We start from the raw sequence: 41,661 nt of genomic DNA on the forward strand, positions 1-41,661 counted from the left end.
TCCACCCCCCACAGGCCCAGCGCCGTGGGGATGGCGTGGGCCCAGGCCCACATGTCGTTCCAGCCGTACAGGTACAGGCGGTGCCAGCCCAGCGTGCCGCCCACCAGGGCGAGCCAGGTGGCCAGGGTTTTGTGCTTGCGGCGGGGGGCGGTGGGGAAGGGTGCGGTCATGGCTAAGACAGTGTGCCGGCGCGGGCAAAAGGTTCCGCGCCGTCGGGGTGGGTGGGTTCAGGCCGTGGCCGGCGGGGTGTGGGCGCCCGTGCCCAAGGTTTTTTCCATGAGCACGATGTCCAGCCAGCGCCCGAACTTCCAGCCGCAGGCGCTCACCGCGCCGGTGTGGGCAAAGCCCAGCGCCCGGTGCAGGCCAATGGAGCCGGCGTTGGCCGAGTCGCCGATGACCGCGATGGCCTTGCGCATGCCGGCGGCCTCGCAACGGGCCAGCAGTTCGGCCAGCAGGGCACGGCCCAGCCCGCGCCCAGCGGCGGCCGGGGCCAGGTAGATCGAGTCCTCCACCGCGTAGCGGAAGGCGGCCCGTGGGCGGAACCAGTTGGCGTAGGCAAAGCCCTGCACCTCGCCGTCCACCTCCAGCACCAGCCAGGGCAGGCCCTTGTCCCGCACATCGGCGCGGCGCTGGGCCAGGTCGGCTGCGCTCGGCGGCTCGGTTTCGAAGGTGCCGGTGCCGGTTTGCACGTGGTGCGCGTACAGCGCGGTCAGGGCCGCGAGGTCGTCGTCGCGGCTGTCACGGATCAGGATCATGCGGTGGGAACAGCTGGGGGTTATAATACGCGGTTTGCAGCGTTTCGCTGGCCGGGTGGTCAGTCGTGTGTCTCAGGCGTTGCAAAAATTCAAACCACCCGAAGGATAAATCATGGTCGTCATTCGACTCTCCCGCGGCGGCGCCAAAGCCCGTCCGTTCTACAACATCGTCGTGGCCGACAAGCGCAGCCGTCGCGATGGCCGCTTCATCGAGCGCGTCGGTTTCTACAACCCGCTGGCCCGCGGCGGCGAAGAGCCCCTGCGCATCGCCCAGGACCGCCTGAACTACTGGCTGAGCGTGGGCGCCGAAGCGTCCGACACCGTGCAGCGCCTGATCAAGCAAGCCGCCAAAGCGGCACCGGCCGCGGCCTAAGGCCCGGTCGCCCCACGCCACACCATGGCCGCCGTGCCTGGCCTCGCGCCCGCTACCCTGCCCGCCGATGCGGTCGAGGTCGGGCGGGTTCAGGAAGCGTGGGGCATCAAAGGCTGGGTGCGCCTGCACCCGCACAGCGCCAGTGCCGATGTGCTCCTGGGCACGCGCCACTGGTACCTGTGCCCCCCCGAAGGGCGCTACGCCCGCGGGTTTGACGCCTTCACCGGCGTGGTGGCTCTCGACGCCACCGAAGTCAAGCCGCACGCCGACGGCATCGTCGCGCAACTGGCCCCGGTGGCCGACCGCAACGCCGCCGAAGCTCTCAAGGGCGCGCGCATTTTCGTGTCGCGGGCCGACTTCCCCGACACCGGCAACGCCGACGAATACTACTGGGTCGACCTGATCGGCCTGGACGTGGTCAACCGCGAAGGCCTGCCCCTGGGCACGGTGCGCGACCTGTTGCCCACCGGCCCCCACTCGGTGCTGTGCCTGACGCAGACCGTGGGCGACGCCACCGTGGAACGCATGATCCCCTTCGTTGGGGTGTATGTGGACCGGGTCGACCTGGCCGCGCGCCGCATCACGGTCGACTGGCAGCCCGATTACTGAGCCCGCCGCCCGGCGCGCCGTTGTGGACGTGCACCGCCCGCGCCCGCCATGCGTTACGACGTCATCACCCTGTTCCCCGAGCTGTTTGGCCCGTTCCTGAACCAGGGCATCAACCGCCGCGCCTACGCCAGCGGGTTGGTGGACGTGCGGCTGTGGAACCCCCGCGACTTCGCCGATGGCAACTACCGCCGGGTGGACGACCGCCCCTTTGGCGGCGGTCCGGGCATGGTGATGCAGCCCGAGCCCCTGTACCGTTGCTGGCAGGCCATCCGCGCCGAGCGGGCCGAGGCCGTGCCGTCGCCCACCGTGTTGTTCTCGCCGCTGGGCCAGCGCCTGTCGCACCCGGTGGTGGCGGCCCAGGCCGAGGGGCCGGGCGCCATTTTGGTGTGCGGCCGCTACGAGGGCATCGACCAGCGCTTCATCGACGCCTGCGTCGATACCCAGCTCAGCCTGGGCGACTTCGTCCTGTCGGGCGGGGAGTTGGCGGCGCTGGCCCTGCTCGACGCCGTCGCCCGGCTGCAGCCCGGCGTGCTCAACGACGCCGGCAGCCACCAGCAGGACAGCTTCAACCCCGCGCTCGACGGCCTGCTGGACTGCCCGCACTACACCCGCCCGGAGGTCTGGCAGGGACCGGCCGGTGCCGTGGAGGTGCCGGCGGTGCTGCTGTCCGGCCACCACGGCCAGATCGAGGCCTGGCGCCGCGCACAGCGCCTGCGCACCACGGCGCGCTGGCGCCCCGACGTGCTGGACGCGGTGCGTGCCGCCGGCGCCCTCACGCCGCAGGACGAACGCACCCTGCGCGAAGCCGGCGATCCGCCCGCGTCCAAGGCTTGATCGCCCCTGCGCCGGCAGGCTATAATCCAAGGCTTTTCGATCCTCTGTCGGCCGCCTTGATCGCACCCCGTGTCCGAATTCCAGGCCTTTAGTGCAGCGCGTTCATGATCGGAAACGAAGGAAAACCATGAACCTGATCCAGACCCTTGAGCAAGAAGAAATTGCTCGCCTGAACAAAGAAATCCCCGCTTTCGCCCCCGGTGACACCGTCATCGTGAGCGTGAACGTCGTCGAAGGCAACCGCAAGCGCGTGCAGGCCTACGAAGGCGTGGTGATCGCCAAGCGCAACCGTGGGCTGAACTCCAGCTTCATCGTGCGCAAGATCTCCAACGGCGAAGGCGTCGAGCGGACCTTCCCGCTGTACAGCCCCCGCATCGCCAAGATCGAGGTCAAGCGCCGCGGTGCCGTGCGCCGCGCCAAGCTGTACTACCTGCGCGACCGCAGCGGCAAGTCGGCCCGCATCAAGGAAAAACTGGGCGCATGACCTGCGTGCAGCCACCCCTGGCGGGGTGGTCCTGAGGAAAAGCCTCCCCCGTGGAGGCTTTTTTGTGTCCGTGTGCCGGGCGCTGGCCGCCGGCCCGGTGCGATACTGTCGCGGTTTTGCCGGCCCCGTCGTCCGTTTGCCTGGGTGGGCGGGGCATCTGGTGTAATACGCCCATGGGTATTTCTATGTCGTCACCGCACACGATTTCTTCAGCGCCGGGGGGCTTGCTGCCGCCCGACGATCCCTGGCGCGCCGCCATCCACAACGAGGTGCACGCCCGGCCCTCGGCCCGCATCCACCTGCCGGCGCTGGTGGTCTTCCTCGCCGTGGTCAACGAGGGGGTGGGGCGCGAGCAGGAGTGCGAGCACCTGCGCCGCCTGCCTGGCCAGGAGGGCCTGACCCCCGACGACCTGGCCGCGCACTTCCTGCGTCTGCGCCTGCCGGGCTGCACCCTCAAGTGGGAACGGCACACCGAATTCACCCGCTATTCGCTGGTACAGCCTTTGCCTGCCGGCGCCGGGTTGGGCCAGGTCACGCCCGACCTGCTGGACCACTTGCTGCTGCCGCCGGGCTGGCTGGCGGCCGTGCCGGGGCGCACCTTCTGTGCCATCAAGCTGGCCATGGTGGTGGGCGACGTCAGCGCCCCCGAGCAGCGCCTGGCCGAAGCCCGCGACTGGCTGGGCGAACAGCCGGTGGTGGCTTCGCTGATGGGCAACACCGCCCATTCCATGGTGGTGACCGATTTCCGCCTGCGCGACAGCGGTTTTGAGCGCATGCTGGTGGTCGTGCCGCCCGAGACCAGCGAGACCCGCGCCGGGCGCATCTCGGCCCGCCTGCTGGAGGTGGAAACCTACCGGCTGATGGCGCTGCGCGGTTTGCCGGTGGCCAAGGCCCTGTCGCCCGAACTGGCCCACAGCGAGCAGTTGCTGGCCGACATCACCGCCGACCTGGAACAAAAGGCCTCGTCCGACCAGACCATGCTGGACACCCTGGTGGGCCTGGCGGCGCGGGTGGAAAAGGCCATCGCCCAGCACGGTTACCGGTTCTCGGCCACCCGGGCGTACGACACCCTGGTGGCCCAGCGCATCGCGGAGTTGCGCGAGCGCCCGATTCCCGGCACCCAGACCATTGGCGAATTCATGCAGCGCCGCCTGTCCCCGGCCATGGCCACGGTGGCTTCGACCGAGCGTCGCCTGACCACTTTGTCGGAACGGGTGGCCCGCACCAGCGCGCTGCTGCGCACCCGGGTCGACATCGCCACCGAGGTGCAGAACCAGCAGCTGCTGGAAAAGCTCACCAAGGGCCAGGAACTGCAGCTGCGCCTGCAGAGCACGGTGGAAGGCCTGTCGATCGCCGCCATCTCCTACTACGTGGTCAGCCTCTTGCTGTACGCGGCCAAGGCGCTGAAGACGGCGGGGGTGCCCATCCACCCCGAAATGGCGGCCGGTGCACTGATTCCCGTGGTGCTCTGGGGGGTGTGGCGCACCACCCGGCGCATCCACGAAAAGCTGCACGCGGGGCATTGAGCCGCGCGCAAAAAAACGCCCCGGGTGGCGCTGCCACCGGGGCGTGTCCGCCTCTCTCCCGCTTTACTTGCCGCTGAGGTATTCCGCCACGGCGGCCATTTCCAGTTCGGTCATCTTTTCGGTGATGGCGTGCATCACCGCGTTGTCGTTGGTGCGCTCGCGCTTGTTGAACTGCTTGAGCTGGGTGAACAGGTAGCCCGAGAACTGTGTGGCCAGCCGGGGCAGGTGGGCCGCGCCTTCGCCGGCGGTGCCGTGGCAGCTGGCGCAGGCGGCCACCCCACTGAACTTGTTGCCGTTGTGGTAAATGTAGCGCCCCATCTGGGCCAGCGCCGGGTCCTTGGCCTCTTCGGCCGGCAGGCTCATTTTGCCGTAGTAGTGGCCCAGGGCCAGCATTTCGTCCGGCGTCAGCTTGGCCACCATGTCGGCCATGGCCGAGCTTTTGCGCTGGCCCGACTTGAACGCCGCCAGCTGCTTGGCCACGTACTCGGCGTGTTGCCCGGCCAGGCGCGGGAAGACTTCGCTGGTCGATTCGCCCTGCGCGCCGTGGCACAGGAAGCAGGAGCCGCCGGCGATCTTCTTGGCGCGGGCCTCGTCGGCTTGCGCCTGGGCGCTGCCGGCAACGGCCAGCAGCGACAGGGCCAGGGCGGTGGCGGACGGGGTCAGAAACTTCATTGCATAACCTCAGACTGATATTTGGGGGTCAAAAAAAGCCCCGCGCCGCGGGGCTTGGTCGACGCATCAGACCAGCGTGTCGGCCCAGATGTTCTTGGCCCAGGCCAGGGCGTAGCGGCCTTCCAGTTCGCTGGCGGCCGCCGACACCCCGCCGGAACCCGGCACGGTCAGCATGGTCTTCTTCTCGGCGTCGTAGCGGTGCACGCTGGCCACGTGGACCACGTCCTCGTCGGTCACGAAGCTGTAGCAGGTGTTGGCGTAGATCGGCAGGGCCGGCGGTTCCTGGCCCATCAGCAGGCTGACCACGGCGGCGGCACAGGTCTTGCCGTGCTGGTTGGCCATGTGGCCCGACTTGGGCATGGCCGGTGCGATCTGGATCGCGTCGCCCAGCACGTGGATGTGCTTGTGGGCTTTGGACTCGAAGGTCAGGAAGTCCACCTCGCACCAGCGGGCGTTGGCGGTGGCCAGGCCGGTTTTCACGGCGATGTCACCGGCGCGCATGCTGGGCACCACGTTGGCCACGCTGGCCTTGAAGTCGTCGTTGAACTCGAACTTCAGGGTGTTGGTGGCGGCGTCCACGTCCACGACGTTGTGCTTGGGGCGGTACTCAATCATGCCGTCGTAGTGTTCCTTCCAGGCCTTCATGAACAGGCCCTTTTTGGACTGGATGTCGTCGTTGGCGTCGAAGATCACGACCTTGCTCTTGGGCTTGGCCTTCTTGAAGTAGTTGGCCACCATGCAGGCGCGCTCGTAGGGGCCGGGCGGGCAGCGGTACGGGGCCAGCGGGATGGACAGGGCGTAGACGCCACCGTCGGGCATGGCTTCCAGTTGCTGGCGCAGGGCCACGGTCTGGGCACCGGCCTTCCAGGCGTGCAGCACCTTGTCCTTGGCGCCTTCTTTGGCCATGCCGGGCAGGGTGTTCCACATGAAGTCGATGCCGGGCGAGACGATCAGGCGGTCGTAGGCCATCTCGGCGCCGCTGGCCAGCTTGACCGTGCGCTTGTCCGGGTCGATGCTGGCGACCATGTCGCGCACGATCTTCACGCCGTGGTTCTTCTCCAGCCCGTCGTAGGGGGTGGTGATGTCGGCCAGGGTTTTGCTGCCCTGGATCACCAGGTTGGAGATGGGGCAGGAGATGAAGGCGGGGTTCGGCTCGATCAGGGTGACGCGCACCTTGCCCTCGGAGAACATGCGGGTGTACTTGGCGGCGGTGGCACCGCCGTAGCCCCCGCCGACCACCACCACGTGGGGGCCGCTGCCCCCGCCGGTGCTGGCACAGCCGGTCATGAGGCCCAGCGAGCCCAGCGCGGAACCGGCGGCGAGCGTTTGTACGAATTGACGGCGTTTCATGGCGGGGCTCCTTATTTTTTCTGGGCGGCGAAGTAGGCGGCGATCGCGTGGATCTGCTCGTCCGAGTAGCCCTTGGAGAGCTGGTGCATGATGGTGGCGGGCTTGCGGCCGCTCTTGAAGTCCAGCATTTTCTGGGCCAGTTCGTCCTTGTCCTTGCCGGCCAGGGCTTCCATGCCGGGCTGGGCGCGGCCGTTGGTGCCGTGGCAGTTGGCGCAGGCCGCGGCCCAAACCTTGACCTGAGACACCTGGGCGTGGGCGCCCAGGGCAGTGGCCCCCAGTACGCCGGCGGCGATGAGCGGAAGGATGCGTTTCATTCGGGTGGTCTCCTGGGTGGGGTTCGGCGCTGAAAAACCTGCACTGCATCACACGATGCTGATATGTGCAAACTCTTAAATTGTAAGAATCCACATCACACCAAGCTTACAGGGAAGTCCCGGGTCTGGTGCCATGGGCTAGGGAAAAACCGGGGGTGCGTTCAGGCCAGCAGGGCCTGGGCGAACTCCTGGGCGTTGAAGGTCTGCAGGTCTTCGAGCTGTTCGCCGACCCCGATGAAGTACACCGGCACCGAGCGACCCTGTTCGCGCGACCACATGGCGATGGCGGCCAGCACCCCGCCCTTGGCGGTGCCGTCGAGCTTGGTCACCACCAGCCCGGTCAGGCCCAGCGCCTGGTCGAAGGCCTTGACCTGCGCCAGGGCGTTCTGGCCGGTGTTGCCGTCGATCACCAGCAGCACCTCGTGCGGGGCGCTGGCGTCGGCCTTTTGCACCACGCGCTTGATCTTCTTCAGCTCCTCCATCAGGTGCAGTTGGGTCGGCAGGCGGCCGGCGGTGTCGACGATCACCACGTCCTTGCCCCGGGCGCGGCCGGCGCTGACCGCGTCGTAGCTGACGGCGGCCGGGTCGCCCCCTTCCTGGCTGACGATGTCGACCGTGTTGCGGTCGGCCCAGACGCCCAGTTGTTCGCGCGCGGCGGCGCGGAAGGTGTCGGCCGCGGCCAGCAGCACCGAGGCGCCGGCGTGCGACAGGTGCCAGGTGAGTTTGCCGATGGTGGTGGTTTTGCCGGCACCGTTGACGCCGGCCACCATCAGCACCGTGGGACCGTCGGGCTGGGCGCCGATGGGCAGGGCCTTTTCCAGCGGCCGCAGCAGGTCGGCGATGGCGGTGGCCAGCAGCCCTTTGACGGCGGCCGGGTCGGTGGTCTTGTCGGCCTTGACGCGGCGCTTGAGGTCGTCCAGCAGGTGGGCGGTGGCCTGGGTGCCGGCATCGGCCATCAGCAGGGCGGCTTCCAGTTCCTCGTACAGCGCCTCGTCGATGCGCGTACCGGTGAACACGGTGCTGAGGCTGCTGCCGGTTTTTTTCAGCCCGGCGCTGAGCCGGCTGAGCCAGCCTTGGCGGACCGGGGGCGGGGGCGCCTCGGTCGGTGCGCTGGCCGTGGTTGGTTGCCCCTGAGCCGCGACGGGCAGCGGGTTGCTGGCTGGCTGGGTGGCCTCGGCAGGCACCGTGGCGGCCTGCACGGGGCGGCTGGGTTCCGATGGCGGTGCCGCGGCCCGGGCAGGCTGTGCAGGCGGCGGGACCGGTGCCGGTGCAAGCACCGGCGCGGGTGCTTCGGCCACCGGGGCGGCGGGTGTGGGCTCGGCCGGGGGGGACGAGAAGAATTTTTTCTTGAGGAAACTGAACATTTGGCGCGTTTCTGGAATCATCCGCATTCTATGAAACCCGTACAAGCGACTTTTGCCGGCCGTGCGCGCCCGCTGCTGGCGGCACTGGCACTGGCCGGTGGGTTGGTCTCGGTGGGCCTGGCGGCGCCCCTGCCCACGCCCGCGGCGGCCGCGGTGGGCCCATCGGCTTCGGCCGAAGCGGCCCATCCCCAAGGTCGGGCGCAGGTGTTCACCCTGGCCAACGGCATGACCCTGATCGTTCAGCCCGACCGCCGCGCCCCCACCGCCGTGCACATGCTGTGGGTGCGCGTGGGCTCGGTGGACGAGACCGACGGCACCAGCGGCGTCGCCCACGTGCTGGAACACATGCTGTTCAAAGGCACCGAACGCCTGGCCGAGGGCGAATTCTCGCGCCGTGTCGCCGCCTTGGGTGGACGGGAAAACGCCTTCACCAGCCGCGACGTCACCGCTTACCACCAACAGGTGCCCGCCGACCGGCTGGAAGCGGTGATGGCGCTGGAGGCCGACCGCTTCGCCCACAACCGCTGGTCCGACGACGCGTTTGCCCGTGAAATGGCGGTCATCATGGAGGAGCGGCGCCAGCGCGTCGAAGAGTCGCCCCCGGCCCGGCTGTACGAACTGTTCAGCGCCACCGCCTGGCTGGCCCATCCCTACCGCCGGCCCATCATTGGCTGGATGAGCGACCTGCAATCGCTCACCCCCGACGACGTGCGCGCCTTTTACCGCCGCTGGTACGTGCCGGCCAACGCCGCCGTGGTGGTGGCCGGCGATGTGGACGTGGCGCAGGTGCGGGCCTGGGCCGAGCGCCACTACGGCGCCATCGCCGCCGCCCCGGTGCCCGCCCGCAAACCCCAGGCCGAGCCCGTGCAACAGGGCACGCGCCGGGTGGTCCTGAAAGGCCGCACCCAGCAACCCCTGCTGTTGCTGGGTTACCCGGTGCCGGGCCTGGCCCAGCCCGACGCCGACGACCCCGCCAGCCAGGACGCCCTGGCCCTGGTGCTGTTGGCCGGTGTGCTCGACGGCCACAGCGCCGCGCGGCTGGAGCGCACGCTGGTGCAGGGGCGCGACGGGGTGCGGCTGGCCGATGCGGTCGGGGCCGGCTACGGCCTGTCCGGGCGTGGGCCCCAACTGTTCCTGCTCAACGCGGCACCCGTGGCCGGCGTGGCGCCCGAGCGCCTGGAGGCCGCACTGAAAGCCGAGGTCCAGCGCATCGCCCGCGAGGGCGTGAGCCCGGCCGAGCTGCAGCGCGTGCAGCGCCAGTGGGCCGCCAGCGAGGTGTTCAAGCGCGATTCCCTGTTTGCCCAGGCCCGCGAACTGGGCAGCCACTGGGCCCAGGGCTGGCCGGTCACGGCTTCCGACACGCTGCTGCAGCGCTTGCGCGCCGTCACCCCGGCGCAGGTGCAGGCGGTGGCGCAGCGCTACTTCACCGATGACCGGCTCACCGCCGCCTGGCTGTTGCCGGAGGAGTCGCCATGAAGCCGACACGTTGCCCGTGGCGCGGCTGGCTGATGCTGTGCCTGGTCTGGGCCAGCGGCAGCGCCAGCGCCGCCCTGCCGATCGAACACTGGACCCAGCCCAACGGCGCCCGCGTCTACCTGGTGCGCAGCGACAGCCTGCCCATGCTGGACGTGCAGATCGATGTGGACGGTGGCAGCCGCCGCGATCCGCCGGCGCAGGCCGGTCTGGCCGCGGCCACCGCGCTGCTGCTGACCCAAGGCGTGCAAGCCAGCCCGGCCGGACCGGCGTTGGACGAAAACGCCGTGGTCGAGGCCTGGGCCGACCTCGGGGCCCAGTTCGGGGCCAGCGCCGGCAGCGACCGCCTGAGCATCCAGCTGCGCACCCTGACCCAGCCCGACGTGCTGGACGCGGCCGTGGCGCTGGCCAGCCGGCAACTGGCCGCGCCGGCCTGGGCCGACCCGGTCTGGGCGCGCGAACGGGCCCGCCTCACGGCGGCCTGGCGCGAGGCCCAGACGCGGCCCGACACCTGGGCCGGCCGCCGCTTTGCCGACGCCGTCTACCGCAGCCACCCCTATGGCCAGGAGGCCCGGCCCGAGACCTGGGCCGCCATCGACACCGCGGCGCTGCGTGACTTCTACCGCCGCCACGCCCGCCCTTGCGACGCCCGGATCACCCTGGTGGGGGCGCTGGACCGCGCCAGCGCCACCCGTGTGGTGGACCGCCTGCTGGCCGGTTGGGCCAACCACGGCTGCACCGCGCTGCCCGCGGTGCCCGAGGTCGCCCCCTTGACACGGCCCGAGCGGGTGCAGCTGCCCTTTGCCGCGGCCCAGGCCCAGGTGCTGGTGGGCCAGCCCGGCATCGCGCGCGACGACCCGGACTTCCTCGCCATCCTGGTGGGCAACCACATCCTGGGTGGGGGCGGCTTCACCTCGCGGCTGATGCAGGAGCTGCGCGAAAAACGCGGGCTCACCTACGGCGTGTTCAGCCAGTTTTCACCGGGGCGCCACGCCGGCGCGTTCAGCGTGTCGGTCCAGACCCGGCCCGACCAGGCCGACCAGGCGGTGGAACTGATCCACAGCGAGCTGCGCCGCTTTGTCGAGCAAGGGCCGACCGAGCAGGAGCTGGCCGAGGCCCAGGCCGCGCTGGTCAATGGTTTTGCGTTGCGCCTGGACAGCAACCGCAAACTGCTGGACAACGTCGCCGCCCTGGCTTGGCACGGCTTGCCGCTGGACTACCTGGACCGCTGGACCGCGCAGGTCGGCGCCATCGACCGGGACCGCATCGTGCGCGCCTGGCAGCGGGTGCTGCACCCCGACCGCCTGGTCACCGTGGTGGTGGGGGCCACGCCATGAAGGGCGCGCCCCGCACCACCGCCGGCGAGGTCCGCATCATCGGCGGCCAATGGAAGCGCAGCAAGCTGACCGTGCCGGTGCGCCCCGGCCTGCGGCCCACTCCCGACCGGGTGCGCGAAACCCTCTTCAACTGGCTGGGCCAGGACCTGCGCGGCCTGCGCTGCCTCGACGCCTTCGCCGGCAGCGGCGCCCTGGGCTTCGAAGCCGCTTCCCGCGGCGCCGTGGAGGTGCTGATGCTGGAACTGGACCCCGGCCTGGCCGCCCACCTGCGCAGCCAGGCGCAACGGCTGCAGGCCAGCCAGGTGCGGGTGCAGACCGGCGACGCCCTGGCCGGACTGCGCCAAGCGCCCGCCGGGGCCTGGGACGTGGTCTTTCTTGACCCGCCGTTTGGCGACGCCGCGCAGGGCGGCAATGCCGCGCTCTACCTGGCCGCGCTCCAGGCCGCGCGGCCGCTGTTGCGGCCCGACGGACAGCTCTACCTTGAAGCCCCGCGCGCCTGGGGCGACGAGGAACTGCAATCCCTGGGCTGGCATTGCCACCGACGCGGACGGGCGGGCACGGTGCACCACCACCTTCTGACCTTGACCGAAGCCGGCACAGCGCCGGGGGCCGGCGATAATCCTGCCCTATGACCGATCCCCTTTCCGCCCCGCGCGTCGCGGTGTACAGCGGCACCTTCGACCCCATCACCCTGGGCCACGAAGACGTGATCCGCCGCGCCGCTGGCCTGTTCGACGAACTCATCGTGGCCGTGGCCGTGGCGCACCACAAGAAAACCCTGTTCAGCCTCGACGAGCGGCTGCGCATGGTGGCCGACAGCCTGAGCGACTGCGCGGCCGTGCGGGTGCTGCCGTTCGAGGGGCTGATCATGGACTTCTGCCGCCAGCACCGGGCCTGTGCCGTGGTGCGTGGCATCCGTAACGTCGCCGACTTCGACTACGAGGCCCAGATGGCCGCGATGAACCGCAAGCTCTTGCCCACGGTGCAAACGGTGTTTTTGCTGCCGCAGGCGCAGCTGCAATGCATTTCCAGCACACTGGTGCGCGAAATCGCCAAGCTCGGTGGCGACGTGCGCGAGATGGTCCCCGCCAATGTGCTGGACCGCCTGCAGGGCGCGCTGGCCCCGGTCGAGCGCTGAAGAGGACACGCCATGGCCCTGATGATCACCGACGAATGTATCAACTGCGACGTCTGCGAACCCGAATGCCCCAACCAGGCCATCAGCATGGGGCCGGACTTCTACCAGATCGACCCCGCCCGCTGCACCGAATGCGTGGGGCATTTCGACGAGCCCCAGTGCGTCCAGGTCTGCCCGGTGGAGTGCATCCCCGTGCACCCGGGCCACGTGGAAAGCCAGGAAAGCCTCTGGCAGAAATACCGTCGGCTGCAGGCCGCGGCCGCCTGAGCGGTGTGGCACCGGTTTGTGTCCTGAGGCGTCGGCGCAGGCCCGGCGGCATTGGCCAAAAAAGCAGGGGCAAGGTATAATCCCAAGGTTGTTTCCCCGATTGCTTGCCTCGTGGCAACAGTGGTCTGACGGGGTGCGGTCTGTGGCCAGATCCGCCCACCCACCCACGGCGCCGGTTCCCGGCCCTTCAGGTTGTCAAACTCCCCCCGTTTGTGGCGAGCCCTCCCGCTGACCGCGCGCCCTCGCGGTCGGCCACTGCTGGGCTGTGGTGCCCGCTGGTGTCGAGCCCCCGTGCCGGCCAGCCGGACCGCCGCCCAGCACCCGTATACCAACCTCCCAGGAGTTCTGGATGTCCAAAGAAGATTTGATTGAAATGCAAGGCAAGGTGGACGAAGTTCTGCCCGATTCGCGCTTCCGCGTGACGCTCGACAACGGCCACACCCTGATCGCCTACTCCGGTGGCAAGATGCGCAAGCACCACATCCGCATCCTGGCCGGCGACAAGGTGTCGCTGGAGCTGTCGCCTTACGACCTGACCAAGGGCCGCATCACCTTCCGCCACATCGAAACCCGTGCCGGTGGCGCGCCCGCCGCGCCGGCCCGCCGCCGCCGCTGAGTCGTCTGGCGTCACCACGGTGCCCTCGCCGCTGGGGCACCGACGCACCCCGCCTGGGCCTGGCGGGGTGGCTTGCCTCACAGCGTTCGGTCGCTCTTCGATGGGGCCACAGGGGTTGCCGCGCCGCCTGGCGCTGGCCTGGGTGGTTTGGGCCGAGGCGGCTTGCTGGTGTGCAGCAGTGCCGTGGCCTTGTCCATGCGGTCGGCCAGCAGGTCGGGCAGGGCGCGCAAGGCCCGGTCCAACGCCTGTTCCAGCGGCTCGCGCTGGTCGGGGGCCGGTTTTTTCAGCACCCAGTTCGCCACCTCGCTCTTGTCGCCCGGGTGCCCAATGCCGATGCGCAAGCGCCAGTAGTCGCTGCTGCCCAGCTGGGCATGGATGTCGCGCAGGCCGTTGTGGCCGGCGTGTCCGCCGCCTTTCTTGAGCTTCAACTCGCCCGGGGCCAGGTCGAGTTCGTCGTGGGCCACCAGCACCTCGTCGGGGGCAATCTTGTAAAAGCGCGCCAGCGATCCCACCGCCTGGCCCGAGCGGTTCATGTAGGTCATGGGTTCCAGCAGCCACAGCGTGCGCCCGTCCACCGTGGCCCGCGCCACGCGGCCAAAATGGCTGCGTTCCGGTTGCAGCGTCACCTTCAGCGTCCGCGCCACCGCCTCCAGCCACCAGAACCCGGCGTTGTGCCGCGTGTCTTCGTATTCCGGTCCCGGGTTGCCCAGGCCCACCAGCAGTTTGATCATGTCTTGTTCTTCCGCATGCGCGCATGGTAACGGTCAAGGCTGGCCGCCAGGGCACACCCCATGAAAAAGGCCCGCAGAGCGGGCCTTGGGCAGATCGGTCGGCGCCCGAAAGGGATGCCGACCGAAAGAAGCTTCACTTCTTCTTCTTGCCTTTTTTGTCGTCGGTGGTCGCCACGGGCGCGGCGATCACTTCTTCCACCGGGGCCACGACGGTGGCGATGGTGGGGTTCGGCTTGCCATGGGTGACCAGCTTCACGCCGGCCGGCAATTGCAGGTCGTTGGCGTGGATGGATTGGCCGGTGGTGGCGGCGCTCAGGTCCACGGCGATGAACTCGGGCAGCTGGATGGCCAGGCACTCGATTTCGATTTCGGTGATGACGTGGTTGACGACGCACTTGTCGGTCTTCACGGCCGGCGAGTTTTCCGCGCCCACGAAGTGCAGCGGCACTTTCTTGTGCAGGCGGGTCTTCTCGTCCACGCGCTGGAAGTCCACGTGCAGGACCAGCGGCTTGAACGGGTGGTATTGCACATCGCGCAGCAGCACTTTCTGCACCTGGCCGTTCAGTTCCATGTCGAGGATGGACGCGTGGAACGACTCTTTCTGCAGCGCGTGGTACAGCGCGTTGTGGTCGATTTCAATGGTGGCCGGCTCGGCGCTGCCGCCGAAAACGATGCCGGGGGTACGGCCGGTGTTGCGCAGGCGGCGGCTCGCACCCGTGCCCTGCTTGGCGCGCTCAAAAGCGACGAATTGCATGGTCTGACTCCATAAGGGGCCTGGCCGCGACCAGCCCAGGCCCTGATTGAAAAAGCGCCCCTGGGCCAGATGGCCGGAGGGCGCCGCGTTTTGTCGCGTCGCGAAACGGGGTCAGGCCCCGCCTTCCGCGTCGGCGAACAAACTCATCACCGACTCGCCGCTGGCAATGCGCGCGATGGTTTCGGCCATCAGCGGCGCCACGGAGAGCTGGCGGATCTTGGCGCAGGCCTGGGCGGCCTGGCTCAAGGGAATGGTGTTGGTCACGACCACTTCGTCCAACGCGTCGCCTTTGGCGATGCGGTCGATGGCCGGGCCCGAAAAAATCGGGTGGGTGCAATAGGCGTACACCTTCTTGGCGCCGCGTTCCTTCAGCACCTCGGCGGCTTTCACCAAGGTGCCGGCGGTGTCGATCATGTCGTCCATGATGACGCAGTTGCGGCCTTCGATGTCGCCGATCACGTGCATGACTTCCGACACGTTGGCCTTGGGGCGGCGCTTGTCGATGATGGCCATGTCGCAGTTGAGCTGCTTGGCCAGGGCGCGGGCACGCACCACGCCGCCGACGTCGGGCGACACCACCAGCAGGTCGGGGTAGTTCTTGGCGCGCAGGTCGCCCAGCAACACGGGGGACGCATAAATGTTGTCCACCGGGATGTCGAAGAAGCCCTGGATCTGGTCGGCGTGCAGGTCCATGGTCAGCACGCGGTCCACGCCCACGGCTTCCAGCATGTTGGCCACCACGCGGGCCGAGATCGGCACGCGGCTGGAACGCGGGCGGCGGTCCTGGCGGGCGTAACCGAAGTAGGGGATCACGGCCGAGATGCGTGCGGCGGAGGCGCGCTTCAAGGCATCGACCATGATGATGAGTTCCATCAGGTTCTCATTGGTCGGTGCGCAGGTGGACTGGACGATGAAGATGTCGCGGGCACGCACGTTTTGCGTGATTTCAACCGTGACTTCGCCGTCGGAAAAACGGCCCACGTTGGCCGAACCCAGCGTGGTGCCGAGGTGTTGCGCAATTTCAGCGGCCAGCACCGGGTTGGCATTGCCGGTGAAGATCATGAAATCCGGTGCTTGCACTGGCGTGGAAACTTGCATGGAATACCCGGGCGCAGGAAAAATATTTGGCAGGGGAGGAAGGACTCGAACCCTCGCATGCCGGAATCAAAATCCGGTGCCTTAACCAACTTGGCGACTCCCCTACACTGGTTCGTTGCTGACGCAACGCACCGTATGCAGTGTGTGCTCATCTTGCCTGAGCAGCGTCCGGTATTCTAACCGCTAACACCACCCGTTCAGAGGATGCACTTTCAAATTCGTGCAAATTTTTGCGATCCATCCGGTGGGCAGGGTTGACAGGTCAACAGGCTGCTGCACCGGAGCGAACAGGGCACTGCCCGAACCTGTCATGCGGCCTGTCAGGCCGTTGGCTTGCATCCACTGCAGTCCCGTCTCAATGTCGGGGCACAGCGCGCTGGCCACAGGTTGCAGGTTGTTGCGCCCCCATCCGAAGATGTTGTTTGCATTGTTTGCAACGAAGTCTTCGATTCTAGTATGTTTTTCGTCCCTTTTCAAACAAGGGCTCTGAAAAATTTGGGGGGTGGCCACGCCGCTCGGGGGCTTGAGCACCAGAAAACGGGCGGGCGGCAAGGTGAGGGGGGTCAGCCGTTCGCCGATGCCCTCGACCCAGGCGTTGTGGCCGCCCAGAAAAAAGGGCACGTCGGCGCCCAGGGTGGCGCCCAGTGGCAGCAGCCGCGCCAGCGGCCAGTGCAGACCCCAAAGCTGGTTGAGGGCCAGCAGGGTGCTGGCCGCGTCGCTGGAGCCACCGCCCAGGCCGGCTTCCATGGGCAACTGCTTGTCCAGCACGATGTCGGCCCCGTGCGGGCAGCCGCTGGCCTGTTGCAGCGCGCGCGCGGCGCGCACCACCAGGTCGGCCTCAGGCAGGGCGGTGCCGCGCACGTCTTCGCGGCGGATTTGGCCGTCGCGGCGCCGCTCAAAGTGCAGGGTGTCGGCCCAGTCGATCAGCATGAACGCCGATTGCAGCAGGTGGTAGCCGTCGGGGCGCTGGCCGACGACGTGCAGGAACAGGTTGAGCTTGGCCGGCGCGGGCACGTCCAGCAGGCGGTTCAGGGGCATGGGGTCAAAGGCCGTTTACTGGAACACCAGCCGCAGTTGCACGCCGGGGGCCGGGGTCTGTCTCTGGGCGCGCAGTCGGCCCTGGGCGTGCTGGGTCAGGTCCACGGTCCAGCCGTCCACGGCGGTGGGCTGGCCGCGCAGCCAGTCGAACAGCGGTGCCAGGGGCAGGGAGGTGCCGGTGAGTTCGGTGGTCAGGGTGTCGGTGTCGGGGTAGTCGCGGCGCTGGGGGCCGCGTTGCAGCCAGGCGCCTTGGGGCGTCCAGTGGGCGCTGGCCAGGGTCTGGCCGAGGGGCGACAACAGGTGCAGTTCGCCCTGGGTGGGCGTGCCGCTGAGTTCGAAGCCGGCGCTCAGGTGCTGGGCCGGTTCGCTCTCGATGTGCAGGGCCAGGCGGCCGGACCAGGCGTCACCGTCTGCCATGCCGGGCGTGGGCGGTTTGGGGGGGAGGGCGCAGGCGCTCAGGGTGGCCACGGCCAACGCCAGCGCGGCCCGCAACCAGTGCCGGCGCCCTGCCGGCAGCACGCGCGGTGGGTTCACGGCTGCACCTGCAGGCGTCGCAGGGTTTCCTGCAGGGTGGGGTTGTCCGGGTTGAGTTGCAGGCCTTCGCGCCAGACGGTCAGCGCGGCGTCACGTTGTTGCAGCACCCAGTGGACCTCGCCCAGGTGGGCGGCGATTTCGGCGTCCGGCCGGCGTTGGTGGGCATCGCGCAGGATGCGCAGCGCCTCGGTGTGGTTGCCGAGGCGGAATTCGACCCAGCCCAGGCTGTCGAGGATGTAGGCGTCCTGAGGGGCCAGGGCCACCGCGCGCTGGATCAGGGCTTTGGCTTCGGGCAAGCGTTGGTTGCGGTCGGCCAGGGCATAGCCCAGGGCGTTGTAGGCGTGGTGGTAGTCGGGCTGGCGCGCGATCAGGGCGCGCAGCAGGCGCTCCATCTCGTCGGGGCGGCCGGCTTTTTCGGCGGCCATGGCCTGTTCGTAGGCCAGGTCGGCGTCGTCGGGGAAGCGCTCGGTGGCTTCGCCGTACACCACAAAGACCAGATCGTACCGGCCCAGGTCGCGCAGCAACTGGGCTTCGGCCAGCACCTGACGGCGCCATTCGGCGTCGCTGCGGGCCGGCGGCTGGCGCAGCAATTGCCGGGCCCGGTCCAACTGGCCTTGGCGGGCGAGCAAGCTGGCGCGGCGCAGTTGCACCGCCAGGATGTCGGCGGCGTGGTCGATCCGGTCCAGCCAGGCGTTCGCGGCGGCGTAGTCCTGTCGTTGCTCGGCGATCTGGGCCAGCAGCAGCAAGGCCTGGATCTGGCCCTGGCGCGGGTCGCCCTCGGGCGCCTGGCTGGCGAGGTCCAGGTGGCGGCGCAGGGCGGTTTCGGCCGCTTCGGGCCGGCGCTGCTGCAGGTCCAGCGTGCCTTGCAGCAGCCAGACTTCGGGGCTCTGGGCGGCGGTCTGTTGCAGGCCCTGCAACTCGGCGGCCGCCTCGGCCCAGCGGCGCTGGTCGATGAGGATGCGCACATAAGTCAGGTGCAGCGGCAGCCGCGCGTGGCCCGTCGCCGCGGGCGGGGTTTGCAGGAAGCGCTGGAAAGTGGGCAGAGCGCCGGCTTGTTCGCGTTCCAGCAACTCCAGCACCAGCGCGGCCGCGGTGGGGGCGTGGGGTTGGCGGCTCAGGGCTTGGCGCGCCGAGGCCAGGGCCTCTTGCGGGCGCTGCGCTTGCAGCTGCAGGCGGCCGATGGTGACCCAGGCGGCCACGGCGGTGGCGGGGTCGGCCAGGGCCGGCCGCAGCGCGTCCTGCACGGCGGCCAGGGCCGCGGCGGTGTCGGTGGCGCGGGCCAGGGTTTGGGGAATCGCGGCGATGACTTCGTGGCGCCGCTCGGGCGGGGCCAGCCGGATCAGTTGCCGCAGCGGCGCGGCCGTGTCGCCCGGGCGGTTCAGCGCGAGCAGGATCTGCAGCTCGAAGCGGTGGGGTTCTTCGCTGGTCGGGTGCGCCTGCGCCCAGTCGCGGGTGGCGTTCAGGGCGGCCTGACCGGCGCGGCTTTGCAAAGCGATGTCGACCGCGCGCCGGTACAACTCGGCGCGGCGGGTGCGGTTGGCGGCGTCGAGCACCAACGAAAACGCCGCGCCTGGGTCGTTCTGGCGCAGCTGGATTTCGCCCAGCAGCAGCTGGTAGAACAAGGCGGCGTCCAGGTCGGACGCGACAGGTTCCGGGTTGGGGGGCGTGGCGTCGGCCTGGGCCGCCCGGGGCAGGGTGCCCAGCGCCGCCGCCAGCAAGCCGCCCAGCAGCAGGACTGTGAACGGCCGGCCTGCACCGGCCGCGCGCGTGGGCCATGCCGTGCCGCCCGGCCGAAGCCCGACCGGGGCGTGGGCAGAAGTGGTCGCGCGCGTGCTGGGGTCCCGGTTCATGGCTTCATGATAATGGAACATCCGACCCACCACCGCGAGCCCTGAAATGCCCGAACTGCCCGAAGTAGAAGTGACCCGCCGCAGCTTTGCCGACCGCATCGCGGGCGCGCGGGTGCAGGGGGTGCGCCTGGGCAAGCCGCTGCGCTGGCCGCTGGGCGTGGCGCCGGCCAGCCTGGTGGGACGCGCGGTGCTGGGCGTGCGGCGGCGCGGCAAATACCTGTTGATCGACCTGTCCGATGGGCTGCTGTTGCTGCACCTGGGCATGTCGGGCAGCGTGCAGTTTGCCCTAGCCTTGCCCGAACCCGGGCCGCACGACCATTTTGATCTGGCCACCGACCGGGGCGTGCTCCGGCTGCACGACCCGCGCCGTTTCGGGGCGGTGGTCCACGCCGCCGACGAGGCCGACCCGGTGGCGGTCAAACTGCTGGGTCACCTGGGGGTGGAGCCGCTGACCGAGGCCTTTGACCTGCGCGCCTTTGCCGCTGGTCTGAAATCCCGCCAGGCCCCGATCAAGCAGGTGCTGCTCGCGGGCCAGCTGGTGGTGGGGGTGGGCAACATCTACGCGTCCGAGGCGCTGTTTCTGGCCGGCATCCGCCCCACCACCCGGGCCAGCCGCCTGGGGCCGGCGCGGGTGGCGCGCTTGCACGCGGCCATCCGCACGGTGCTGTCGCGGGCTTTGGCGGTGGGCGGCAGCACGCTCAAGGATTTTTCCAATGCCCAGGGCCAAACCGGCTACTTCCAGCTGGAAACCATGGTGTACGACCGCGCGGGCGAGCCCTGCCGCGTGTGCGCGACGCCGGTGCGCAGCATCCGCCAGGGGCAGCGCTCCACTTTTTTCTGCCCGGTCTGCCAGCGGCCCTGAGGCTTGCCGGGGGCTGCCCCCGGGCCGGGGCCGGTGCTATATTGGGCCGCTGCAGCGTTTTTAAGAGCCACCAGCGGACCTTCCCATGTCATTCACCCAGGAATTCGACGAGCACAGCGCCTGGCGCCAGGCCCACGCGGCCCAGTTGACCGCGCTGGCCGACTGGCTGGAGGCCCGCGAACTGCTCGACGCCGGCGCGCGCGAGCGGCTGGACCAGCTGCGCGAACAACTGCGCAGCGACAAGGTGATGGTGGCCTTCGTGGCCGAGTTCTCGCGCGGCAAGTCGGAGCTGATCAACGCGGTGTTCTTCGCCGGCTACGGCCGGCGCATCATGCCGGCCAGCGCCGGGCGCACCACCATGTGCCCGACCGAGCTGGGCTTTGACGCCGAGGTGCCGCCTTGCCTGCGGCTGCTGCCCATCGAAACGCGCTTGCAGCCGCAGTCGCTGCTGGAGTGGCGCAGCGCCCCGGAGCAGTGGGAGCGCATCGACCTGGACGTGAACGACCCCGAGCAGCTGGCCCGCGCCATCGAAAAAGTGGCCGAGGTGCGCCACGTGAGCCAGGACGAGGCCCGTGCGCTGGGGTTCTGGCACGACGACGCGCCCGAGGACAACCCTTTGCCAGGCCCCGACGGCCTGCTGGAGGTGCCACGCTGGCGCCACGCCCTCATCAACATGGCGCACCCCCTGCTCAAGCAGGGTCTGGTGATTCTGGACACGCCGGGGCTGAACGCCATCGGGGCCGAGCCGGAGCTGACGGTGAGCCTGCTGCCGCAGGCGCATGCGGTGGTGTTCATCCTGGCGGCCGACGCGGGGGTGAGCAAATCCGACCTGGCGATGTGGCGCGAGCACCTGGCGCCCGCGGCCGAGCGCCGTGATTCTCGGCTGGTGGTGCTCAACAAGATCGACACCCTGTGGGACGAGCTGAGCACGCCGGCCTACATCGAGGCGCAGATCCAGCGCCAGCGCGAGGATTCGGCCCAGGTGCTGGGCCTGCAGCCGCAGCAGGTGATCGCGGTGTCGGCCCAGAAGGGGTTGCTTGCCAAGGTGCGCCAGGATGCGGTGCTGCTGCGCGAGAGCCGCCTGGCCGACCTGGAAACCGCCCTGGCCGACGACGTGCTGGCGCAGCGCCGCACCATTTTGGCGGCCAACGTGGCGGCGTCGCTGCAGGCCCTGCGCAACGAGGTGGGGCAGCAGCTGCACGCCCGCACCCGCGAATTGGTGGAGCAGGTGCAGGAGCTGGAAGCCCTGCGCGGCAAGAACGGCACGGTGATCCGGCAGATGCGGCTGCGCATCGAGCAGGAACAGGCCGAGTTCGACGCCAGCGGCGCGCGCATCCAGGCGGTGCGGTCGGTGCACCTGAAGCTGCTGAAAGAGGTGTTTGCGCTGCTGGGCAGCAACCACCTCAAGGCCGAGATGGCGCAGTTCGCCGCGGCGCTCAAGCAGCCGGGCATCAAGCTGGGCGTGAAGCGGGTGTACACCGAGGCGTTCGACCGGCTGCGCGCCGGCCTGCGCCGCGCGCAGCAGCAGGCGCAGGAGGTGCAGGACATGCTGGGCGGCACTTTCCGCGACCTGAACGCCGAGTTCGGCTTTGCGCTGCAGCTGCCCGACCCCATGCGGCTGGCGCGTTACGCCGAGGAGCTGGACCTGATCGAGCGCAACCACCTGCAGTACCTGGGCCTGACCAACGTGTTCCGGCTGGCCCAGCCCGAGTTCGCCGAGCGGCTGGCCAAGGCGGTGGTGTCGCGCCTGAAGACGGTGTACGAGGCCGCCTCCAACGAGGTGGAGCTGTGGAACAAGTCGGCCGCGGCGCAGCTGGACGGTCAGTTGCGCGAGCGCCGCAAGAATTTTGCGCGCCGCATCGAGGCGGTGCACCGCATCCAGCAGGCCGCCGGGGGCCTGGACGAACGCCTGGGCGAGTTGCAGCAGCGGCTGGAGCGCCTGGCGCAGGAGCGCGATACCCTGCTGGACCTGACCGAGCTGGAGGAGGCTGCGGCGCCGTACCCAGCGGCCGAGGTGCCGGGCGCCGCGACCGCCGCAGACGCAGCCGCCGCCTCCGCTGTGGGCGTCGGCGAGGGTGGGAACGGGGAGGCTGCCTCCACCTTGACCGTTCCCGGGGTGGCCGACGCCAGCCCCCACGCCACCCCGGCCGTGGCGGCCGATGCCTGCAACGCCCCGACCCATGCCGGCTGAGGCGGTGCGGGCCTTGCCCGCGGCGGTGCGCCACGGTTTTTTCCCGGCGCTGGTGCGCTGGCAAGCCGAGCACGGGCGCCATGGCCTGCCGTGGCAGGGCACGCGCGACCCCTACCGGGTCTGGCTGTCCGAAATCATGCTGCAGCAGACCCAGGTGAGCACGGTGCTGGCCTATTACCCGCGCTTTCTGGCGCGCTTCCCCGACGTGCAGACCCTGGCCGCCGCCCCGCTGGACGAGGTGCTGACCCTGTGGAGCGGCCTAGGCTACTACAGCCGTGCGCGCCACCTGCACCGTTGCGCCCAGCAGGTGGTGGCCGACTGGGGCGGCATCTTCCCCGAGCGTGCCGCCGACCTGGAAACCCTGAGCGGTGTCGGCCGCTCCACCGGCGCGGCCATCGCCTCGTTTTGCTTTGGTGAGCCGGTGTCCATCCTGGACGGCAACGTCAAGCGCGTGCTGACGCGGCTGCTGGCGTTCGACGGCGACCTGGCCGTGGGCACCCAGGAAAAAGTCCTGTGGGCCCTGGCCCAGGCGCTGGTGCCGGCCACGCCCGAGCCGGCCGACATGGCGCGCTACACCCAGGGGCTGATGGACCTGGGCGCCACGGTCTGCACCCGCAGCAAGCCGCAATGCCTGCTGTGTCCGGCCCAGCCGCTGTGCGCGGCCCTGGCGCAGGGGCGGCCAACCGCGTTTCCGGTCAAGACCCGCAAGCTGTTGCGCCGCACCGAGGCCTGGTGGCTGCTGGTGTGGCAGCGCGCCGACGGCGCCCTGTGGTTGCAGCCCCGGCCGGCGCGCGGCATCTGGGCGGGGTTGTTCGCTTTTCCGGTGTTCCACAGTGTCGCCGACCTGGACGCCGCAGTGGCCCAGGCCGGGGGCCAACCCGGGGCTGGCGTGACCCACGAGGTGCTGCGCCACAGCCTGACCCACCGCGAACTGCTGTTGCAGCCGGTGCAGGTGCCCTGGCCCCATACCGACCGCACGCCCCCAGCGGCCGCCGGCGGCGGCCGCTGGGTGGGGCCGGACGACGACCTGGCCTTCGGCCTGCCGGCCCCGTTGCGCAGCTGGTTGCTGGCGCAGCGGCGGGTCGCGCCCTGACGCCCGGTCGGGCCGCGCCGCGCCACACGACCACGCCGTCAGCCGATCGCTCAGTGGCCCTGGTGCTTCAGGGCATCCAGCTCGCGGTGGCGGTGTTGCACTGGCCACTGGCCGCCAAAACGCTGCGCCAGCCGCTCCACCAGGTAGACCGAGCGGTGTTGCCCGCCGGTGCAGCCCACCGCCACGGTGGCGTAGCTGCGGTGGTCGGCCACCATGCGCGGCAGCCAGTGCTCCAGAAAACCGCTGATGTGCTCTTCCATGGCCTGCACCTCGGCTTCGGCCCGCAGGTAGGCGGCCACCGGCGCGTCCCGCCCGGTCAGGGGGCGCAGTTCGGGCTCGTAGTGCGGGTTGGGCAGCATGCGCACGTCGAAGACGAAGTCGGCGTCCATCGGGATGCCACGCTTGAACGCGAACGACTCGAACACCAGCGTCAGCGTGGCCGGGGCGCGGTGCAGCAGGGCCTTGACCTCGCTGCGCAGGTGCGAGGCCTTGAGCTGGCTGGTGTCCAGCACCAGCGCTTGCTCGCGCAGCGCGCTGAGCAACTCGCGCTCCTGCTCGATCGCGTCCACCAGCGCGCGGCGCTGGTCCAGCGTGTCTTTCAGCGACAGGGGGTGCAGGCGCCGCGTTTCGGAAAAGCGCCTCACCAGGGTTTCGGTGGTGGTGTCCAGAAACAGCGTGGTCAGCGGCTGGCCGCGCGCCTGAATCTGGCGCAGCCGTTGCGGCAGATCGGGCAGGGACTTGGCGCTGCGCACGTCCATGGCCACGGCCACGCGTTCGGCGCCGTGGGCCTGTTCTACTTCGATCAGGGCTTCCAGCAGCTCGGGCGGCAGGTTGTCCACGCAGTAAAAACCGGAGTCTTCCAGCGCGTGCAGCGCCACCGACTTGCCCGAGCCCGACATGCCGGTGATGAGCACGAGCTGCATGGCCGGCGCGGTCATGGCTGCATCATCTCGCGCGCATGGGCCAGCGAGGTGTCGGAGAGCTTGTCGCCACCCAGCATGCGGGCGAGTTCGCGCACCCGCTCGTCGTGGTCGATGGGCTGGACCGCGCTCGCGGTGCCTTCGGCGTCCTGGGTTTTGCTCACGCGCAGGTGCTGGTCGGCGCAGGCGGCCACCTGGGGCAGGTGGGTCACGGCCAGCACCTGGCGGTCCTGGCCCAGCTGGCGCATGAGCCGGCCCACGGTGTGGGCCACCGCGCCGCCGATGCCGCTGTCCACCTCGTCAAAAATCAGGGTGGGGGCCGCGCCGAGCTGGCTGGTGGTGACCGAAATAGCCAGTGCGATGCGCGACAGTTCGCCGCCGGAGGCGACCTTGCCCACCGGGCGCGGGGTGCTGCCCGGGTGGCCGGCCACCAGGAATTCGACGTTTTCCAGGCCGTGCGCCTGGGGCTCGTCCAGCGGCAGCAGCCGCGCTTCGAAGCGGCCGCCGGCCATGCCCAGGCCTTGCATGGCCTCGGTGATGGCAGCCGACAGCCGCTGCGCCGCGGCCTGGCGCTGCCGGGTGACGGTGTGCGCGGCCTTGACCAGCGCCTGGTGGGCGCGGCGTTCGTCCTGTTGCAGGGCGTCCAGGTCGGTGTGACGGTCGAGTTCGGCCAGGGCTTGTTGCCATTGGGCCAGCCGCTGCGGCAGCTCGTCGGGCGCGCAGCGGTGCCGCCGGGCCAGCGATACCCACAGCCCCAGGCGCTGGTCCAGCGCTTCCAGGGCGGCCGGGTCCAGCTCGGTCTGGCTGGCGTGGTGTTGCAGGTCGTGGCAGGCGTCTTCGATCTGGGCCAGCGCGGCTTGCAGCGTGTCGGCCAGTTCGGCGTAGCGGGGCTCGATGTGCTGCTGCTCCTGCAGCGCCTGCACCGCGCGGTGCACCAGGGCGCTGGCGCTGGGCTCGGCGTCGTCCAGGGCGTGCAGGGCGGCTTGCGCGGCGTCGATCAGGCCCTGGGCGTGGGCCAGGCGGCCGTGCTGCAGGTTGAGTTCGTCCCACTCGCCGGGCTGGGGCGCGAGCTTGTCCAGCTCACCGATCTGCCACTGCAGCCGTTCGCGCTCGGTTTGCAGGGTGGTCTGTTGCTGGCGCGCCTGCTCCAGGGTGCGCAGGGCCTGGCGCCAGGCGTTCCACAGTGCCGCCAGTGGGCGGGTGTCGAGCTGGGCGTAGCGGTCCAGCAGCTCGCGCACCGCGTCGGGCCGGGTCAGGCTTTGCCAGGCGTGTTGGCCGTGGATGTCCACCAGCGCGTCGGCCAGCGCCTTGAGCTGACCGGCGGTGGCCGGACCCCCGTTGATCCAGGCGCGGCTGCGGCCCTGGGTGTCGATGCTGCGCTTGAGCAGCAGCGGCTCACCGGGGGCGGCGGCAAAGCCGTTGTCCTGCAGCCAGGCCAGGACCGCCGGGCGCGGCTCGAACTCGGCGCTGATCTCGCACCGCGCCGCGCCTTCGCGCACCACGCCGGCGTCGGCGCGGGCACCCAGCACCAGTTGCAGCGCATCGATCAGGATGGATTTGCCGGCCCCGGTTTCGCCGGTCAGCACGGTGAAGCCCGGGCGCAGGTCCAGGTCGAGTGCGCGCACGATGACGAAATCGCGCAACACCATGCGCTGCCAGCTCATGTCACCACCCCTTCGTTCCAGTGCAGTTTCTTGCGCAATGTGTCGAAATAGCTCCAGCCCACCGGGTGCAGCAGGCACAGCTCGTGCACCGACCGGCGCACGGTGATGCGGTCGCCGTGCAGCAGGCTGGTGAAAGTCTGCATGTCGAAGTGGGCGCTGGCGTCGCGGCCGGCGACGATTTCCACCGCGATTTCGCCGGTGGCCGGCAGCACGATGGGGCGGTTGGACAGGGTGTGCGGCGCGATCGGCGCCATGATCCAGCCGTCGATGGCCGGGTGCAGCAGCGGCCCGCCGGCCGACAGCGCGTAGGCGGTGGAGCCGGTGGGCGAGGCGATGATCAGCCCGTCGGCGCGCTGGTTGGCCACAAAGTGGCCGTCCACCTCCACCCGCAGTTCCACCATGCCGGGCGAGACGCCGCGGTTGACCACCACGTCGTTCATGGCGATGGTCTCGAACACGTAGCGGCCGTCGCGCAGCACGCCGGCCTGCATCAGCGCGCGCCGGTCTTCCTCGTACTGGCCGCGCAAAATGGGTTGCAGGTGGGTTTCAAAGTCGAGGAAGGGGATGTCGGTGATGAAACCCAGCCGCCCCTGGTTGATGCCCACCAGCGGCACCTTGTGGCGCGCCAGTTGCCGCGCGATGCCGAGCATGGTGCCGTCGCCGCCCATGACCAGCGCCAAGTCGCATTCGCGGCCGATGCCGGCCACGTCGAGCACGTGGTAGTGCGTCAGGCCGGTGTTGTGCGCGGTGTCGTGCTCGATGGCCACCTCGCAGCCCTGGTCGTGCAAAAAGTGGGCGATGCGTTCCAGCGCGTCGCGCGACCCCACGGCGTGGTATTTGCCCACGATGGCCACGTGGCGGAAGCGGCTGCTGCCCGGGCGGGCGGGGGCGGGCGGGGGCGGCGCGGGGGGCAAATTCATGCTCAAATTACAGCACAAGCTTTTTACAATGGGCCAATGTTAGACGACCGCTCCAAGCTGCTTTTGAAGACCTTGGTCGAGCGATACATCGCCGACGGTCAACCCGTCGGTTCGCGCACCCTGTCGCGCGCGGCCGGGCTGGACCTGTCGCCCGCCACCATCCGCAACGTGATGAGCGACCTGGAGGAGCTGGGCCTGATCGCCAGCCCCCACACCTCGGCCGGGCGCATCCCCACCGCGCGCGGTTACCGCCTGTTCGTGGACACCATGCTCACCGTGCGCCGCGACCAGTTGGCCACGCCCAGCAGCCTGGTCGCCGACCGGCCGCTGCAGGTCATCAACCAGGCGGCGCACATGCTGTCCAGCCTGTCGCAGTTCGTCGGCGTGGTCATGGCGCCCAAGCGCTCGTCGGTGTTTCGGCACATCGAATTCCTCAGCCTGTCCGACCGGCGGGTGCTGGTCATTCTGGTCTCGCCCGACGGCGAGGTGCAGAACCGCGTCATCCACACCCAGTCGGACTTTACCCAGACACAGTTGCAGGAGGCGGCCAATTTCCTCAACGCCCACTACGCGGGCCTGACCATTGACGCGGTGCGCGAGCGCCTGAAAACCGAGGTCGATGCGCTGCGCGGCGAAATCGCGGCGCTCATGGTCAAGGCGGTGGAGGCCGGCTCCGAGGCCATGGCCGCCCAGGACGACGTGGTGGTGGCCGGCGAGCGCAACCTGCTGTCGGTGAGCGACTTCACCCACGACATGGGCCACCTGCGCAAGATGTTCGACCTGTTCGAGCAGAAGACCCAGCTCATGCGCCTGCTGGAGGTGTCGCACCAGGCCGAGGGCGTGCGCATCTTCATCGGCGGCGAAAGCCAGGTCGTGCCCTACGAAGAACTGTCGGTAGTCAGCGCACCTTATGAAGTGGATGGCCAGGTGGTGGGCACGCTGGGCGTGATCGGGCCGCAGCGCATGCCCTACGACCGGATGATCCAGATCGTCGACATCACCGCCAAACTGGTGAGCAACGCCCTGAGCCAGAACAAGTGAGTGCTGCTCCGCTGCCGCCCGACGAAGCCGAGCGCCTGGCGCTGCTGCACGCGTTGGCGCTGCTGGATTCCCCGCCCGAACCCGCCCTGGACCGCATCACCCGGCTCGCGGCGCGCTTGCTGAACGTGCCGATCGCCCTGGTCTCGCTGATCGACCGGGACCGGCAGTGGTTCAAGTCGCGCGTGGGGCTGGACGCGACCGAAACCCCGCGCGACCAGGCCTTCTGTGCCCACGCCATTTTGCAGACCGCGCCGCTGGTGGTGGGCGACGCGACCCAGGACCCGCGTTTTCTGGACAACCCCCTGGTGACCGACGCCCCCGGCATCCGCTTTTACGCGGGCGTGCCCATCCGCACCAGCGGCGGGGTGGCGCTGGGCACCTTGTGCGCCATCGACGACAAGCCGCGCCGCCCCGGCCCCGACGACATCCAGGCCTTGCAGGACCTGGCCGACCTGGTCAGCAAAGAGGTGCAGCTGCGCGAGACCCTGGCGTTGGCCCGCGACCAGCTGGACCGTTCCCAGGCGGTGCTGCTGGCCAGCGAGGCCCGCTACCGCAGCATGTTCGAGCTGGCCGCCGTCGGCATTGCCCTGGTGGCGCCGGACGGCGGCTGGATCAGCGCCAACGGCGCCTTGTGTCAGATGCTGGGCCGCAGCGCCGATGCGGTGCGCCAGGCCACCCTGCGTGCCCTGACCCACCCCGACGACGTGGCACAGGAAGAACCCCTGCTGGAGGCGTTGCAACGGCGCGAGGCCGACCACTACCAACTGGAAAAACGCTACCTGCGGCCCGACGGGAAAGCCGTGTGGGTGAACCAGAACGTGACCCAGAAGTTCAACGCTGCTGGGCAGTTGGAGTACTACGTCGTCATCGTCAAGGACATTGGGGCCCGCAAATGCGCCGAGGCCGCGCTGGCCGCGGCCATGCAGGACCTGGAGGCGCGGGTGGCCCAGCGCACCCAGGAGTTGCAGCAGGCCAACGCGCAACTGCAGGCGGCGGTGGAGCAGCAGACCCTGTCGGCGCGCGATCTGCGCCGCCGCGAGGCCGAACTGGCCGCGGTGCTGGAGCACGCCAACGACGCCTACGTGGGCATGGACGAGGACGGCCGCGTCACCGCCTGGAACCTGCAGGCCAGCGCGATTTTTGGCTGGTCCGCGGCCCAGGCCATTGGCCAGCCGCTGTCCCAGTTGATCGTGCCGCCCGCGCTGCGCGAGGCGCACCTGGCCGGCCTGCAACGCTACCTGCGCACCGGGCGCTCCAAAATGATGGACCAGCGCCTGGAACTGCCCGCCGTGCGCCAGGACGGCAGCGAGCTGACGCTGGAACTCCGCATCCGCGCGCTGGAGGTGGACGGGCAGCACCTGTTCAGCGCCTTCATGCACGACATTTCCGAGCGCAAGCGCGAGGAAGAGCGGCGCCTGCGCGAGGCCCGCATCGACCCGTTGACGGGTCTGTTCAACCGCCGCGCCCTGGAAGAAATGCTGCCCCAGGCGCTGGCCCGCGCCGACCGCGAAGACAAGCCACTGGCGCTGCTGTTCATCGACCTGGACGGCTTCAAAGCCGTGAACGACACCCTGGGCCACGACGCCGGCGATGCCGTGCTGCGCGAAGTGGCGACCCGCCTGCGCGCCCAGGTGCGCCAGAGCGACAGCGTGGTGCGCCTGGCCGGCGACGAGTTCACCGTGGTGCTGGAGCAACTCAACGGCGGCTTGGCGGCGGCCCGCCAGGTGGCGCAAAAGCTGTTGGCGCAGCTGGAGCGCCCGGTGCTGGTGTCGGGCGCGCTGGCGCAGGTGGGGGCCAGCGTCGGCGTGGCCATGTATTTGCCCGGCAGCGGCGAGTCGCCCCAGGGCCTGGTCAAGACCGCCGACGCCTGGATGTACCAGGCCAAACGGGCCGGCAAAGGCCGCATCCTGCCCGACGGCTGAGCGGCAGGGCTCTGCTAAACTGCCCGGCTTGGTTCGGGGCGTTAGCTCAGTTGGTCAGAGCAGAGGACTCATAATCCTTTGGTCGTTGGTTCAAGTCCAACACGCCCTACCAGTGTCTCGGCTTTGCGCCGTGCAGGAAACCGCTGAACCGTGAACCCCCACAGACTCGGTCAACTTTGGGTGGCCCTGCAATTCGGCCTGCTGAGCGGGTTGACGCTTTTGTGCCTGTTTCGGGCCCCGCCGCAGGGCCCGGACTGGCCAGCGGGGCTGCTGTGGTGCGGCGCCGCCGCGCTGGGTCTGTGGACCTTGGCGGTCAACCCGCCCGGCAACTTCCACATCCGTCCCGAACCCCGGCCCGACGGGCGGCTGGTCTGCCATGGCCCCTACCGCTGGGTGCGCCACCCCATGTACACCGCCGTTTTGCTGCTGGCCGCCGGGGCCGCCGCTTGGCTGGCGAGCGGTCTGGCGTGGGGGCTGTGGGGCGCTCTGGTGGCGGTGCTGGTGGCCAAGGCCCGCCTGGAGGAGCGCTGGTTGCTGGCACGCTACCCGGCCTACGCCGCATACCGCCAGCGCACCTGGCGCCTGTTTCCCGGGGTGTTTTGAGTGTCCACCGACCGTCGTGCCTGTTTGCGGGGTTTGCTGGTGCTGGCCGTGTCTGGCTGGGCCGGTTGTGGCCAGCGCCCCGCTGCCCAGGCCGTGCCGCGGGGTGCGAAGGTGCTGGCCTTGGGGGACAGCCTCACCCACGGCACCGGGGCGGCTCCCGGGCAAGACTGGCCCACACGCCTGGCCGATGTGACCGGCTGGCAGGTGGTGAACGCGGGCGTGCCCGGCGACACCGCCAACGCCGCGCGCACCCGGCTGGGGCCTTTGTTGGAAGCACACCGCCCGGCGTTGGTGATTGTGACCCTGGGCGGCAACGATTTCTTGCGGCGGCGCCGGCCCGAGGCGGTGCGGGCCGACCTGCGCGACCTGGTGCGCCAGGCACGGGCCACGGGCGCCCAGGTGGTGCTGGTGGCCATCCCGTCGCCCAGCCTGCTGGGCGTGTTGGCGTCGCGCTTGTCGGACGACCCGCTCTACGCCGACCTGGCCCGTGACGAGGGCGTGGTGGGGGTGGCCGATGCCGTGTCGGCGGTGCTGTCGGACCCGGCCCTGCGCGCCGACCCCATCCACCCCAACGCCGAAGGCTACCGGCGCTTGGCCGACCGGTTGCACCAGCAACTGTCGGTGGCCGGTGTGGCGCCGCCGGGCTGAGGCCGGCCGGTGGCCGAAGAAATTTTGCCGCGCCTGGAAAACTTCAATTTTTCGGACTAGAATAGCGGGCTGTTGTGATCGCGCTGCTGGCCAAGCCAGACAACGCATCGCAGCAAAACGGTTGAAAGTAAGACAAATTTTCGTGTTATACTTTCAGCTTCAGCAAGCGGCTGTAGCTCAGTTGGATAGAGTACTTGGCTACGAACCAAGGGGTCGTGGGTTCGAATCCTGCCAGCCGCACCAAATCTGTAAACCTCACTCTGGAGACGGAGTGAGGTTTTTCAGTTTTTGGGCCCTGCTACAACACACTGCTACAAAGCGAGTGTCGTCATGGCTGGGATTTTTCTTCGAGGTTCTGTGTGGTGGGCGCGTCTTGCAGTGCCCAGCCGTTTGCGTGTCACTGCTGGTCGCCGTGAGTTCGTCCAGTCCACAGGCACCAGCGAGTACAGTGTCGCCAAAATCGTCGCAGCGTCCTTGTTGGCCGCGTGGCGGCGACAACTGTACGAATGGGAGCACGGAGCCTTGAACAACGAGAAACTTTTGCACCTGGCCGAGAGTGGGCCTGCGTTGCTGCAAGCAGCATTTCACAGCCTGAAGTCAGCAGCGGACCTTACCGGTCTGGAGCGGCATGCGCTCCTGCAACAGGTAGCCGCCGGGCGTCTTGCGCTCTACCTTCAAGCCAAAACACAGCACATGGGTTACGTCCTCCCGCAGGAGGTACTGGAGCCCGTTGATCCTGCTCTAGGCAGATCAGGCGGTGTGGTGATCCCACTGGCAAGCCAGATGCCGCCGGCAGCTCGAGAGGCAAAGTTCATTGGCGACTTCTTGAAGGCATTTGACAGCCGTGACGTGGCAAGGGTGATCTTGGCCGAAGACCTGTCGGTTGTGGAACTTCTGTTGTTCCATGCGCCGCAGCCCTCTGGCTGGCTGTTTGCTCCGAACGAGAGTGTGCATTGCGTGGTCGATGACCTCTTGCTGTCATCCGTGGAGCTCGAGGTGTTTCGCGCCATGCTGGTCACTCGAATTTCGCCATCTCGCCTGGAGCATGCTCAAGCTGAACGACGCGTTGCTGCCAGCGACAGGGTCAAGGCCGAGGTCGCCGATCTCATCAGCGCTTCCACGGCCAGTGCCACCGCCGTGCACAGCGCTGGCAAGTGGGCCATGAAGACCTACTCGGAGGCGGTGGCCGCTTACTGCAGCAGCACTGACGGTCTGCCGGCCAACATCGTGTCTGCCGCCGAAATCCGGCAAAGGGGCGCTGGCCTGATGGCCTTTGCCGAATTCATGGGCGACCTTCGACTGAAGGACATCGACGCTGACGTACTTTGTGCGTTCCGTGATGGGCCCTTGAAAACCATACCCGGCAGCATCAACAAGTTGCCCAAAGAGCTTCGGCGCGACACTGTCAAGGAGACGATTGCAGCGCTAAGCGAGGATGACCGCGAGTGGCCACTATTGAGCGACGAAATGCGTCGCACCCGCATGAACTGGCTCATCGCCTTGTTTAGCTGGCTTCACAAGAAGCAGTACCTCACAAGCAATCCTGCGTTGCCACTCAAGGGTGAGACCGGGCTGACGAAGGCAGAACGACTGGCCGCCAAGCAAGTGGAGGGCGACGAAGACGAGGAGGGTAGGGAGCCGTTTTCTGCCGCACAGCTGGACATGATTTTTAGTCAGCCTCATTTCCAAACCGGCCATGGTCGCCACGTCAAAAAGCCGTCTTACTGGTACAGCTTTGAATACTGGCTCCCACTGCTGGGCCTCTATGCTGGCCTGCGCATCAAAGAGGCTTCGCAACTCCACCTGAGTGACGTTCGGGCGGTCGAAGGTGTCTGGTGCTTGGACATCAACATGAAGACCGCGGACAAGTCGGTGAAAAACACCCAGTCTGTGCGGCTGGTACCCGTTCACTCGGCGCTGATTGAACTGGGCTTCATTGACTACTGTCGAGCATTGGCAGCCGAAGGCTACAAGCGCGTTTTCCCGGAGCTCACGTGGTCCAAGGCAGATGCCAAGTACGCCAAAGAGTCAGGCAGAAAGATGAGCGCCATGTTGAAGAAGCTGGGCATGCCCCGCGACGGAACGCTGGTGTATCACTGCTTGCGACACAACCTCAACAACGCGATGGCCAGGGTGTCGGCCAGCGTTATTGACGGTGGCGACGATGTGCTCAAGAAGTACGTTCGCCATAGAGTCATGGGCCATGAGGTTGGCAGCGATGCAAACACGCGCCACTACACCACTGCGACCAGCGTAGAAATGCAGGCTTTGGTTGAGGGCGTCACTTACAGCTTGCCCAAGGTCCACGCCTTCGACATTGAGTTTGGCCTCCAGCAAATCAAGGTTGCGCTTGGCAAGAAAAATGGCGAACGTCAGGGCCAGGAGGACATGGGTCCACTGCAAGCAAGCACCAGCTGACTTTGTCAACGGGTTCGACAGCAAGTGGTCGGCATAGTGATCACGCTGGCCCTATAAGGACTCGCCTGGCCAGCAGGAAAAAAACGGCGCCAAGGGCCACCCCCACCCCCGTTTCGGCATAAGGGGTGCAAGGTCCACCTTGCACCCATGCGTCACACTCTTGATGCCCTCCACCGCTCGGTGACCCGCGGCTCGCGGGTCCAACTGTCGAGCAGCACGTCCGCGATCGGGTCGTACAGATCCACGCTGTGCAACAGGCAGTAGCTCCTGTCGTTGTGTTTCAACTTGCGCTCCCGGTCGCGCAAACTGGCCCCCTTGGTCCATTGCCCGTACAGCAGCGCGTTGTAGCCCAAGCTCTCCCGGTGGGTACCCAGCCGAACGATCCACTCGTTTTCGCTGATGACCAGCCCCTCTTTGCCGCCTGCAGCCTCCAGTGAGGGGAAGGTTTCCAGAACGACACAGTCGAAGTGCTCGGCGCCGTGCAACTGCAGGTCACGACGCATCAGGCCGTTGGTGGTGTACCCACGCCGCAGGGTGCTGAGGTGCCCCCGGCAGCGCGCCCGCAGGTTTTGGGCACTGCCCACATAGCCCCGGCCAGTCAGCCGGTTGATGACCACATAAATGCCGGGCAGGCGGGGAGTGCTGTCCAGGCCATCTCCGGTCTGGACCGAGCGCAACGCGATCAGCTCTTGGAGTGTCATGCCAGCTCCCTCAGACGCCAGGAGTGGCCACGATCATGGCCACCACCGCCTCTTTGTCAAACATGACCACCCCTGGCTTTCGACCGTTGCCCGCCTGACGGATCGAGCGAATCAGCCGCACCTCGGCGTCGCTCAGCAACATCGGGCCGTAGCAGGCTTCGATAGCGTCAAGCATGTCGGGTGAGGTTTCGCGCAGCAGCAGCTGCAACAGCTTGGCGGGCTGCACCTCCAACACCTCGGCCAACTGGGGCACCTTGGCGATCGGCAGGCGCATCTTGCCCTGCTTGAGCAGTTGCGTGACCACCGGGTGGTCAAAGCCGAGCGCTTCGGCAATGTGGGTGTCGCTGAGCTCCAGTCCCTGTTGGGCGGTTTCAATCATTTCCGCGAGGTTCGCGGGGGCCTTGACCAGTGCTTCAATCATCATTGACTTTCGGTTGCGAGCAGCACCGCGCTGCCCTTCAAAGTCAATTATTGGGACTGGGTCTCGGCCCGGTTCAGGCAATTGAGATCACAACACCAACTGCCACCGTGCCCGAATTGGCCACCCGTTCAATGTACCCGCCGGCCCTGCAAAGTGACCCGATCGAATGTGAATACGTGCTCTCTGGGCGCCTCGGTGCAACAGCCGAATAGACGACGACGGTGATCACCAAAGCCGTACTCCAATTCAATGCGGCCCGCGCAAATTGGACAGGTTCCGCTGTAACGGACCACGCGAATGGCCCGCCCCTGGTTCGCCTTGCTCAATTCCAATTGACAGGGGGCTTCACGAAATTCCGTGAAAAACTCAGATGCAGGCACGATTCGGTCGTGTAGCAGCACAACGAGGGGGCGCACCAAGAACCACCAGCAAACAAAACCCGTGGCCACCAAGCCGATCAGAAACACGAGGTCTCCGGTGGTCACCGGTCGATTGACGCCGTGCATCAACCAGAACAGCAAAGCGATGGCTCCCACCAAGGTCGCCCCAAGGATCAGAAACAGCGCCCAGAGCAGACCCCGCCAGGACCGGGTACGAAACTCCCCACTGCCCGCCAGCAGGCGCCCCAACCCGTTCAACCGAATGCCATTCGGTTCGGTGAGTTCGTAGGTCAAGGTGGATGTGGTCGCCGTCGAAGTCGCTGACGCTGGACTTTGCGCTTCATCCATTTCGGGGACACTGTCGCCATCTCGCTCTTCACCGATCTCGGGCAGGTCGTAGGCCACGTAGAACCACTGGGTGCGGTGCTTGCCCGCGCTCGGCGTCTTGCGCAGAGTAAGCGCTTGGGTGTGACCATTGTTGCGAAAGTGGGCCTCCAACGGGACGCGCCGGCTGTCCAGGTAGCGCTGGGGGCCTGCACGCCTGAACCACTGATTGGCGGCCTCGAAATGGTCACTGTGCTTCGCGCCACTCACGGTGGCGGGGGCAATCTGCAACACATCGAACCAGGCTTGGCGGGCATCTGGGCTGTCCACGCGCTTTTTGCTCTCACTCGCCAACGCCTGGCAAATCTCCCGGGCGTTGGTGTCATCTTGTTGTGCCTGCAGCCACCGCTCCAGGCATTCCAGCAGTTCTTTCATCAACCCTCCCTGTACCGGAATGGGGGTGATTCAGGACTGGTTGCTCGCCGTACCCACGCCGAGACTGCAGCCGTGTTCACCACTTTTGAAAGGACAACCCATGTCATCCCATTTCGGTCTGGACAAGTTTAATCTGCTGCGCCATGTGAGCGAGGTCGAGCGCGGCCTGGCCTGTGACTGCCGCTGTGTGGTCTGTCAGGAGCCCCTGGTGGCGCGCCAGGGCGATGTGCGCGAGCACCATTTCGCCCATGCGTCCAACCGCGAGCCCTGCGTCTCCAACCACGAGTCACTGCTGCACCACTACGCCAAGCAGCTGATCGAGATGGCGGGCTACATCACGGTCCCCATGCCCGAGGTGGTGGCCACCCACCTGGGCGTGGACCCCGCCGTACCCGTCATGCGACTGAGCCGCTTCTCGTCCATTGAGGCCGAGGTCAGCCTGGGCCCGGTGCGACCGGATTTGCTGGTGACCACCGCCGAGGGGGTGACTTTCGCGATCGAAGTGGCCTACAGCTCGTTTTGCGATCTGGTCAAGATTGGCGAGTTTCGCGCTCAGGGCCTGCCGGTGCTGGAAATCGACCTGAGCCGCTTCACGCCCGAGCAATTCGATGCCGACGATGTACAGCACGCGGTATTGAATGCAATCGACAAGAAATCGTGGTTGTGGCCGAACCGTGAGGCTGAATTACCTGAACCCGTGTCGATCATTCCCATGTCTCCTGATTGCGCAGTCGAGCCCCCACCCAAAATAAGAAAACCTCCCGAGGTCATCTTGATTTCAGGTCGGATGGTCGAATTGAGGCTATTGGATTGGGGAGATCTCGCCATTCGCACCGTGTCATTCGATCCCGACGTGGTGGGCATCGTCAAAGGTGTGGCCAAATCGTTCAACGGCCGATACAACCCGAAATTCAAGAACTGGATCGTGCCCAAATGGGCCATAGAACTGGCCAAGGCTGAGTTGCACAAGCGAGCCAACGATTTGGAGATCGTGGTGCGCCAGAAGCCCCCGGTCGATCATCCACAGTGAGCCTCAACCGAAGAGACCCTGCTGGGCCGGGGCCAGGGCCGATGTAGCGGCAATGCGCCCTGTGGGGGCAGGTTCCGAGACCAGTACGCCCTGTGGTGGGCATTGCAACAGGGCCTGCACCGGCTCATGGCGTGGGTTCAGCCAGGCGGCGAACTGCTGGGGCTCCAGCACCACGACGCTGCGCTTCTCGTCACCCGGTCGGTGGAACTGCCCCATCACCGGGTGGCCGTCTGCGTTGACCGTCAGCATCGAGAACGAGGCCACGAGTTCCCCCGTGCCTGGATCGGTCCACCGGTCCCAGATGCTGGCCACACCCATGGGCTGCCCGTCGGCGCGGCGAATGCGCCACCTCACCGCACGGCCGGTGTCCCAGTTGGGCTCGAAGAAATCGTCCAGCAGGGCGATCGCAAACTGGCGCCGTTTCCAGGATGTGCGGTAGCTGGGTTTCTCGGCCACCGTCTCGGTGCGGGCGTTGTAGGTCCGCCGGCCGATGTTGGCGTCCTGGGCCCAGTGCGGAATCAAGCCGAAGCGAGCTGCAACGCACTGGACGCCTTGATCGCGGTCCGCAAGCACGATGGGGGCCGCGTAGCGCGGAAAAGTCTCGGTGGGGCACGAGACCTGGGTGACATCAATGCCCAGTGTTTCCCGGGTCCAACGTCCGTTGCGGGTGGGCGTGAAGTTGGTGCACATCGGGAAGGCTTGAAGCGGTTTGCGGTCAGTTGAATGTGGTGCGAAGGGGCAGCCTGTGACCGTTTGGCTAGCTAGCGTAGCTAGCCTATGACCCATAGGTAGCGTAGCTCGGCTATCTAGGCTATCTAGGCTATCTAGGCTATCTAGGCTATCTAGGCTATCTAGGCTATCTAGGCTATCTAGGCTAGCTGGGCTATCTAGGCTAGCTGGGCTGCCCCCATGACGTTTCTGAATGCCTTGTCACTTGGTCGCGTCGTCAAGCGCCTGTTGACGCTGCTGGCCTTGTTGCTGGGCCTGCTGCAGTTGCCGCTGAATCGCCTCGCTTTGGGCCTGGCCCTGCTCGACTTCCTGCTTCTTGACCGCGCCGGCAGTGGCAGCACTGCCGACTGCTTCGACGCCGCATCCGCTCAAGACGATGGGAAGCAGCCAGGCACAGACGGCGCCGGGCAGCCAGATGGGTGATCGGTCCATGTTTGAACTCCTGTGTTTGTCCATTCTGCACCGGCCCTCCTTTGCTTACAAATCAGGCAGGGGGGACTGGAGCCTTGAGGATCAAGGCATTGATGCACTTCGCTCGGGCTTATCCACAGGCTTGCCCACGCGGGTTGGGGATGACTGCCGTCGCATTGGTAGCATTTAGTGTCTCGAGCGCACAGGCGGCCTGGCCCACGTAGTGCTAGGTCCCCACCTGGATCTCGGTAGGGTTGATGCGGATGAGCCGACCACCCCACGACAGAACGACCTGGTGACTGAAGTGGCGCACGGTGGCCACGGCAGTGCCGGCGCCAATTTCAATCACCAAGGGGTGATGCACACGACTTGAGAGCTGTGTATTTTTTCGAGTTTGGGGCTGAGCACTTCAATACAATCGCACAAACACAATGAGCTATAATTGCTGCGCCATTATAGATTATGACAGTAGGGAGAAACAATGTTAGAGCGAGCGGGTTTCTGCTGGTATCGAGTTCGTAAGTGCGGCTACTTTGAGTCACAGAGGGCGCACCAAGCCAAGTTCGGCGGTCTCGTGCAAGTGCTTACAGACCTTACTCAGTGGAGTCAAGGCAAACAACTCGTCGAAACACAGACCTTCGGAGCTAATGCAGCTGAGGGTCAGGCGGAACAGTTGCCAGTGTATCTATTAGACATTCGTGGCGAAGGGGATAACTGGCTGTTGACCTTGTGGAACCAGACTCCCGCAACTGAAGGCAAAGTAGCGTCAATCTCAACAAATTCCGTGGTTGGCCGAGCTGGCGTTGTCATGAATGAACTCGCTCCGAACACCGTTCCAGGTTTTGCTACTTATTTCTACTTCATACCTTCTCTTAGTGCTGTTGCTGCAGTGCGCTTCCAGCACTTAGCTTTTGGCCATGTGGGCATGAAAAACTTTATGTCTGGGTTCATTCGCCAGTTCACTAGATACGTGCAATGGTCAGACACTCCGAATCAAGATGGATCTCTTGAGATACTTGGCTATGCCATGACGATGTCAAATCAACCTGAAAACCTAATCCCCTACTTCAATTCAGAATTGATGAAACAAGCAGGGGAGCGGGATCTGCTGATCCAACGAGCACGTGACATTCGTAAGGTCGTACGTAAAACCGAGCTTAATAATGGACGCAGACCAGATCGCGCACTCTGGCAGCGGCTGCTTCAAAGAGCGGGAATGACTGCTGCGCCCGAAATTCCTGCAGCGGTAAGGGTTGAGTACGAGTTGCCTGCTAAATTTGAGCCGGATGAGATGAAGGCTCTTCAAGATCGGTGGGACATCGATAACGCAAACATGGAGGATTGGGACGATGTCGGGTTCGTCCTCAAAGGGGAGCAGACCCCCCACTGGCTGAGTAAATCAGTGGCTCGCGGCACTCATGATTTGGATGTTGAAAGGGAGAGTCTGGAACTTGTCAACCCAGCTTCATTACTGCAGCAACTGACGGCACATAGAACCGCACTCACCGCTATGATCCATGTTGATCAACGGGTGGCGACGTGATGCTAATGAGAGCTTTCGCAACTGTCATTGCGATTACCCTGATCGGTGCCGGTGCATGGTTCGGTCGAAGTGTTCCAGTGGCAGAGCAGTGGCCGATGTTTGAGGCGCTAAGAACGACTGCCTCGATTATCTTTGCTGTTATTGGAGCTTGGATGGCTATCATCTATCCAGAGCGGTTGAGACTCTCATTTCGTCCTTCAGCTAACACGAGCGCCGCTGATTCGTCTGCCACGGGATGGGGCCAGTTGTTCACCCCGGTGGTCCATTCAACCTTAATTCTTGGTGTTGTGTTGCTGCTCGGTATCACCGTACCTATCTTGAAACACGCCAAGCTGAGCGTCCCGGTCGCGTGTTGGCGTGGGACTTCGTACGGGCTCCTAGTTGCTCTTACGTTATGGCAACTTTGGACCGTAGTCCTGACATTAGTTCCTGCCGAGAGAGTAAAGTCTTCGCTGGACACTTTGGACGAACGTGCTACGACGCTAACGGGCCTAATGAGGGTTGGACAGCACAAGAAGAAAGATTAGGCCCAACTCGTTAGCTGCGTTTTGGTTCTGTAATTCAAAAAGCAGCAAGGCTTGCATGGGCTGGTTATGCGGTTAATTCGACTCGCAGCGGACGCAAAGGCGGCCGTTGAACCAGAAGTACCCATCAGAATGGCACTTCGCCGGCTTCACCATCAGGGGTCGCCGAAGCAGTTGTGGCGGCTGTCGTCGTACCGAGTGCTTTGTCCAGCGCCTTCTCCACCGCATCGATGCGGGTCTGGCAGTTCTTGTACGCGGCCACCGACTCTTCGACGATCTGCAGCAGGTCGTCGATGTTGGGCTCGGTCTGCTCGCGCAGGGTCTGGGCGTGTCGCTGCAGCACGCCGTAGGACTCTTTGAAGCTCTGTTTCATGGTCAGTCTCGTTGCGGGTTGGGCTCTTCCTGGCCGAGCACGGTGCGCCTGCGCCCGTCCCGGAATTCCAGGGTGATGGGTGTGTCGGCTGCGCCGGCCTGGGCGTGGGAGCTGGTGATGGCCTGGCCTTGGGCGTCGCGCACCAGTGCGAAGCCGCGCTGCAGGGTCTTGTCCGGCCCTTGGCCGGTGACTTCTCGCATCAGGGCCTGGGTGTTCTGGCGGGCCTGGGCCACGGTGTGCCGGGCCAAGGTGGTGGTGTCGCCGTAGGTGTGCGCCAGGGCATCCCGGCTGCGTTGCAGGTCGCTGGCCGCCAGTTGCTGAACGGTCTGCCAGTTGGCCTGGGTTTCGGCCCGGGAGGTGCGCAGGCTCTGGCGGGCTTCGGCGCGTATGTCGGCAAACAGCACGGGCACTTCACGTTGGGCCCGCTGCAAGTGCAGCTGGGCGAACTGGCGCACGTCTGTGATCTGGTGCCGGACCGTGTCCTGGGCATGGCGCACCGCGTGGTGGGCGTTGAGCTGGATCTCGGCTTTGAGGTCGCGGCTGTGCTGACGGGCCTGGGCCAGGTGTCGCTGGGCGCCCGACTCGATGGCGGTGTAGCCGGCCTGCACGGTGCGTCGGGTGCGTTCGAGCTGCTGCACAGTGGCGCGCTGGATGTCGGCGAAAGCGCTCTGCGCTTCCCGCACCCGCTGGACGATGGTGCGCTCGATGCCGGCGATGACTTTGGAGGGGGTGTCAAAGCGCTGGTGGGCAACTTCGTCAAGGACGGTGGAATCGCGTTCGTGGCCGATGCCGGTGAGGACCGGGATGTCGAGTTCGCAGATGGCCCGGGCCAGGTCGTAGTCGTTGAGCCAGGCCAGGTCGTTGACGGCGCCACCGCCCCGGATGATGGCCACCGCATCGGGCACCCAGGGGTGGTTGAGCCGGATCTGCTCCAGGGCGGAGTGCAATTCGAGGCGGATCTGGGCAGCGGCGCCTTCTCCCTGGAAGCGGCTGTAGGCGTAGGTGAACTGGCACACGCCGTGGGCCTGCAGTCGGCTGGCCTCGGCCTGGAAGTCGCCGAGTCCGGCTGCGCCCTCTGGGGCGATGACCAGGACGTGGTTGTAGTCCCACGGGGTGGCCAGCGCCTTGTTCTGGTCGATCAGCCCTTCGCGCTGCAACCGCTCACGGATCTCGCGCTTGCGGGCTTCCAGGTCACCCAGGGTGTAGTCGGCGTCGATGGCGTCGATCTCCAAGCTGAAGCCGTACTGAGGCTTGAAGACCGGGCGGGCGCGCACCAGCAGTTTGATGCCCGGTCCGACCTGGGCGCCGGTGGCTTGCTCGAAGGCAGGCAGGATGCGTTCGGCCTGGTTGGCCCAGATGGCGGCGTTGGATTTCGCAATGACCACCCCACG

The 41,661-nt window shown here is 67.1% G+C and carries 42 protein-coding genes, 3 tRNA genes and 1 pseudogene; 24 read left to right on the forward strand and 22 right to left on the reverse strand.

Annotation, left to right across the window (positions count from 1 at the left end; translation table 11 throughout):
- Nucleotides 1–227: 227 nt before the first annotated feature.
- A complete protein-coding gene (locus tag HA630_RS13885; protein WP_166835361.1) occupies nt 228–755 on the reverse strand; it encodes a GNAT family N-acetyltransferase in 528 nt (175 codons plus the stop codon).
- A 112-nt stretch (nt 756–867) separates the two neighbouring features.
- Between HA630_RS13885 and rpsP the strand changes: the two genes are divergently transcribed.
- The 5 genes from rpsP (at nt 868) to HA630_RS13910 (ending at nt 4,581) form a co-directional block, all read left to right on the forward strand.
- Nucleotides 868–1,128, forward strand: coding sequence for a 30S ribosomal protein S16 (rpsP, locus tag HA630_RS13890; protein ID WP_166835363.1), 261 nt, complete (start codon nt 868–870; stop codon nt 1,126–1,128).
- Between the two features lie 24 nt (nt 1,129–1,152).
- Nucleotides 1,153–1,737, forward strand: a complete 585-nt coding sequence (rimM, locus tag HA630_RS13895; RefSeq protein WP_166835365.1) for a ribosome maturation factor RimM — start codon at nt 1,153–1,155, stop codon at nt 1,735–1,737.
- A gap of 48 nt (nt 1,738–1,785) precedes the next feature.
- A complete protein-coding gene (trmD, locus tag HA630_RS13900) occupies nt 1,786–2,571 on the forward strand; it encodes a tRNA (guanosine(37)-N1)-methyltransferase TrmD (protein WP_166835368.1) in 786 nt (261 codons plus the stop codon).
- A gap of 127 nt (nt 2,572–2,698) precedes the next feature.
- Nucleotides 2,699–3,055, forward strand: coding sequence for a 50S ribosomal protein L19 (gene rplS, locus HA630_RS13905; protein ID WP_166835370.1), 357 nt, complete (start codon nt 2,699–2,701; stop codon nt 3,053–3,055).
- A 185-nt stretch (nt 3,056–3,240) separates the two neighbouring features.
- Entirely contained in the window at nt 3,241–4,581 is a 1,341-nt protein-coding gene (locus HA630_RS13910; protein ID WP_166835372.1) for a DUF3422 family protein, read from the forward strand.
- A 63-nt stretch (nt 4,582–4,644) separates the two neighbouring features.
- Here HA630_RS13910 and HA630_RS13915 read toward each other — a convergent pair whose 3' ends face one another.
- The 4 genes from HA630_RS13915 to ftsY all read right to left on the reverse strand — a co-directional run bounded on the left by HA630_RS13915 (nt 4,645) and on the right by ftsY (nt 8,281).
- Nucleotides 4,645–5,253 (reverse strand): cytochrome c, encoded by a 609-nt coding sequence (locus tag HA630_RS13915; RefSeq protein WP_166835374.1) that lies wholly within the window; start codon nt 5,251–5,253, stop codon nt 4,645–4,647.
- 66 nt (nt 5,254–5,319) lie between these two features.
- The gene (locus HA630_RS13920) at nt 5,320–6,603 is read right to left on the reverse strand and encodes an NAD(P)/FAD-dependent oxidoreductase (RefSeq protein ID WP_166835376.1); all 1,284 of its coding nucleotides are present in this window, start codon (nt 6,601–6,603) and stop codon (nt 5,320–5,322) included.
- A gap of 11 nt (nt 6,604–6,614) precedes the next feature.
- Nucleotides 6,615–6,917: a c-type cytochrome gene (locus HA630_RS13925; protein ID WP_166835378.1), complete on the reverse strand. Its 303-nt coding sequence runs from the start codon at nt 6,915–6,917 to the stop codon at nt 6,615–6,617.
- Nucleotides 6,918–7,078: 161 nt separating this feature from the next.
- On the reverse strand, nt 7,079–8,281 hold the full coding sequence (ftsY, locus tag HA630_RS13930; RefSeq protein WP_166835380.1) for a signal recognition particle-docking protein FtsY: 1,203 nt from the start codon (nt 8,279–8,281) through the stop codon (nt 7,079–7,081).
- 30 nt (nt 8,282–8,311) lie between these two features.
- On the opposite strand from ftsY, the gene HA630_RS13935 reads away from it, so the two are divergent.
- The 6 genes from HA630_RS13935 to infA all read left to right on the forward strand — a co-directional run bounded on the left by HA630_RS13935 (nt 8,312) and on the right by infA (nt 13,112).
- Nucleotides 8,312–9,757 (forward strand): pitrilysin family protein, encoded by a 1,446-nt coding sequence (locus tag HA630_RS13935; RefSeq protein WP_166835382.1) that lies wholly within the window; start codon nt 8,312–8,314, stop codon nt 9,755–9,757.
- Nucleotides 9,754–11,091: a pitrilysin family protein gene (locus HA630_RS13940; RefSeq protein ID WP_166835384.1), complete on the forward strand. Its 1,338-nt coding sequence runs from the start codon at nt 9,754–9,756 to the stop codon at nt 11,089–11,091. The genes HA630_RS13935 and HA630_RS13940 overlap by 4 nt, the downstream gene beginning before the upstream one ends.
- Nucleotides 11,088–11,723: a 16S rRNA (guanine(966)-N(2))-methyltransferase RsmD gene (gene rsmD, locus HA630_RS13945; protein ID WP_166835386.1), complete on the forward strand. Its 636-nt coding sequence runs from the start codon at nt 11,088–11,090 to the stop codon at nt 11,721–11,723. The genes HA630_RS13940 and rsmD overlap by 4 nt, the downstream gene beginning before the upstream one ends.
- Nucleotides 11,720–12,229, forward strand: coding sequence for a pantetheine-phosphate adenylyltransferase (gene coaD, locus HA630_RS13950; RefSeq protein ID WP_166835388.1), 510 nt, complete (start codon nt 11,720–11,722; stop codon nt 12,227–12,229). The genes rsmD and coaD overlap by 4 nt, the downstream gene beginning before the upstream one ends.
- A 12-nt stretch (nt 12,230–12,241) precedes the next feature.
- On the forward strand, nt 12,242–12,496 hold the full coding sequence (locus tag HA630_RS13955) for a YfhL family 4Fe-4S dicluster ferredoxin (protein WP_166835390.1): 255 nt from the start codon (nt 12,242–12,244) through the stop codon (nt 12,494–12,496).
- Between the two features lie 349 nt (nt 12,497–12,845).
- Nucleotides 12,846–13,112 carry a translation initiation factor IF-1 gene (infA, locus tag HA630_RS13960; RefSeq protein ID WP_166835393.1) on the forward strand — a complete coding sequence of 89 codons (267 nt, stop codon included), beginning with the start codon at nt 12,846–12,848 and terminating at the stop codon, nt 13,110–13,112.
- Nucleotides 13,113–13,189: 77 nt separating this feature from the next.
- Here infA and pth read toward each other — a convergent pair whose 3' ends face one another.
- The 7 genes from pth to HA630_RS13995 all read right to left on the reverse strand — a co-directional run bounded on the left by pth (nt 13,190) and on the right by HA630_RS13995 (nt 19,117).
- Nucleotides 13,190–13,843: an aminoacyl-tRNA hydrolase gene (pth, locus tag HA630_RS13965; RefSeq protein WP_166835395.1), complete on the reverse strand. Its 654-nt coding sequence runs from the start codon at nt 13,841–13,843 to the stop codon at nt 13,190–13,192.
- 133 nt (nt 13,844–13,976) lie between these two features.
- The gene (locus HA630_RS13970) at nt 13,977–14,597 is read right to left on the reverse strand and encodes a 50S ribosomal protein L25/general stress protein Ctc (protein ID WP_166835397.1); all 621 of its coding nucleotides are present in this window, start codon (nt 14,595–14,597) and stop codon (nt 13,977–13,979) included.
- Nucleotides 14,598–14,708: 111 nt separating this feature from the next.
- On the reverse strand, nt 14,709–15,677 hold the full coding sequence (locus HA630_RS13975) for a ribose-phosphate pyrophosphokinase (RefSeq protein WP_166835439.1): 969 nt from the start codon (nt 15,675–15,677) through the stop codon (nt 14,709–14,711).
- A gap of 45 nt (nt 15,678–15,722) precedes the next feature.
- Nucleotides 15,723–15,799, reverse strand: a tRNA-Gln gene (locus HA630_RS13980).
- A gap of 79 nt (nt 15,800–15,878) precedes the next feature.
- Nucleotides 15,879–16,727 (reverse strand): 4-(cytidine 5'-diphospho)-2-C-methyl-D-erythritol kinase, encoded by an 849-nt coding sequence (ispE, locus tag HA630_RS13985; protein ID WP_166835441.1) that lies wholly within the window; start codon nt 16,725–16,727, stop codon nt 15,879–15,881.
- A 21-nt stretch (nt 16,728–16,748) separates the two neighbouring features.
- Nucleotides 16,749–17,267 (reverse strand): lipoprotein insertase outer membrane protein LolB, encoded by a 519-nt coding sequence (locus HA630_RS13990; protein WP_371809251.1) that lies wholly within the window; start codon nt 17,265–17,267, stop codon nt 16,749–16,751.
- Nucleotides 17,264–19,117: a tetratricopeptide repeat protein gene (locus HA630_RS13995; protein WP_166835399.1), complete on the reverse strand. Its 1,854-nt coding sequence runs from the start codon at nt 19,115–19,117 to the stop codon at nt 17,264–17,266. Before HA630_RS13995 ends, HA630_RS13990 begins: the two co-directional genes overlap by 4 nt.
- Before the next feature lie 46 nt (nt 19,118–19,163).
- On the opposite strand from HA630_RS13995, the gene mutM reads away from it, so the two are divergent.
- The 3 genes from mutM to mutY all read left to right on the forward strand — a co-directional run bounded on the left by mutM (nt 19,164) and on the right by mutY (nt 23,263).
- Complete coding sequence (gene mutM / locus HA630_RS14000) at nt 19,164–19,979, forward strand: bifunctional DNA-formamidopyrimidine glycosylase/DNA-(apurinic or apyrimidinic site) lyase (protein WP_166835401.1); 816 nt, start codon at nt 19,164–19,166, stop codon at nt 19,977–19,979.
- An 85-nt stretch (nt 19,980–20,064) separates the two neighbouring features.
- Nucleotides 20,065–22,170 (forward strand): dynamin family protein, encoded by a 2,106-nt coding sequence (locus tag HA630_RS14005; RefSeq protein WP_166835403.1) that lies wholly within the window; start codon nt 20,065–20,067, stop codon nt 22,168–22,170.
- Entirely contained in the window at nt 22,160–23,263 is a 1,104-nt protein-coding gene (gene mutY / locus HA630_RS14010) for an A/G-specific adenine glycosylase (protein WP_166835405.1), read from the forward strand. Before HA630_RS14005 ends, mutY begins: the two co-directional genes overlap by 11 nt.
- A 50-nt stretch (nt 23,264–23,313) precedes the next feature.
- On the opposite strand, the gene rapZ is transcribed toward mutY, so the two are convergent.
- From rapZ to HA630_RS14025, 3 genes are read right to left on the reverse strand one after another with little or no spacing between them, the layout of a single operon-like run.
- Nucleotides 23,314–24,201, reverse strand: coding sequence for an RNase adapter RapZ (gene rapZ, locus HA630_RS14015; RefSeq protein ID WP_166835406.1), 888 nt, complete (start codon nt 24,199–24,201; stop codon nt 23,314–23,316).
- On the reverse strand, nt 24,198–25,847 hold the full coding sequence (gene recN / locus HA630_RS14020; RefSeq protein ID WP_166835408.1) for a DNA repair protein RecN: 1,650 nt from the start codon (nt 25,845–25,847) through the stop codon (nt 24,198–24,200). Before recN ends, rapZ begins: the two co-directional genes overlap by 4 nt.
- Nucleotides 25,844–26,767: an NAD kinase gene (locus HA630_RS14025; protein ID WP_166835410.1), complete on the reverse strand. Its 924-nt coding sequence runs from the start codon at nt 26,765–26,767 to the stop codon at nt 25,844–25,846. The genes recN and HA630_RS14025 overlap by 4 nt, the downstream gene beginning before the upstream one ends.
- A gap of 36 nt (nt 26,768–26,803) precedes the next feature.
- Here HA630_RS14025 and hrcA point away from each other — a divergent pair, with 36 nt between their 5' ends.
- The 8 genes and pseudogenes from hrcA to HA630_RS14060 all read left to right on the forward strand — a co-directional run bounded on the left by hrcA (nt 26,804) and on the right by HA630_RS14060 (nt 33,399).
- Nucleotides 26,804–27,808 carry a heat-inducible transcriptional repressor HrcA gene (hrcA, locus tag HA630_RS14030; RefSeq protein ID WP_166835412.1) on the forward strand — a complete coding sequence of 335 codons (1,005 nt, stop codon included), beginning with the start codon at nt 26,804–26,806 and terminating at the stop codon, nt 27,806–27,808.
- Nucleotides 27,805–29,730: a diguanylate cyclase domain-containing protein gene (locus HA630_RS14035; protein WP_166835414.1), complete on the forward strand. Its 1,926-nt coding sequence runs from the start codon at nt 27,805–27,807 to the stop codon at nt 29,728–29,730. The genes hrcA and HA630_RS14035 overlap by 4 nt, the downstream gene beginning before the upstream one ends.
- Before the next feature lie 35 nt (nt 29,731–29,765).
- Nucleotides 29,766–29,842, forward strand: a tRNA-Ile gene (locus tag HA630_RS14040).
- A gap of 38 nt (nt 29,843–29,880) precedes the next feature.
- On the forward strand, nt 29,881–30,333 hold the full coding sequence (locus HA630_RS14045) for an isoprenylcysteine carboxylmethyltransferase family protein (protein WP_166835416.1): 453 nt from the start codon (nt 29,881–29,883) through the stop codon (nt 30,331–30,333).
- A 39-nt stretch (nt 30,334–30,372) separates the two neighbouring features.
- Complete coding sequence (locus HA630_RS14050; protein ID WP_371809252.1) at nt 30,373–30,981, forward strand: GDSL-type esterase/lipase family protein; 609 nt, start codon at nt 30,373–30,375, stop codon at nt 30,979–30,981.
- Between the two features lie 166 nt (nt 30,982–31,147).
- Nucleotides 31,148–31,224 (forward strand) — tRNA-Arg (locus tag HA630_RS14055).
- A gap of 87 nt (nt 31,225–31,311) precedes the next feature.
- Nucleotides 31,312–31,473, forward strand: a pseudogene (locus tag HA630_RS26590) (DUF6538 domain-containing protein); the annotation flags it as partial.
- 30 nt (nt 31,474–31,503) lie between these two features.
- Nucleotides 31,504–33,399 carry a site-specific integrase gene (locus HA630_RS14060; protein WP_166835420.1) on the forward strand — a complete coding sequence of 632 codons (1,896 nt, stop codon included), beginning with the start codon at nt 31,504–31,506 and terminating at the stop codon, nt 33,397–33,399.
- Between the two features lie 152 nt (nt 33,400–33,551).
- Here the strand turns inward: HA630_RS14060 and HA630_RS14065 are convergent, their stop codons facing one another.
- The 3 genes from HA630_RS14065 to HA630_RS14075 form a co-directional block, all read right to left on the reverse strand.
- A complete protein-coding gene (locus HA630_RS14065; protein WP_166835422.1) occupies nt 33,552–34,100 on the reverse strand; it encodes a GIY-YIG nuclease family protein in 549 nt (182 codons plus the stop codon).
- A 10-nt stretch (nt 34,101–34,110) separates the two neighbouring features.
- The gene (locus tag HA630_RS14070) at nt 34,111–34,479 is read right to left on the reverse strand and encodes a hypothetical protein (RefSeq protein ID WP_166835424.1); all 369 of its coding nucleotides are present in this window, start codon (nt 34,477–34,479) and stop codon (nt 34,111–34,113) included.
- A 170-nt stretch (nt 34,480–34,649) separates the two neighbouring features.
- Nucleotides 34,650–35,660 (reverse strand): hypothetical protein, encoded by a 1,011-nt coding sequence (locus tag HA630_RS14075; protein WP_166835425.1) that lies wholly within the window; start codon nt 35,658–35,660, stop codon nt 34,650–34,652.
- Nucleotides 35,661–35,760: 100 nt separating this feature from the next.
- Here HA630_RS14075 and HA630_RS14080 point away from each other — a divergent pair, with 100 nt between their 5' ends.
- Nucleotides 35,761–36,690 (forward strand): competence protein CoiA family protein, encoded by a 930-nt coding sequence (locus HA630_RS14080; RefSeq protein WP_166835427.1) that lies wholly within the window; start codon nt 35,761–35,763, stop codon nt 36,688–36,690.
- A gap of 3 nt (nt 36,691–36,693) precedes the next feature.
- On the opposite strand, the gene HA630_RS14085 is transcribed toward HA630_RS14080, so the two are convergent.
- A complete protein-coding gene (locus HA630_RS14085) occupies nt 36,694–37,380 on the reverse strand; it encodes an SOS response-associated peptidase (protein ID WP_166835429.1) in 687 nt (228 codons plus the stop codon).
- A 240-nt stretch (nt 37,381–37,620) separates the two neighbouring features.
- Nucleotides 37,621–37,851: a hypothetical protein gene (locus HA630_RS14090; protein ID WP_166835431.1), complete on the reverse strand. Its 231-nt coding sequence runs from the start codon at nt 37,849–37,851 to the stop codon at nt 37,621–37,623.
- A 553-nt stretch (nt 37,852–38,404) separates the two neighbouring features.
- On the opposite strand from HA630_RS14090, the gene HA630_RS14095 reads away from it, so the two are divergent.
- Nucleotides 38,405–39,373: a hypothetical protein gene (locus HA630_RS14095; RefSeq protein ID WP_166835433.1), complete on the forward strand. Its 969-nt coding sequence runs from the start codon at nt 38,405–38,407 to the stop codon at nt 39,371–39,373.
- Nucleotides 39,374–40,024: 651 nt separating this feature from the next.
- Here the strand turns inward: HA630_RS14095 and xseB are convergent.
- Nucleotides 40,025–40,270 (reverse strand): exodeoxyribonuclease VII small subunit, encoded by a 246-nt coding sequence (gene xseB, locus HA630_RS14100; protein ID WP_166835435.1) that lies wholly within the window; start codon nt 40,268–40,270, stop codon nt 40,025–40,027.
- Nucleotides 40,271–40,272: 2 nt separating this feature from the next.
- A partial coding sequence (gene xseA / locus HA630_RS14105) for an exodeoxyribonuclease VII large subunit (protein WP_166835437.1) occupies nt 40,273–41,661 on the reverse strand: 1,389 nt, incomplete at its 5' end.

It is taken from the genome of Aquabacterium sp. A08 (assembly GCF_011742065.1).

Coding starts and splice junctions, on each gene's coding strand:
- HA630_RS13885 (WP_166835361.1), bottom strand. CDS start 755: ATGATCCTGATCCGTGACAGCCGCGACGACGACCTCGCGGCCCTGACC.
- rpsP (WP_166835363.1), top strand. CDS start 868: ATGGTCGTCATTCGACTCTCCCGCGGCGGCGCCAAAGCCCGTCCGTTC.
- rimM (WP_166835365.1), top strand. CDS start 1,153: ATGGCCGCCGTGCCTGGCCTCGCGCCCGCTACCCTGCCCGCCGATGCG.
- trmD (WP_166835368.1), top strand. CDS start 1,786: ATGCGTTACGACGTCATCACCCTGTTCCCCGAGCTGTTTGGCCCGTTC.
- rplS (WP_166835370.1), top strand. CDS start 2,699: ATGAACCTGATCCAGACCCTTGAGCAAGAAGAAATTGCTCGCCTGAAC.
- HA630_RS13910 (WP_166835372.1), top strand. CDS start 3,241: ATGTCGTCACCGCACACGATTTCTTCAGCGCCGGGGGGCTTGCTGCCG.
- HA630_RS13915 (WP_166835374.1), bottom strand. CDS start 5,253: ATGAAGTTTCTGACCCCGTCCGCCACCGCCCTGGCCCTGTCGCTGCTG.
- HA630_RS13920 (WP_166835376.1), bottom strand. CDS start 6,603: ATGAAACGCCGTCAATTCGTACAAACGCTCGCCGCCGGTTCCGCGCTG.
- HA630_RS13925 (WP_166835378.1), bottom strand. CDS start 6,917: ATGAAACGCATCCTTCCGCTCATCGCCGCCGGCGTACTGGGGGCCACT.
- ftsY (WP_166835380.1), bottom strand. CDS start 8,281: ATGTTCAGTTTCCTCAAGAAAAAATTCTTCTCGTCCCCCCCGGCCGAG.
- HA630_RS13935 (WP_166835382.1), top strand. CDS start 8,312: ATGAAACCCGTACAAGCGACTTTTGCCGGCCGTGCGCGCCCGCTGCTG.
- HA630_RS13940 (WP_166835384.1), top strand. CDS start 9,754: ATGAAGCCGACACGTTGCCCGTGGCGCGGCTGGCTGATGCTGTGCCTG.
- rsmD (WP_166835386.1), top strand. CDS start 11,088: ATGAAGGGCGCGCCCCGCACCACCGCCGGCGAGGTCCGCATCATCGGC.
- coaD (WP_166835388.1), top strand. CDS start 11,720: ATGACCGATCCCCTTTCCGCCCCGCGCGTCGCGGTGTACAGCGGCACC.
- HA630_RS13955 (WP_166835390.1), top strand. CDS start 12,242: ATGGCCCTGATGATCACCGACGAATGTATCAACTGCGACGTCTGCGAA.
- infA (WP_166835393.1), top strand. CDS start 12,846: ATGTCCAAAGAAGATTTGATTGAAATGCAAGGCAAGGTGGACGAAGTT.
- pth (WP_166835395.1), bottom strand. CDS start 13,843: ATGATCAAACTGCTGGTGGGCCTGGGCAACCCGGGACCGGAATACGAA.
- HA630_RS13970 (WP_166835397.1), bottom strand. CDS start 14,597: ATGCAATTCGTCGCTTTTGAGCGCGCCAAGCAGGGCACGGGTGCGAGC.
- HA630_RS13995 (WP_166835399.1), bottom strand. CDS start 19,117: ATGAACCGGGACCCCAGCACGCGCGCGACCACTTCTGCCCACGCCCCG.
- mutM (WP_166835401.1), top strand. CDS start 19,164: ATGCCCGAACTGCCCGAAGTAGAAGTGACCCGCCGCAGCTTTGCCGAC.
- HA630_RS14005 (WP_166835403.1), top strand. CDS start 20,065: ATGTCATTCACCCAGGAATTCGACGAGCACAGCGCCTGGCGCCAGGCC.
- mutY (WP_166835405.1), top strand. CDS start 22,160: ATGCCGGCTGAGGCGGTGCGGGCCTTGCCCGCGGCGGTGCGCCACGGT.
- rapZ (WP_166835406.1), bottom strand. CDS start 24,201: ATGACCGCGCCGGCCATGCAGCTCGTGCTCATCACCGGCATGTCGGGC.
- recN (WP_166835408.1), bottom strand. CDS start 25,847: ATGAGCTGGCAGCGCATGGTGTTGCGCGATTTCGTCATCGTGCGCGCA.
- HA630_RS14025 (WP_166835410.1), bottom strand. CDS start 26,767: ATGAATTTGCCCCCCGCGCCGCCCCCGCCCGCCCCCGCCCGCCCGGGC.
- hrcA (WP_166835412.1), top strand. CDS start 26,804: ATGTTAGACGACCGCTCCAAGCTGCTTTTGAAGACCTTGGTCGAGCGA.
- HA630_RS14065 (WP_166835422.1), bottom strand. CDS start 34,100: ATGACACTCCAAGAGCTGATCGCGTTGCGCTCGGTCCAGACCGGAGAT.
- HA630_RS14070 (WP_166835424.1), bottom strand. CDS start 34,479: ATGATTGAAACCGCCCAACAGGGACTGGAGCTCAGCGACACCCACATT.
- HA630_RS14075 (WP_166835425.1), bottom strand. CDS start 35,660: ATGAAAGAACTGCTGGAATGCCTGGAGCGGTGGCTGCAGGCACAACAA.
- HA630_RS14080 (WP_166835427.1), top strand. CDS start 35,761: ATGTCATCCCATTTCGGTCTGGACAAGTTTAATCTGCTGCGCCATGTG.
- HA630_RS14085 (WP_166835429.1), bottom strand. CDS start 37,380: ATGTGCACCAACTTCACGCCCACCCGCAACGGACGTTGGACCCGGGAA.
- HA630_RS14090 (WP_166835431.1), bottom strand. CDS start 37,851: ATGGACCGATCACCCATCTGGCTGCCCGGCGCCGTCTGTGCCTGGCTG.
- xseB (WP_166835435.1), bottom strand. CDS start 40,270: ATGAAACAGAGCTTCAAAGAGTCCTACGGCGTGCTGCAGCGACACGCC.